Source organism: Staphylococcus sp. HMSC055A09, assembly GCF_001809655.1.
Lineage (GTDB): Bacteria > Bacillota > Bacilli > Staphylococcales > Staphylococcaceae > Staphylococcus > Staphylococcus capitis.
Window position 1 is genome coordinate 230685 of sequence record NZ_KV798364.1, and the last position, 57671, is coordinate 288355.

Consider the following 57671-nt stretch of genomic DNA (forward strand, 5'->3'; position numbering starts at 1 on the left):
TCAAATATCGTGCAGGAACATAGCGAACGTATTTGTTTCTTCGCAACATTACCCTTGCCCTTAGTCAATCAGAGTGTTCAATTTATAGATAAAGCATTAGATGAACAGCATGCGTTAGGGTTCACGTTACCAACGAATGCACGTGGCGTATATTTAGGTGATGAGCGTTTAGCACCGATATTTGAAAGATTAAATGAACGTCAAGCAACTGTAGCCATTCATCCTAATGAACCTAAGCCAGCTATTAAAGCGATGAGCGAAGAAGTACCTCCGCCACTTATGGAATTTATCTTTGATACAACTCGTACAATTATTTATATGAGTCAAAAGAATGTATTTAGTAAGTATCCGAATATTAAGTGGATTGTACCTCATTGTGGTGCTTTACTCCCTATAATCGCACAACGCGTAGCGATGGGCAACAAGATGTTTGGATCAGAGAAGCAACCTGATGATTTAGAACAAGTAATGAAAGAACTTTACTTCGATTTGGCCGGTAAGGTTTTACCATATCAATTACCTACTCTATTAGAAATGGTTGATAAAAATAAAATTGTATATGGTTCTGATGCACCATACACAACGGACCAAGTAGTCTCAATGTTAGCGAATGAATTTGAATCTACAGATTTAATTACAATTGATTCAAAAATTCATATGCTTTATGACAATGGCAAATCATTATTAGATAAAATGGAACTTTAATTTATTAAGATATAAAATCACCCCACACAAGCGCTCATATATATCATCATTAGAGCCTGTGTGGGGAATCTTTTTATTTTAAAATTGTATCCATTGAGCGATTAACACTACCTGCGTACATATTACCGAATTTAACTAAATGAACCATCAATAAGTATAATCGATAAAATTCTAATCTTTTTTGTGCACCTTTGGCTAAAGGAAAATGCTTTTCATATTCCTCATAAAAATCTTGAGTAAATCCACCAAAAACCGTCGTAATACCTAAATCGAATTCTCTGTCACCATATAATGGTGCAGGATCAAATAGTGCAGGGCTACCATCAGTTAAAAACATATAGTTACCGCCCCATAAATCACCATGTAATAAAGATGACTTACTTTCATGACTATCAAGTTCATTTACCATCACAGTTCTTACTTCTTCATAGACTTTATTATCTTCTTCATTCCACAACTCTTTACGCATCAATTCATCTCTTAAATGATCCATTCTTCTTTCTATGAAAAGTTCTTTCCAGCTATTAGTCCATGAATTATCAAATGAAATATCTCCGCCTTCATGTGGTAAACTGAAACCAAATTTACCCTCTTTTTGTTGTTGACTATGCATCTTAGCTACAAGCTGACCGAGCTCTCTTTGACTTCCACTTCCACCTTCTTCTAAATAGCTCAAAATAAGATAAGCATCTCCGTTAATTTCACCACTAGCAATCACACGTGGTGCTGTGATACCTGCATTCTCAAATTCATTTAAGCCAGCTATTTCAGCCGCATAGAATGATTCTGGACGATTACGCTGAACAAGTAAAAAGGAGATATCATCCTCAGTAGTTGTAACTTTGAATGCTTCATTAACATCACCACCACTTACTGGTGAGATATCTTTTACTCCGTCTATGGGGAGTTTCTCTTTCCATTCTGCTTTCATACTTTCACCTTCTTAAGAAGTTTGTCGTTATACCTTATTATATTGCCAACTCTCATTATAATTAATCTTTTAAAAGTAATCGGTATATATGAAATAAAACTGACCTAAGAATTAAGTCAAATTTTCAACTTTCACTAATTTAGCTATGAAAATTTTTATTAAAATGCTAGTCTATTAAAGGAATGTATTTCAAATATATTAAATTGAGGATAGTAAGCCTCAAATATAATGAAATAGGAGCGTTAACATGTATAAATTAGTTAAACCTTTATTATTTAAATTAGATCCTGAAAAAGCACATGGTCTTACCATTGATGCATTGAAAATGGTACAAAGAGTTCCGAAAATTTATCCTATCATGGACAAAATTTTTAATTACAATCACCCATCACTCTCTCAAACCATTCATGGCATCAAATTTAATAATCCCATTGGTCTCGCTGCAGGATTCGATAAATCTTGTGAAGTACCTAAAGCATTAGAGCATGTTGGTTTTGGAGCCATAGAATTAGGTGGTATTACCCCTAAACCGCAACCAGGGAATCCTAAACCACGTATGTATCGCTTAATTGAAGATGACGCGTTAATTAATCGTATGGGCTTCAATAATATAGGGATGAATAAAGCACTTAGTCATTTACGCCGTCATGCCTATACGATCCCAGTAGGTTTAAATGTGGGTGTTAATAAGAAGACGTCTTACGAAGACCGTTATCAAGATTATATAAAAGTTATCGATACATTTAAGAATGACGTGACATTCTTCACAGTTAATATCAGCTCACCTAACACTGAGAATTTACAGAATTTCCATGATAAAGATGAATTCACGATGCTTTGCGAAGCGCTCACTACTTTTAAATCTGAAAATGATATCAACGTACCTATATTCTTGAAATTAACTTCAGATATGGAACTTGAAGGATTCAAAAACATCTTACCTTCCATAACTAAGACTTTTGATGGCGTTATACTAGCTAACACGACTCGTCAACGTGACGGTTTAATTTCTAAGAATAAAACTGAAGAAGGCGGATTAAGTGGTAAACCTTTATTCGAACGTAATTTAAAACTCGTTAAATACGCGTATCAACAAACTAAAGGTAAATTCTTAATTATCGGAACTGGTGGAATCTTTAGCTCTGAAGACGCAATTAAAATGTTAAGAAATGGTGCTTCTTTATTACAAATTTATTCTTCTTTAGTCATTGAAGGTCCAGGTTTAACTAAGTCAATGAATAAAGACATTGCTAAATATTTATCTGAAAATGGATATCAAAACGTAAGCGATATTATTGGTTTAGACGCATAAACTTTAAATGATTATAACGCTTTAAAATATTTCAAAAAAATGAACGTTTAGTTAATACTCCTGAAATTTCTTTACTTATAATATTTACGATTTATACTAAAGAAAGGTATATGTTTCAAGAATTTAGGAGGCAACAATATGAGTGATGAGAAGAAAGAGACAACATCTCAAACTAACCAACAAACGATTTCTGAAAAGCCCAATCATCAATCTAATGATGACAGAATAGGTTTGAATGGTTACCGTAAAACAGACCTCGATTTAGATATTGAACGTGAACTGCGTGAAATGATGGAATCAGGAGAATCAGAAACAAAGACGGAAAGTAGAAAGTTTAAGATATTCTCACTTATCTCGATGATTGCAATAGCAGGCTTAGCGATTTTTAGATTTATACACAGAATGATATAGTTTTAAAAAAATTATCCCAAATGTAATAAGATAGTATTGTCTTAAATATTATCTGTACATTTGGGATTTTATATTAATTAAAATTGTTGTAAAAATGCCTTTGCTTCTTTATTAATTTGTTTAAAATCAATACCCTGTCTCATTGCAGCAAAGACGCAACCACAATAGCATTGCCTAAAAATATGATAGTCTTTGCACATTTCAATTGAACGTTCGTACCCTTTATTCTTTTTAAAATCACTAGGCAAATATTTAACATTATAAATATTTTGAACATCCATTCCTAGTTCATTAATAAGTTGTGCGTTTTTCTTTGGAGAGAGTGTTATGGCACTTCCAAAATAGTCGTAACCATATTCAACAGCTGCTTGAGCTACAATTTCTAATCGCATTTCAAAGCATGCTGAACATCTCAATCCACCCTCTGGCTCATCAGTTAGCCCTTTCTCTTTAGCCATCTTCATAAATTCATGTGGTTTATATTCTGCTTCAATGTATTCGACATTGCTATTTGTTTTACTATTGAAATCTTTAACAAATTGTTCTTGAACTTTAGCACGTCTTAGATATTCATTCTTAGGATGAATATTTGGGTTCGCAAAGTAAATTGCAATATCAGCATATTGAGTTAAAAATTCTAGAGTATATGTGCTACATGGTGCACAACAACTATGTAATAAGATACGTGGGCGTTCCCCATCACGTTGCCACTGAGATATCATTTTTCTTAGTACTCTATCGTAATTAATCTTCTGGTTTTTCATTTTTGCCAAAATTTTATCCGCTTCAATCATAATAAAACCTCCCTTTAACACACATTTTTATTATATATTAACTTTATTATATAATAACATGATGTATAAAGAGAGGTTGTCTATCATCAAAGTAATAATTACTAAAACAATTTACTTTTTTAATCAACTATACTTGTGTTCATGTTTATTTTTTAACAAACTAGTATTCCTTTTTAAGCTTAACTAAATAGACGCAAAACATAAAGCCACCAAATATTACTCCTGAAATAAGTCCATTCAGTAAATGGCCGCTCCAATCAATAGGATCATTCCATAAATAATCTATTATCACACCGATGAGAGTCATGCAAACACCAAAATAAACCATAAATACAACACTCAAGATACCATATCTTCTTATTAATTTCTTATATTCTTTGGGTGAATATGCGACTTCCTCAAAATGTTTATTCTTACCAAAGTTAATGATAAGTATAATATTAAATATAAAGAATACGGCAAATAACACTATCGTATGCATTGTAATTGTATGATGATACATATCAATAATTGTAAAGAATACAATTGTTAGAACTGTAACCAAATAGTTAATAGCAAACATGTTTGCTAGTTTTTGGTTAAGTTCTGACTTTTCTCTTTCATCCTTTTTTGTAGAGGTACTTGTGATCCAATTAAGCATCAAATCATTAAAATTACTCATCTCGTTTCACTCCTCAATATCCTTTGTTAATGTCAAATATATATGACAATATTAGAAATGTCAAATATAGACGACACTTTTATATAATCATAATATTAGAATTATTAAAATTATATAGTAAGATTGCGTTAGAAAGATATTTCATAAAAAGGGGTTAAAATATATGACACAATTACATCCATATTTATCATTTGATAAAGCAAAAGATGCACTTGAATACTATGAAGACGTCTTTGGAGCAACTAATGTAAACAGATTAGCAGTAGGCGAAGAACAAGCTGAAAATTTTGGTTTAACAAAAGAACAAGGTGAAGAAGCAACGATGCATGCAGAATTTGAGATTTTAGGTGTTAAAATCTTATGTTCTGATTCTTTTGGACGTGTAGATAATATAAATAATGGTATTTCTTTATTAATTGATTTTGATACTAATGATAAAACAGATACTGAACGTGTTGAGAATTTCTACAATAAAATTAAAGATCACGAATCTATCAACATTGAAATGCCATTAGAAGAGCAATTCTGGGGCGGTAAAATGGGAACTTTTACCGATAAATATGGTGTGCGTTGGATGCTTAACGGCCAAGATTATTCTCAAATGAATTAATCATATTCATGCAAATTAAAAAAGTGGCACATCTCTTACAAACTTCACAATGTAGAGATGTGTCACTTTTTATCTATATTATATTAAATTCCCTTTTCTCGTCTTATAAGTGTTGCTGGACCATTATTAACGATTTCATAAAAATGTTGAATCAATTCCTCTTTTGAAATTCTATTTTCATCCTCAACCCAATGACGTATTAAAGATAAACCAGCGCCTGAGACATAACTCATAAAATACGGAAATGGAATATCTCCGATTTTATCATTATCGTTAACTACATGATTCAAGTGCCCAGTTAATAGTTCGTATAATTTTTCATGTAAATTGGACTCTTTACCTAAGTTAAACATAAGTTTATAGAAATCTAGATGTTCTCCTATACTATTAATCACAAAATCCATTGTCTCTCTTAACTGGCTTTCTGAAATTTTCAGTTCGTCATCATTCTTACTACTCTCGAGAAAACTTCTAATTTCATCAATTTTCTCATTTTCCATCTTATCTAATAAGTCATATTTATCTATAAAGTGAGTATAAAATGTACTTCTATTTACGTCTGCTAAATCAGATATTTCTTGAATTGTAATTTCTTCAAAACGCTTCTTTTCTAATAATGTAATGAGGGCATCTTTAATTGCAGTTTGTGTTTTTCTTACTCTTCTATCATGAGACATCTTGTCACCTTCTTTTTATCTCTTTCCACAATTATAAGCATTCTGTTGGGTTTTAGACAAACTTAAGAAAATGATTATTGTTAATTATAAACACGCTTAGTAAGATGAAAGTGTATTGAAAACCATTCTCAATAAAAGGAGGTCACATTAATGAATCATTTATTAGGTAATCCAGAATTAAATGTAACTGATGTTAATGATGTTCATAAAGGGCTCAATTATATCGTTGTAGATAGCGTCCAATATGGTAATCAAGAGATGATAATGGAAAAAGATGTAGAAGTTATCATGAAAGACGGTGAAACTCTATATTTAAATATTTTTAGACCTAATAAGGAAGGTCGTTTTCCAGTTGTCATGTCAGCAGACACATATGGTAAAGATAACAAACCTAAAATCACTAACATGGGGGCAAAATGGCCTACCTTAGGTAATATAGCAACATCTAGTTTTACACCTGAGGAATCCCCTGATCCTGGATTTTGGGTACCAAATGAGTATGTAGTAGTCAAAGTAGCACTGAGAGGTAGTTCAGGTTCAAATGGCATTCTATCACCTTGGTCAAAACGTGAAGCTAAAGATTATTATGAAGTCATTGAATGGGCGTCACAACAAGAATGGTCCAACGGTAATGTTGGAACGAATGGAGTCTCTTATTTAGCAGTGACTCAATGGTGGGTAGCCTCCCTCAATCCTCCTCACTTAAAAGCTATGATTCCTTGGGAAGGATTAAATGATATGTATAGAGAGGTCGCTTTTCATGGCGGAATTCCTGATACAGGATTTTTCCGTTTTTGGATTAAAGGCATTTTCGCTAGATGGCCAAATAATCCAAATATTGAAGGTTTAATTCAAGCTCAAAAAGATCACACACTTTTTGATAGCTATTGGAAAGCACATCAAGTACCTCTTCCTCAAATTCGAATTCCGTTATTTACTTGTGCCAGTTGGTCTACACAAGGTTTACACAATCGTGGTACATTTGAAGGCTTTAAACAAGCAAGCTCAGTTAATAAATGGTTATATGTTCATGGTCGAAAAGAGTGGGAAAGCTATTATGCGCGTGAAAATTTAGAGAAGCAAAAGTTATTCTTTGATTATTACCTTAAAAAAGAGGACAACGATTGGAAAGATACCCCAACTGTGACTTATGAAGTCCGTGAGAAGTTCTATCAAGGACATTATCGTGAAGCATCTGATTTCCCTATACCTAATACACAATATACAGCTCTATATCTAGACGGAGAGAATCATTCCCTCAATTTAGATAAACCAAAACAAACTCATGTTTCACACTATCACTCTGAAAAAGATAATGAGTCACTACGTTTCACATATACATTTTCTGAAGATACAGAGTTAACTGGAAATATGAATTTAAAACTATGGGTTTCTTCTAACGAAGCAGATGATATGGAGATATTCGCAGGTATTAAAAAATTAGATAGACAAGGTAATGAAGTTAATTTCCCTGACTTCAACCATATTGAACAAGGACAAGTTGCTACAGGTTGGTTAAGAGTATCTCACCGTAAATTAGATGATGAAAAATCTACTATTATACAACCATGGCATAAACACGAACAAGAATTAAAATTGAAAAAAGGCGAGATTGTACCAATTGAAATAGAAATTTTACCTTCAAGTACTTACTTTAAACAAGGTGAAACGCTCGTTGTAGTTATAAAAGGAAATGAAATTATTAAAGGCACTAGCTCTCCTGGTTTAAGTACACGTTATGAACATCATGAAACAGTTAATAAAGGACATCACTATATTCATACTGGTGCTAACTATGATTCTCAATTAATTATCCCAATTATACCTCAATAAATAAAAAAGCTTTAGGAAGTTAAGACAATTTTATGCCCAAGCTTCCTAAAGCTCATCTTTTAAAAATTATTTTAGTAATTAAATTCCTTCATAGACTCCTGATGAAATGTAGTTGTTGTCAGAGTCTGTTTTATATATAAATTTAATTGGAGTGTTAATACGGTATGTATAAACAAGTTTCCCTTTATTATTCTTTACCTTTACGATATTTTCACCGCTACTTTGGTAGGGTTGCAGCTCAAAAGAATAATCTTTACTTTCAAATTTATCATTTTCATACTTCTTAATGATATTTATCGCTTCTGTTTGCGTTAAGTCAGCCTTCACTCTTTTCTCAGTATTATCTTCTTTATCTTCTTTATCCTCATCTTCTTTACTTTTATGATCTTCAGATGTACCTTTGTCGCCATCGTCCCTATCTTTCTTTTCTTTGTCATCTTTATCAGAGCCACTAGAGTCATCAGACTCATTAGATTCATCTTCGTATTTATTGATTTCTTCACTATTAAAAGATAGTTCGATTGTCTTATACTCTTCAGTTCCTTCCGGCAATCCTACACGTTCACTATTTGTCTTAACTGTATGTTTTCCAATTTTTCCCTCTAAATGAACCATAATATTATCATTTGAATTGTATGGTCCATATACTTTATTTTCATCGAAACGTTCATCAACTTTATTATTAATAAACAACTTAATATCATTTACTTTATAAGTATGATTAGGCTTAATCATAAAGCGTTTTTCTTTAAAATTCTCCTTAACGATAGAACGTGCTGGTGTCATTAAAATAGTTATATTACCCTTGAATGTTTGATTACCAACTTGTTTTTTGGCATCGAGTTGATAATTACCAAGTGGAAATGTGCCTACTTCAACGGATTCATCCTTTTTTAAATTGATAGTATGAGTTTGACCATTGTAATCATAATTAATTTTCCCATCATCATGTGAATACATTGCTATAGAATATTAAACGTGTAATGGTCAAACACTCCAAAACGTTTACCATTTTTCTCTATTTTAATAATTGCTAATTGATTGATACTTATTGTATGCGTCTTAGCTTTAGACGTCTTCAAATTTTTCAGACTATCTTTTAAATCTTGAGAAAGTTCATTTAATTTTCCTTCATTTTTTAAAAATCGAAGATATGCATGTGCTTGATTATCATTAAGCTTCTTTCCATCAGAAGTGAGTAATTTAGAAAGTTGACGATGGTCTTCTTTCTTAAGTGCATCTGAAATTTGATCCACACTTTGTTCTGGAGACAGTTGATGCTTTAAAAATATGAACACACTTATTAAAGTAATGGCGATGACTGCTACTAAAATTGAAATAATAATTAATGGTTTATTCGGTTTCTTAAATTGATAAGCATCACTATAACGCCCTGGGGGATAAGGTAGACGTACATCATTTCTAGACATAGACTGTTCAGAGTATCCTGTAGGTTTACCACAACGTGTACATACTTTATGATTGGGATTTAATGGGTTTCCACAATATTTACAAAATCTCAATTAAATCACTCTTCCGAACAATCTACTTAAGTCTTGCATTACTACACTTTCAATCACGTTTTCCCCAAAGATTAAAGCTATGATGGCTAAAGCAAATATCAAAATAATCACGCCGTAAACACCTGAAATTCTAGTTTCATACAATGAACTATATTTCCCGAGGATATACGCGGGTGATATTGTAAAAAATAGATACATAACAATAAAAATAAGTGCCGCAAATTTATATGAATTTAATGCAAAAATTATTCCTGAGAAAATTAATAAAGCTACTGTAAACGTATTGATGATTACATAATCTGATAATAATTTATTGAACTTGATTTCAGGAATAACTGTTAATCTTACCACCGCATATGTAATTCCAATATGAATTGCTAAGATAATAGCTAAACTTAAAACAAATCTAAGTAAGATATCTTCTTTTTGTATTTCAAATAAACCTACTTGACTCGGAATAAGCATAGTAGTAAATAAACTTATCAACAGTAGTCCTGCAACAATAAGAGTAATCAGTATTCTAAAACTAAATGTTTGATTATCTTTAATAACTTGATCTGGTCGTTTAAAAGCATTAATAAAAAATTCTTTTAATTCATTAAGAAAATCTTTCTCATTTGTACGTGCCTGTTCAAATGTTTGATTAACAGGATGATGTGTATCATTTTGATTGACTACAGATTGATTAATATTTTGATGATGATTAACATCCGTAAGTGTTGATTGTACATGCTCCTTAGTTTCTTTAGTTCGTTTATCTAATGTCTCTTTATTTGTAGTTTCTGATGATGTTATCCCAGTAGTTTCTGTAGTAACAGATTGAAGCTTAGTACCACAGTTACCGCAAAAGACGTCTTCTGGTTGAATATTCTGGCCACATTTAGGACAATTCATAGATGTTTGGACCTCCACTATTAAGATATTTTAGATTATATACCATATTTATATTGTTATCTATATAATTTTATATTTATATAATAATATTAGTGTTATCCTAGTTTTTAATATAAAAATTGCCGAGCTACTCATTAGTAACTCAGCAATAATCTTTCATATATCTTTAAGTTTTAGGTATTGCTTTTTTATGGCACAATCGAGTTCTCTTTCTCATGTATCATTTCTATAATTTCATTGTACTCATTCATAACTGCTACTTTGGGTGAATGATTTTTAACTTCTTTTTCATTTAATTGTGCATAAGTCATTATAATGACGATATCACCCACTTCTACTAAACGAGAAGCTGCACCATTTAGACAAATTTTACCGCTTCCACGTTCTCCAGCAATAACATATGTTTCAAATCTGGCACCATTATTATTATTCACAATAGCGACCTTTTCATTAGGTAAAATATCCACCGCATCTAAGATATTCGAATCTATCGTAATACTACCTACATAATTTAAGTTTGACTCCGTGACCCTCGCTCTATGAATCTTAGAATTCATCATCGTTCTTATCATTATTTGCCCTCTCCAATAATCATATTATCTATCAAACGTGCTTTTGAAAATTTAACTGCTAATGAAATAAAAACTTGTCCGCTCATCCATTTCTGTTCAACTAATTCTGGATAACTGTAGATAGCTACTTCATCAACGTGTCCACTAGTATTGTTGTTTAAATAAGAAGTAATACTTTGAATGATGACACAACTTTGTCTCTCACCTTTTTCATATAAATCACGTGCAATTTGCAAACTTTTATTTAAATGAATAGCTTCTTTTCGTTCTTCTTGAGTTAAGTATACATTTCTAGAACTCTTAGCTAACCCATCATCTTCACGTACAATATCGACACCAACAATTTGAATAGGATGATTAAAATCTTTAACCATTTTTTCAATTATTGCTAACTGTTGCGCATCCTTTTTCCCAAAATAAGCATAATCAGGACTAACGATATTAAATAGTTTATTTACTACTGTGACTACTCCTTCGAAGTGCCCTGGTCGTTGTGCACCTTCAAGCACTTCAGCTAAACGTCCTACCTTAAGCGTAATATCTAACTGATCAGGGTACATTTCCTCCACACTAGGATAAAAGACGTAATCAACATTAATACTTTCTACAGCTTTAACATCCTGGTCAATTTGACGTGGATATGCATCAAAATCTTCGTTCGGTCCAAATTGTAAAGGATTAACAAATATACTAATGACTGTTACATCATTGTTCTCAACTGACATACGCATCATTTTCAAGTGACCATCATGTAATGCTCCCATTGTAGGTATAAAGCCTATTGTCTTCCCTTGAGAACGGTATGACTTCACAATCTCTTGCATATCATTAATAGTTGTAACGATTTTAGTCATTGATGTCGACCTCGCTCATAATCTTTTTCCTATAAGTGTGAGCTTCTGAAGGGAATTCACCTGACTTCACTTCATTATCATATTGTTTTAAACCATCCACACCAACTGAAAAGTCAGCATATTGTTTTACAAATTTGGCCTGTCGATCTATACCATAATTCAACAGATCATGGTAAACCAATACCTGACCGTCAGTCTCTTTCCCAGCGCCAATGCCAATCACTGGTATCGTTAATTGTTGGCTAATGACTTGAGCTAAATCACTTGGAATTGCTTCTAATACTAGAAGCACTGCGCCTGCTTCTTGCATAGCTTTTGCATCTTCAATCAGTTGTACTGCCGCTTCCTTCGTTCCCCCTTGTAATTTATATCCCATCACACCAACACTTTGTGGTGTAAGTCCTAAATGAGAAACAATGGGAATACCCATACGTGTTGCTTTTTGAATAAATGAAACAAGATGTGCACCTTCTACTTTTAAAGCATTCGCCTGTGTTGCTTGATAAAGTTTAAGTGCATATTTCAAATCATCTTCATCACATACACCTACAGTCCCTATAGGCATATCAACAACTACAAATGTGTTAGGTGCGCCCCTTCTCACAGCCTTTCCATGATGAATCATATCTTCAACGGTCACTTGAACTGTACTTTCGTATCCTAATACGGTCATTCCAAGTGAATCTCCAACTAAGATCATGTCAATCCTAGCTTGTTCTGCTTGCTTTGCACTCGGAAAATCATAAGCTGTTACCATAGAAATTTTAGTTTGCTCGTCTTTCATCTTTATCAATTGACTTAATGTTTTCAATTCATTTCAACCTCAATTTCCTTTATTATTAGCAATAGTATAATGAATTGCACCAAGAAAGGAAAGAATTATATTATGACAATTGCCGTTATTGGTCCAGGGGCTGTTGGAACAACGATTGCTGCTGAATTAAAAGCTGTCTTACCTGATACACAACTCATTGGTCGCCATAATAAAACAATGACCTATTTCCCGGAAAATACTTCTCAAGCACAAAACATTGATGTTGTTTCATACGATAACACGCATCATTCATTCGATGTCATAATCATCGCTGTTAAAACACATCAACTTCAAAACGTCATTAAGCAATTACCAACTATAGCCCATAAAGATTCACTTATAATCTTAGCCCAAAATGGTTATGGTCAATCACAACATATTCCTCACCAACATGTTTATCAAGCTGTTGTCTATATTAGTGGTCAAAAAAGAAACGATAAAATCACTCACTTTCGTGATTATCGCTTACATCTACAAGACTCATCAGATACTCGTAAGTTAAAACAGCAGCTTTCTTCTTCTAAGATTGAACTTATTTTAGAAAGTGATATCCAAAACAAAATTTGGTATAAACTTCTTGTTAACTTGGGAATTAATTCAATTACTGCTATAGGGCATCAACCCGCTAAAATATTACAATCAACACACATGAAAGAAATATGTCGTTCTATTCTTAACGATGGGTTACAAGTTGCTCAATCAGAGGGGATTCATTTTCCAGATCAGACAATCGATGACATTATGAAGATTTATCAAGGTTATCCTGATGAAATGGGAACAAGTATGTATTATGATGTTTTAAATCAGCAACCCTTAGAGGTTGAAGCTATTCAGGGGTATATCTATCAAAAGGCTAGATTTCATAAACTTAACACGCCTTATCTAGATACAGTTTATACTTTCTTAAAGGCTTATCATCTTAAATTTATAGAAACCAAAGATTTATAATTGAATATCAATTCATAAAAAAATCCCAAAAGCGACATTATCTATCGCCTTTGGGATTAACTTTTGTTATTCAGCTTCTCTAATTTCATCTTCAATATCTTGATAGTCAATTTCAGCGTCAGTAAATGATTTCGCATCTACTGGGAAGTGTTGTTCAAACGTTTCAAAGTTTTGAATCTCTACATTAACATTATCTACTTCAAAATCTAATATGTGACCACCAAAGTCGCGATCATCATTAGCAAAGTGAATGTGGAATCCTGCTGAACCCACCCCATGGAACAATTCTGGTGTGAAGAATCCAACAATAGAACCTTTGATATTTTCACGTGTTTCTTCAGGTTGTCTACGTGCTGAATCAATAAGACGTGTATAAGGTGGTTCTTGACCAGGCATCATACGTACATGCATTTTTTTAAATGTACCTGAAATTTTCACAGCAGAAAACATATTTTCGCTTGTCATCTCTTTTTTAACTTCATCAAAAACATCGTCTTGATTTTTATCTGAAATACTGAAATTTTTGTCTGCCTTAAACTGAGTGACTGTAGCATATGGTGTCATTTCATCGCCAGTTAATTCAATAAATTCTTTATGTTCATTTGCATGGTAAGCTTTACCATCTATAAAAATGACCTCACCATTTGAACCTGTAAGTGTCCCAATACCTAAATCCCCATGTTCTAGTAACTCATTAACTGAAGCAGTTCCTTCTAATAAACCTGCCATCAAAGTTCCTAGCGTTCCGTGTTGGTACAATACATTAGTCATATTACTTTTCACTCCTATTAATATTCATTTCTTATTACTTTAAGAAACGCAAACTAAAGATGACCTATCTCTCTAGAATGCGTTCTTTTTTATATCCTGGAAAATGATTTAACAAACACATACGCTTTCAAATTAATTTAAAGCATTCGGTAACATGTTTGTAGATAATTTAACATTATCTTCGTAGTTAACTGGGATATCGATTAATACAGGACCATCTGTTTCATAACCTTCTTTTATAGCTGCTTCTAACTCTTCTTGGTTAGATACACGTAAACCTTTTGCTCCAAAAGATTCTGCATATTTAACAAAATCAACGGCACCAAAGTCTACACCTGAAGAACGTTGATATTTCATTTCTTCTTGGAATTCAACCATATTATAGCGCCCATCATTCCAAATCAATTGAATAATGTTTAAGTTTTTACGTACAGCTGTTTCTAAATCTTGAGCTGAGAATAGGAAACCACCATCACCAGCTACAGAGACAACTTGTGTGTTAGGACGGACAAGTGCAGCTGAAATTGCCCAAGGAAGTGCCACTCCAAGTGTTTGCATACCGTTACTAAATAATAAATGTCTTGGATTATAACTTCTAAATTTACGTGCCATCCAAATGTAGTGACTTCCAACATCTACAGTTACTGTAGTATCATCAGTTAAAACTTTTTGCATAGATTCAATGATTTCAACTGGGTGCATCACATCATCTTTATGCGTCGCTTTAATACCAGTAGCCTCAATAATCTCTGCTCTTAATTTTTCAAGTTCATCTAAATGATCTTGATTAATAAATGGTTCATCAACATGTTCTGAAATAAGTTCAATTGTACCAGCGATATTACCAATTAATTCTTTGACTGGTTGCATGTAGTTTGTGATTTCTGCTTGAACTTCATCGATATTAATAATTTTAGTGTCTAATTCTTTATTCCAGTTACTTGCTTCATATTCGATTGGATCATAACCAATTGTGACTACTAAATCACTTTTTCTTAATAATTCATCACCAACTTGGTTTCTAAAGAGACCTACACGACCGAAGAAGTGATTTTCTAATTCACGACTAATCACACCTGCACCTTGGAATGTTTCAACGACAGGGAGACTTGTTTTTTCAACTAACTGACGAATAGCTTCTGTTTCAGCTTGGCTTGAACTTCTCATACCAGCTAATAAAACTGGGAATTTTGCATTTTTGATAGCATCAATGACTGCTTGAACATCTTTTTCAGCTGGTACACCAAGTTGAGGTTGTTGACAAAGTGAAATTGCTTTAGCTTCAACTGGTGAAGAGATAACGTCTTGTGGAATACTAATAAAACTTGCACCATTTTTACCTGACGTTGCTGTACGCATGGCATTAGTCATCACTTCTGATAAAGATTCTGGGTCTTGTACTTCAGCACTATATTTTGTAGATGATTTTAATAGTGCTGCGTTATCAATACTTTGATGTGTTAAACGTAATAAGTCATTGCGTTTAACTTGACCACCGATTGCTAATACTGGATCACCTTCAGATGTAGCAGTAAGTAATCCAGTTGTTAAATTACTAACTCCTGGACCACTCGTTACAAGTGCAACGCCTGGTTTACCAGTTAAGCGTCCGATTCCTTGTGCCATCATTGCAGCATTTTGCTCATGACGTGTAACAATTAATTCTGGACCATCATCTTCTAATGCATTGAATAAGTAGTCAATTTTTGCTCCCGGAATACCAAATACATATTCAATTCCATTATTTTTTAAAGTGTCAATTACCATATCTGCTGCTGAATATTGTTTGTCAGCCATTCATTTCATATCCTTTCAAAAATTTAATTTCTTTATTTCTTTTGAATTTTAAGCATGCGTTATACTAAATGTTTAATTGAGTCGTATGTTTCTTCAAGTGTTTGAACTGATTGCTTAAATAATTGTTTCTCTTTATCGCTTAAAGGTGTTTCATATATTTTAACTGCACCATTTTGGTTAATTAATGTTGGGACACCTAAGTAAACTTCTTTATGTCCATATTCCCCATTAAGTTGACTTGATACAGTTAAAACACTATTTTCGTTATTTAATAATGCTTTAGAAATTCGTAAAAGCGCTAAAGCTATACCATAATAAGTAGAACCTTTAGCTTGGATGATATCGTAAGCAGCATCTCTAGTGTTCACATATATTTCTTCAGCTTTAGCTTCACTGCCTGTTTGTTCTTTTAAAGTATCAAATACTGAGATACCTGCAACATTTGCTTGAGACCAAACTGCAAGTTCAGAGTCACCATGTTCACCGATAATGCTTGCATGTACACTTGATGGCACAACATTTAGCTCTTGGCTAATTAAATATCTAAATCTCGCACTATCAAGAACAGTACCTGAACCAATAACGCGTTCAGCTGGTAAGCCTGTGACTTCTTTAACATAGCGAGTTAAAATATCAACAGGGTTAGCTGCGATTAGGAAGAAACCATCGAAACCACTATCCATTACACTTGATACAATACTTTTCATAATTTTAGTGTTTTTCTCTACAAGTTGTAAGCGTGTTTCTCCTGGTTTTTGTGGTGCACCTGCTGTAATGACAACTAAGTCTGCATCTTTACAATCGCTGTATTCCCCAGCTTTTACTACGACTGGTGATGCACTGTAGAGTGCGCCGTGATTTAAATCTTTCACGTCTGCTTCTACTTTATCTTTCGCAATGTCAATGATGACAAATTCATCTGCAATCCCTTGAGTAACCATAGCAAATGCATAGCTAGAACCTACTGATCCATCACCAATTAATACAACTTTTTTACTAAATTTTTTCATTTTAACGACTCCTTCGCAATAAAGTGACACAATTAATGTGCTTAGTTTTATTTTTATAATATTTTCATTAAAATAACTAGAATTTTAATTGTCCTTAGTTATAAAATCACTATTTCAGTGACGAAATTGTTACAATTTGTTCAAAATGTTTTATTTAGTGACTAACTTTATTACATAATTAATTATAGTACGAAAACATGTATTAATAAAATACATAATAACGATTATAAGTATTCTTAAAAGGAATGGTTTATATATAGAAAAATATAATATATCAATAGCTATGAGATCTTTTAATCGTAAATCGTGGTAAATAATATACGCGTTATGGAAACATTTTTCTTTAATTTTATATTCTCTTATAAACTAAAACGACCTCTAACAAATTAATTAGAAGTCGCGTTTAAAATTTATTTAACTGGTTGGAGTGTTGAAATAAAGTCTATCCACTGGCGTGTTACATAATTTAAATAAGCATCTTTTCTCCATATGGCACCTAAATGCCATGAGAGTTCTACATTTTCTAATTGAATGGACGTTACATTATCTCCCATTAAACGTACTAAACTTTCAGGTACAATACTAATACCTATACCTTGTTGAATCATGTTAGCAATAAAGCTAATTTGTGAGATGTTAGCGACTGTCTTAGGATAGAAACCTATACGTTTACAGTTTTCTATAATTTGATCTTTAAGATAATAATCATCGTGGAACAATACAAATTCTTCATTTTTTAATTCTGCTAGGTCTACCTTTTCCATATCCGAGAGATGATGATCGTTACTGACTACTAGTAATAACTCTTCATTGTATAAGGAAACAGAATGGAATAATGAATGGTCCACAGGCAACGTTGTTATACCTATATCTACATCGTCATTAGCAGTTAAGTTCTCTACTATTTTCCCTCCACCTTCAATGACTTCGTATGTCACATTAGGGTATAACTTGTGAAATTGATTAAGCGCATTTGTAAACATTTGAACATTCATCATGGGTGAAAGTCCTATCTTAATATGGCCCTTTTGAACATTGACTACATCGTTCATTTCTAATGATAGTTTCTCAAATAGAGCCAAAAATTCTAGACTATTGTCATAAAATGTTTGGCCAATATCTGTCAATTTAATTTGTTTCTGAGAACGATCGAATAAAGTAATATCATATTCATTCTCGATATTTTTTATAGCTTTACTAATCGTTGATTGAGCAATATATAAATGTTCTGACGCTTGTGTCATTCCCCCTTGGCGAACGACTTCTACGAAATATTTTATCTGTTTAATTTCCATTTCTTTACTCATCCTTATGCAAATTAATATTACTGAATATTACGTTCTCTGCGATAAATCAGAAAGCTATAAAATATTAAAACGCTAATTAAAATGAATGCAGCTATTAAAATTGTATAGATTCCCATATATTTTTGAAGTAACGCAGATATAATAGCCCCCACAACAAAACTTATTACTATTCTAATGTAAAGCAATGATTTACTCAATTGTACTTTGTCTTTATTTATAATAAATTCACTTAGCGCAATCACAGCTTTTTTTAAATTACCTGTTGAAAATGTGTTAGCATATCCTTCACCTTCTATTTTACCAAACGCAGTAGTAAGCATGGCCATACTAAATGCTAAAGGTGGAATAATATAGATGTTCGGTATTGATGCAGGTATAAAACCCACTGTGATGCTACTCATTGTGATTGGTAGTAAAGCGATAAGACGCCAATATCTTGTAGCTATTTTCGCATGTATTAATGAAACAAACATGACACCTATCATAAATGAGATAACTGAAATAATCTTTAACAATCCACCATCAAGGTTATGATGAGAGACTTCAGAAGCTAGAAAGATGAGGTTACCAGTTTGACCCGCTGCTAAAGTGCCTCCACGTTCTAAAAAGGTATAAGCATCTATATATCCACCAACAAATGTCAATGCAATAGCCATCTCTTTAAATTGATAAATATTTTGTGTGAGATATTTGTCTAATGAAATAGCTACCACCTCTTTTCTATTTTTTCAATCATATTTTACACCTTGCCACTATAGAATGTTAATTTATCCGTTTTATAACCCATAAATGTAAATTGTAAAATATTGGTAAAAATTTCGTTAAAAATTCTATTTTTATTTTTTGTATATCTGATATAATCAAGTTTATCATTTCGTGAAATGCTTACATTTGATTTATTCATCAAAAGAGAGATAGAAAAGCTTTAATTTTTCAGAATTTTTAGACAAAATAAGAAAATTCTATGCTATGATATAAATTATTAGAAATAGCTGGTCACTCGTGATGTTTATATAAGGACTATAACAATCTCTATAAACACCATGACTGCTCGAAATAGATGTCTTATTAGTAAGTGGAGGTTTATTATGTCTAGTTTTTTTAACCGGATTACTCGTAAAGAGAATCCAACAATTTATCAAAATAAAGATGGACACCTTAAACGCACATTACGTGTTCGTGACTTTCTTGCGTTAGGTGTCGGTACAATTGTTTCTACATCCATTTTCACTCTACCAGGAGTTGTTGCTGCAGAGCACGCCGGTCCAGCAGTAGCTTTATCGTTCCTATTAGCAGCTATAGTGGCTGGTCTTGTAGCTTTTACATATGCTGAAATGGCATCGACTATGCCTTTCGCAGGATCAGCATATTCATGGATTAATGTATTATTTGGAGAATTCTTCGGATGGGTTGCTGGATGGGCATTACTTGCTGAGTACTTTATTGCGGTAGCCTTTGTTGCTTCCGGATTTTCAGCTAACTTAAGAGGTCTTATCGCCCCGATTGGTATCACATTACCTAACGCGTTGTCGAATACTTTCGGCAATAAAGGCGGTGTAATAGACATCATCGCTGCTGTCGTAATTATATTAACTGCGTTATTACTTTCTCGTGGTGTGACTGAAGCCGCTCGCATGGAAAATATCCTAGTTATACTTAAAGTTTTGGCAATTATCTTATTTGTCATTGTTGGTTTAACAGCAATCAACTTTAGTAACTTCGTACCATTTGTGCCTGAGCATAAAGTTACAAAATCAGGTGATTTTGGTGGATGGCAAGGTATATATGCTGGTGTATCAATGATTTTCTTAGCATATATTGGATTTGATTCAATTGCTGCAAACTCTGCAGAAGCTATTAACCCTCAAAAAACAATGCCTAGAGGGATTTTAGGTTCTCTTGCAGTAGCCATTGTACTATTTGTAGCCGTGGCATTAGTCTTAGTTGGTATGTTCCATTACTCACAATATGCAGACAATGCTGAACCAGTAGGTTGGGCTCTACGTAAAAGTGGCCATGGAATTATAGCGGCAGTGGTTCAAGCGATTTCAGTTATCGGTATGTTCACTGCTTTAATCGGTATGATGTTAGCCGGATCACGATTATTGTATTCATTTGGTCGCGACGGATTACTACCTTCATGGTTAAGTCAATTAAATCATAAGCACTTACCAAACAGAGCTTTACTTATTTTAACAATTATTGGTGTGGTAATAGGTTCAATGTTCCCATTCAACTTTTTAGCACAATTAATTTCTGCAGGTACACTCGTAGCATTTATGTTTGTATCACTGGCAATGTATCGCTTAAGAAAACGTGAAGGTAAGGATTTACCAAAACCAGATTTCAAATTACCATTATATCCAGTATTACCAGCTATTACATTTGTACTCGTATTACTTGTATTCTGGGGACTAAGCTTTGAAGCTAAATTATATACTTTAATATGGTTCGTTGTAGGTATTGTTATTTACTTACTTTATGGACTGAAACACTCTAAGAAAAATGATGAAGAAGAATATCACGCACCGAAATAATAAATACTAAGTGGCACAAGTGTTGTTTTTACAGCACTTGTGCCTTTTTTTATAAAAAAAAGATCCTCATTTAGTTTTAATAAAATGAGAATCTTTTTGATTCATTACCATCCTTGACCGGTAATTTCATACTGATCTAAGTTACCTTTTTCCAATGCTTTAAGTGCATTCTCAATGGTATCGAGTGCTGTATCAAGTTGTTCATAAGTAATTACTAGTGGTGGTTGAAATCTCAATACATTTCCTGCGACTGCAATGATTACAACTCCATGCTCAAAGCAATAATTACAAATTTTCAATGCTGCTTCTGAATCTCGTGTCTTAATTTCCTTATCAGACACAATATCTATACCTATTGATAATCCAACACCTCGTACATCTCCTACACTCTCAAACTGTGTCATCCATTGATTCATTCGCTGGCGTACGTAGTTCCCCTTTTCAGTGGCAGCGGTTAATAAATCTTCCTCTTCTATCATTTCTAATGTAGCTAATGCCGCTTCACAACTAACAGGGTTGGCACCTGTAGTAAATAAATGCGCTGGCGCTTCAAGGCTTTCCATAATTTCTTTACGACCTACCAAAGCTGACATTGGTAAACCTCCAGCTAGAGACTTTCCAAAAGTAATTAAATCAGGAGTAAAGTTAAAATGATCCACAGAACTCCATCTACCTGTACGTCCTAATCCTTGTTGAATATCGTCAACTGCAATTAAAATACCATGCTGGTGACATAAATCTTGTAGGGCTTCAAAATAACCTGATACAGGTTCAAGTAAGCCTCCATCACCTTGTATTGTCTCTACTACAATGCATGCGACCTCTTCTGCTGGAACGTATTTCGCAAACATTTCTTTGAGAGGCGCAAGATATTCTTCCACTGTATTAGATGTTGATTGTTCAAACATCCCTCTATATTTGTCTGGAAATGGAATATGATAAAAACCATTAAGTAATGGTCCATAGTGTTTTCGCATATTTAAGCTAATAGCTGACATCGATAAAGCGCCAAACGTTGAACCGTGGTATGCGTTTGTGAAACTAATCATATAGGGACGTCCGGTATAGGCACGAGCAAACTTAATAATACCGTCATTAGCATCAGATCCAGTTAAACCAAACGTTACTCTTTTTTCAAAATCTCCAGGAGCTATTTCACAAATCTTCTTTGATAAACGTACAAGTGGTTCATGATACATATATGCTGGCGTATAATGAACAAATTTTTCTGCTTGTTTTTTAATAGCATCTGTGACTTTCTTAGGTGCATGCCCCACATTTTGCGAACTTGCACTTGATAATAAATCTATATATTCCTTTCCATCTACATCTACTAGCGTCGCACCATAGCCATAATCAATAGCTAAAGGATAATATTTAATACGTCCTGACTTAGCGAAATACTTTTCATCTTCATTAATTAAATTTTTTGCTTTACTCATGATAAATTCACCTTCCCTAGGCTTTATCATCCATTTCTTATACTGTATTATTCCTTCTCATAACGCTTTTGAGTCACTTTTTATCAGTCTTAAAATGAATTCCCAGTAATATGATAGTACTCAATATACTAATAATTTTCTGATTTGTAAATATTTTCTGAATTATTAAAATATTGTTTGGGTTTATTAATTTAAAAATGAATTCAACCACTCAAATAGAAATGTCTAAATTGTTTAATTATGGGAATAATAAAAAGTAAAATTATTATGGAGGATAAATTTATGTGGCTTAGATATGGTTATCATTTATTAAGTGCAATTGTCATCAGCGCTATATTATTAATCACTACTATTGTGATGGACGTTCTATTTCAAAAGACGCATTTAACCCAGCTATTACTTAATATTGATTTCTTAATTGACCCGAAGAAAGTGCCTACAATTGTTGAAGGGTTGATTCATTTAAGTATAGATATCGTAATCTATATCGTTTTTTTAATTATTTATCATTACTCCAAGCCCCTATATTACTTAGCATTTGTTCCTTTAACGATTATTTTTATAGTCATGTACCCATTTTTAATTGCGATTGCCCAACGTTCATTGTTTAAATTCAGTTGGAATGCATATGCATTGTGGATGGAAGCTCATATCTTATTCATGATTCTCATGGCTATCAGTATACCTACGATTGCTAAGAAACACTTATAATTAAAAGGCCCAGAAGCTATTTGTTCTGGACCTTTCTTACTATTTATTATTCCTCATCACCATGTTTATCATACTTAGTAACAATGCCATCTTGATCTATAATGTAAGAGCCTGCGAGTTCCCCATCTTTATCTGTAAATGAGAATCCCCAATTGCCATCACTGTCTTCTTCAGGCTCTTTGTAAGTATATGTGTCAGTATCTAATTTGTGTCCTTCATAATCTTCCACCAAATCGATTACATTACTTCGTGTCACTGTAGTACTATCTGAACTATTATCATCATCTGAATCTGAACTTGATTGAGTATCGATTGGATCTCCATAACTTGCAGGTTCTGATGACATTAATGCACTTATTTTATTAATTTCACTATCACTTGCGTCATATAATTTTACAGTTGAAGCTTTGTCTAGTACACGTTGTGATTCTTTCTTGCCATATTCATCACCGTAAATCGGACCGTTAAATTGTGATGGCACGGGATAAATCGTTATCGTACCGTCTCCATTATTTTTATAATAGACTGACCCAGCAGCATGAACGCTTGCAGTCAAAATTTCAGTTCCTTCTGGAAATTTTACAGAAACATCAGGTAAATAAGGATCAATTAATTTACCTGAAACATCCCCATGTTTAATATCTAAATCGTCAAATTTTATATCACTGTTTCCCCTATAGCTTTCTAATGCCGTTAACCATACTTTCGCATAATAAGTATTTGAATGCGTATTCTCCTGATTAGCGTCCTCTTGACTCTTGTCATTAGAACTTTGACTTGATGCATGATTTGAATTATTATTTTTAGAATTTTTATTACTTTTAGATGACTGAGATTTATCGTCTGAAAGATTTGAACTTCCTTTATTGTCATTACTTTGCCCCGTACTACAACTTGCTAATAATAAAGATGTCACTAGACATGCACTCACCATTTTTTTCATACCTATTAATCCCCTTTTTTCTGAAAATGAATAGCTTGATGCTTAATACATATAAACTACTATATAAATTAATTATATAGTGTATGTAAACTAAAGTGTATAGTTATTTTAAAATTACATATCACATGTTGATTGCACTCTATCGAAGACATTTTATGAATAAATTGATAAGTAAATATGAACAAATCGTGAGGATATATTAACTTCTTTAACTTATCTTAAAGTTTCAATAATGTTTCTTTTAAACCGGTATGATTATTTTATTCAGGTGGTACACTAAAAGCGTAGAAAACATTATTTCAAATTCTAAATTCTCAAATTCGAAATGGGGTTATCATTGTGAACAAGGTTTCTCTTATTGCAACAACTGTAATAACTGGGGCAGTATTATTTACGACTGCAAATGTTTCTGAAGCAAAAGCGGATGAAGTAACTGCAAATAATGCAAAAGACGTAGCACAACAAGCTATGAAAAACAGCGGTGGCAATCCCAACTTACAGAATTTCAATGCCGTAAAAGATAAAGGGGACTACTACGAAATCGGTATTAATAATAAATCTGGTGCAGGTGTGGGTACTTATAAAGTTTATAAAGATGGTGAGGTTCAATATAAAAGTGGAAACTTTGGTAATTATAGCACTTTGAATAGCGAAGATTGTTATACTGGCCAAGATATCACAACAAAACCTTATAAAGAACCTAAACACGTGGCCAAAAAAGAAGTAGCCGTTGATTCTACTAGAGAACTTAATTCATTCTATGTAGGAGACGTAAAATCTTCTGATTTACCAAAGCATTCTAAATCTTCACTTCCTGAAACAGGTCATAATGACACACATGTAGGGATGGATTTAATCGCTGGTACGTCACTTCTAGCAGGCGGATTATTAATTGGCGGACGCAAACGTAGAGAAAAAACTTCATAATCTAATAAATTTAAATTTTATTGATAGAGGGTCATATGATAGTGTTTCATCACTATGGTATGGCCCTTTTTTGACGATTTTTTGAAATCCAACATTATAGCAATGATAAATTGAATAATCGATAATTAAAACGGAAATAATAATAATGTAAACATTAATTCTAATAATGCTTACGCATTTTACTATAGATTAACAAAGTCTTAAGGAGGAATTTAATCATGAAATATGTAGTCGTTGGTACATCACATGCTGGTTATGAAGTGATTGAAACACTTTTAAAAGAAGATTCAAATGCTGAAATTCATGTATTTGAAAGTGGAGATAAACCTTCATTCTTATCTTGTGGTATTCAAAGCTATTTAGAAGATGTTTCACCGTCATTAGATTCATTACACTATGCTTCTAAAGCTTCTTATAAAGAACAAGGAGTTAACATCCATGTAAACAGTACTGTTACTGACTTAAATACAGATAAAAAAATGATAACTGTAGAACAAAATGGACAATCTAATGAAGTAACGTATGACAAATTGTTCTTAAGTCCTGGCGGTAAACCAGTTACTCCTCCAATTGACGGCATTGATCAGTATAATAACGTACTATTTATGCGTGGTCGTGAATGGGCAGATCAAATTAAGCAACGCATGCCTCAAGCTAAAAAAGCGGTTGTCGTAGGTGGTGGCTATATTGGTATCGAAGCTGCCGAAGCCTTCGCTAAAGCAGGTATTGAAACAACGATAGTTGACATTGCAGATAGAATTTTAAATACGTATTTAGATCAAGAATTCACTGACATTTTACAACAAAATTCAGAAAAACATGGTCTTTACTTCAAAGGCGGTGAAACCGTTCAATCATTAACTGGTGATGACAATGGAAACGTAACAAAAGTTGTAACCGATAAAAATGAATATGAAGCAGATACTGTTTTATTCGCAGTCGGTGTTACACCTGCAACTGAATGGTTAGATGGCAAAATTGAATTAGGCGAAAAAGGTATTATCAATATTGACCATCAACAACAAACTTCTGCTAAAGATGTATATGCCGGTGGCGACGCAACACTTGTACCATTCGCTCCAGTTGAAGAAGATCGTTACATTGCTTTAGCGACAAACTCTCGTCGTCAAGGTGTCGTAGCAGCAAAAAATATGACTGGTAAAAATATGACTATGCCAAGAGTATCCGGAACATCTGGATTGCAATTATTTGATTATAAATTTGGACAAACTGGTGTACACGGTACAGAAGCTGATAGTTATGATGGCAATTTAGGTCAAAAATATGTTGAAGAACTGATCCATCCAAAATTCATGCAAGACGAAACTACAATTCACATGAAAATCATTTACGATGAAGATAGTCATCAAATTTTAGGTGGACAAGTCATGTCTACAGAAGATGTTACAGCTTCTATCAATACAATTTCTATGGCGATATCAGCAGGATATACACTAGAACAATTAGCCGTACAAGATTTCTTCTTCCAACCTGACTACGATCGTCCATGGAATTACCTCAACGTGCTTGCTCAACAAGCGCTTGGTGATACGTTCGGTAGTGACAAAATGCTATTCTAAACTGATTTAGGTTGCATATATCAATACTCAGTGTGAAAAGTACACAAAACTTTTGCACTGAGTTTTTTATATTCATGGTATAGGTTTCTTAAAGTTTCAGAGCGATGTAAGGAATATTCTTAAAAACATTTGAGCTATATGAAGACCTTATGTACCCTATGAAATTTTCACTTCAACTTGATAAGAAATAAGCCTTATACTTTTACATTGTCAGCAATATAATTCTAATTTACGTCAAATTTATGACTTAATACAATATTCAGAATACTTTTACACATTTTTCGAGTTGAAAAGCTTGAGATAAAAAATATTTTTTATCATACTATAAATGAAAGTTAAGTTAAGGAGTGGAAAGTATGAATAAAGAACAATTAGAAAAAATGACTAATGGCAAAGGATTTATCGCAGCATTAGACCAAAGTGGCGGTAGTACTCCTAAAGCGCTTAAAGAATATGGCATTAATGAAGACCAATATAGCAATGAAGATGAGATGTTCCAACTTGTACATGATATGCGTACTCGCGTAGTAACTTCACCATCATTTTCACCTGATAAAATCTTAGGTGCAATTCTATTCGAACAAACAATGGATCGTGAAGTAGAAGGTAAATATACTGGTGATTACTTAGCTGACAAAGGTATTGTACCTTTCTTAAAAGTCGATAAAGGTTTAGCTGAACAACAAAATGGTGTTCAATTAATGAAACCTATCAATGACTTAGACGAAACATTAGACCGTGCAAATGAACGTCATATCTTTGGTACTAAAATGCGTTCTAATATCTTAGAATTAAATGAACAAGGTATCAAAGACGTTGTTGAACAACAATTCGAATTTGCTAAAAAAATCATTGCTAAAGGGTTAGTACCAATCATCGAACCAGAAGTAAACATTAATGCAAAAGACAAAGCTGAAATTGAAAAAGTATTAAAAGCTGAAATCAAAAAAGGCTTAGACGCATTAAATGATGATCAATTAGTAATGTTAAAATTAACTATTCCTACTGAAGCTAACTTATACAAAGAATTAGCTGACCATCCTAACGTTGTACGTGTCGTTGTATTATCTGGCGGTTATAGCAGAGACGAAGCTAACAAATTATTAAAAGACAACGATGAATTAATCGCAAGCTTCTCACGTGCATTAGCAAGCGACTTACGCGCTAGCCAATCTCAAGAAGAATTCGATAAAGCGTTAGGCGACGCAGTAGATTCAATCTATGACGCATCAGTAAATAAAAATTAAGGTGCGGAAGTGAGCGCTTAGGTTTTGAGCAGAACCGAAAAGCGAGCAAAACTGTTTTGTAGTTTTGACGAGACTTTGAGAGTTTCTGCCGAAAAACCTGCTCACTGAAGCCCGTCTATCATTCCGGTTATGCAACATTATCTTGCTTAACCTAATATAAAATGCCGTGTGGTAATCTATTTGACCACACGGCATTTCTTTATACTTTTTATTATTTATTATCTAATTTTTGTGCTTGATGCTCTTCAAACAATTCACCAATGTGATTAAAGAAATCGCCAAATTTTTGAGCAGCGTCATCACCAAACATTTCTTCTAAATTAGCTTGAGACTCACTTGCACTCTGTTCTGAAGCTTCATACATAGATGCTTCATATTCTTTCAACGCATCTTGTAAATTATTATTCTCTTTAAGTGCTTTCGCTAATAAATATGCATCGTAGAATGCCATATTAACACCCTCGCCTGCAAATGGACTCATTAAATGCGCTGCATCTCCGATTAAAGTGAGATTAGATTGATTCTCCCACTTAAACCCTATAGGCAATTTGTAAATTCGACGTAAGAGTACATCATCACCAGCATATTCAATATATTTTTTTAAATCTTCGTCCCAGTCCGAGAAATCTTGTAACAACTGTTCTTTAATTTCTGACTTACTCATTCCTTTAAATTTTTCAAATTCCTCATAATCCATTTGATAAGACATATATACTTTAATTCTTCCATTGCCATTCACTTGACCAAGAATTGCTTTATGGTCACCAAATGCCATCATTTTCCCATTTTTATTAAACGCTGCTAAATCAGGATATTGATTGTATGCATCTTCTACATTTAGTTCAACCATTGAAATACCATTATATTCTACGTCCACATTTGCTAAATAAGGTCTCACTTTTGAAAATGCTCCATCAGCCCCAACTACAAAGTCAAACTCAGCTGTATCTCCCTCAACAAATGAGACTTCAACTTGTCCATTGTCTAAGCGACGAAGTGATTCGAACGCTTTACCATATATTACTGTGCCTTCACTTAATTGTTCACTGATGATATCACATAGTTCACCACGATCAATTTCTGGACGTCCTCCCTCAACTTCAGGATCGGCTGTTTCTTCATAATAAACCTTACCATTTTTATCTAAAACGCGAGTATCTTCACCCTCAAAACGAGCAAGCTCTCTAAATCGATCAATAATACCTGTTTCTTTTAATGGTAACTGGCCACTCTCCTCATGAATATCTAAGGAACCTCCACGGTCTCGATTTACATCTAACCCAGCTTTCTCAAAAATTGACACTTCAAATCCTTGTTGTTGCAAAAGAAGTCCTAGCATTAATCCACCAGGTCCTCCTCCAATAATACCTACGCTTTTAACATCTTTTATATTCATTTGAACTCCCCCACTATCTATTTTTATTTAGAAAATTGTTCCAAACGTGCTTTTGTTTCTTCTACAAATTGGTCAAACTCTTTTTTCAATTCTTCATCTTGTAGTGCTTGCTGACTCGCTTTCATAAATCCTTGGAACACCTCATGTAATTGTTCTCTTGATGCTTTTAATTGCTCAAAGTCTATATTTTGAAACTGTTCCATTCGTTGTGTAAATTCATCATTATTAATATTCTCCTCTAAGAACTTCTCACCTTCTTCAGTGATTGAGTACACTTTCTTTTTACCATCTTTAGAGATTGATACAAATTCTCTATCTTCTAACATTTGTAAGATAGGATAAACAGATCCAGGACTAGGTGAATAGAAGCCTTTAAAACGTTCTTCTAAATCTTTAATAATTTGATATCCATGACGTGATTCTTCCTTCAACATTTTAAGAATGACAAATTGTAAATTGCCTTTCTTGAAAAAGCGGTCACGACCGCCGCCTCTCGGACCACCAAATCCTCTGCCAAAATCAAATCCTTCAAATCGCTCCATTCTTTGTCTTATCATTTCAGGTCTTCTTCTGAACATTTAAATCACCTTTCTTTATTTGTTATTTCGATATATCAATATCCTAAGCGATATATCGAAATATGTCAACGATATATCGTAATAATTTTTCGAAAAATAAATACCATTTTAACAAATACTGTTAAAACGGCATTTAGAAGTCGTACCTTCAATACATTTAGTCTTGTAATGTGATAAGTACTTTCCCAAACTTACCACCTGTAACTACGGGTACATGATCGCCATATTTATCTCGTAAATATTGTTCAATACTCTCTTTTTGTTGCGCATTCATTTCAATTTCCACTTCTTTTAACCAAGAACGTAATTGACGCATGACTTCATCTACACTTTTTTCAGCATGTTGTGTATGACGCTCAATTAAGGTTTCATACGTATAGTTATTGCAATAAAGTAGCTGCAATAAATAATATAAATCAGCAGTCATCGGCGAAGGTTCTAATTCAAGAAAAGCAACGACCTCATCCACGATTGAGTTTTCTTTAGGTCCTGCTATTAAGCTGACATAAACATATTGATGAGCTATATCTATAGCTTTTTCCACGGCTTCCCATGTTGTTACTGCAGGACACATTGATGCAAAGACTAAATCGAATTTTTTAATCTCTGTCGTTTCAATATTTTCAAATGATTCATTAATTGTTTCAATCTCTACACCATAATGTTGCGCATTATCTTTTAACATACCGTGCAATATGGATGAGGGTTCAAGACTAGTAACTTTAGCGCTTTCTTTTGAGAACGGTATACTAAACACTCCTGAAGCAGCACCAACATCCAGTATACTTAGGTTTTCAAATCCTCCTGTTTGATTCTGAATCCATGACATAATTCGTTTTACTCTTTTTTGACTCTCTTCAGTAAAAGAATTTTTATTAAAATTTTCAGCCCATTTTTCAAAGCCTGGAGCATCAGGTTGACCTAAACCTGCACGTTTCATTCTTTTATCTTGTGTATTAGGATCATTGTCCCAAGCCTCTTTCCAAAACTGTTGATCAAAGATATTTTCATTTGTCATATCATCAAACTCCTTCGACTCTAACTTTGACTCCATTGTATCTCTTACCTTTATTTATTAAAATTAATTAATATTCTAGGCATGAGGTGAAATATTTGTATATAAAAAAGACGTGTGAGACATCTTTACATCTCACACGTTAAAAATATCTATTCTATTTTTTAGCTTTATCATAATAACCTAGTTCTAGGTCTTTTGAAGTTTGTTTACGGATTTTTCTCATTAATTGTTCATCATTAATTAATGATTCTCCATAAGAAGGAATCATTTCTTTAATTTTCGGTTTCCAATCAGAAGTATATTCAGGGAAATTACGTTCTAATACTTCTAATGCAACTGAAACTGAAGTAGAAGCTCCTGGTGATTCACCTAATAAAGCGATAACTGAATGATCTTCAGAGTTCACAACTTCAGTACCGAATTGAATGAAGCCTTTACCATTCTCTTCAGTATCTTTAATAACTTGTACACGCTTACCTGCTGTGTATAATTGCCAATCTTCATCACGTGCTTCAGGATAGAATGTACGTAAGTGATTCATGCAACCTTCTTTAGTCATAATCACTTGATCAATTGAATATTTAATTAATGGCACATTCTTAATTGCTGCAGCTAATAATGTTGAGATGTTATATGGCTTAACAGATCTGAATAAATCAAGGTTAGAACCAAATTTAAGGAATTTTGGTCCAATATTCGCGAATGGTCCAAATAATAATGTTCTTTCACCATCGATATAACGCGTATCTAAGTGAGGAACTGTCATAGGTGGTGTGCCAGGTGGTTCTTTACCGTATACTTTGGCATCGTGTTGTTCAATAACTTGAGGGTTAGTACAAGCAATAAACTGACCACTAATTGGGAATCCACCTAAGTGTTTACTTTCTGGAATGCCAGTTTTTTGTAGAAGTGGAATCGCTCCACCGCCGGCACCAATAAATACATAATCTGTTTGATGTTCAAATACATCACCAGTATTACGGTTTTTAATTTTAACTAACCATTTACCATTAGATAAACGTTCAAAGTCTACAACTTCATGATTGTATTGTACTTCAACGTTTGAAGAGTCATGAAGGTTTTTAGCCATTTTACGAGTAAGAGCACCGTAGTTAACGTCTGTACCTTCATCAATTTTACTAGCCGCCATAACGCCACCGTTATTTTCACGACCTTCCATCATTAACGGAATCCATTTTTTCATTTCTTCAAAGTCTTCTGTATATTCGATATTATCGAACATTGGGAAGTTTTTCATTGCTTCATAACGATCTTTTAAGAATTTCACGTTATTTTTACCACGTACGAAACTAATGTGTGGTAATGGATGAATAAACTCTCTAGGATTTTCAATTTGTCCACTTTTTACTAAGTGACCCCAGAATTGTTTAGAAATCTCAAATTGTTCGTTGATTTCTTTTGCTTTTTCGATATCAATTGAACCATCTGGTTGTTGAACTGTATAGTTCAATTCACATAACGCAGCGTGTCCTGTACCCGCATTGTTTCGTTCATTTGAACTTTCAATACCGGGACGATCTAGACGTTCATATAAATGGATATCCCATTCAGGTTCGATGCTTTTTAACATTGAACCGAATGTTGTACTAAGTACACCGGCACCAATTAATACAACGTCTTTTTTCTCAGACTTTGCCATGTTGTTCACCTCTCAAATAATTTAAAATATATTACACCAGTACATTAGAGTTGTTCTTTTATTAAATCCCAATTCACAACTCCAAAAATTAAAGAGCATCTTAAACTCTTTACTAGTTACTACACTTCTATGTTAAAGCAACAATAAGGAAATGTAAATTATTCTAACTAAGATTATTCAATTGTTTAATAATAATTTTTTTATACTAAAATATATTAATTACAAAATATTTTTTCTCTTTTAATCCGACTACAATATTGCTCTTAATGCACACCCACATCAACATGAAATAACAGCACAAAGTTAAAGTTTTCTACTTCAACCTCGTACTGTTAAAATAAGCAATTTAACGTTGCATTAAAAACTTTTCTATATAAAATGCAGATTCTTCAATAGATTTATACTCAGTATTGATGACTGTAGCATTCAATTTTTTGAAAACTTCTTCTGCATAAGAGAGTTCTTTCTTAATTCGTTCCAAACTATTATATGTAGACTCAGCAGATAACCCTAACGTTTCAGCACGATTGCGACGAATGTTTGCAATATAGTTCGGACTTGCAGTTAAGCCAAACACTTTTAGTCCCTTTTGTTGAAATACATTGTCTGGAATGGCAACTTCCGGTACTAAAGGGATGTTTGCTATTTTATAACCTTTGTTGGCTAAATACATGCTTAATGGTGTTTTAGACGTACGTGAAACTCCTACAATTAACGCATCCGCTTCACCAATATCTGTAAAATGTTTACCATCATCATATTTGACTGAGTATTCAATAGCTTCAATACGTTTGAAATATTCATCATTAAGTTTACGTAATGCGCCACTTTCCATTAAAGGTTTAGCATCTGTATGCGTTTCAATTATTCGAATTAACTCTGACATATAATCGACGTATGGAATATCATGTTCTTTCGCAAACTGATGACCTAAAGCATTAAATGATTCGCTCACTAATGTTGTCGCTACAATTGCATTTTGTTCTCGAGCAAGTTGAAGCACATTAAGAAATTCTTGTTCATCTTTAATGTACGGAAATTTCTTAATCTCAACTTGGGTCAAATCTGGGAATTGGGTTAATGTAGCATGAATCATACGTTGTGCCGTTTCCCCAATTGAATCCGAAACAATAAATAACTTTAAAACTTGATCGTTCTTCTCTTCCACCTTATCGCTCGCTTTCCTCCGCCTGACTTTGAGCAGTAGCTAATATCGCACCAGGTACTCTGAATGGCGAACATGATACATAGTCAATAGACCATTGATTAAATTGATGAATTGATTTAGCATCACCACCAAGTTCACCACATACGCCTATCTTGATCTCTGGTTTTATTTGCTTAGCTTGTTCAACCGCGTATTGAATCAATTGTCCCACACCATCTTTATCTAATGTTTGGAATGGATCAATCTGTAAAATGTTACTTTCAGTATACACGTTTATAAATTTCCCTGCATCATCTCTTGAAAAACCATAAGTTAATTGTGTTAAATCATTTGTACCGAAACTAAAGAAATCACAATGTTGTGCGAGTTGTTGCGCAATTAAACATGCTCTCGGTGTTTCGATCATTGTACCAATAAGATAATTCACATTTGTTTTTGCGTCATTTTCCAATTGAGTAATTGTTTCTGCTAAACGGCCTTTTAGAGTAATAAACTCTTCAACAGTTGAAACAAGTGGAATCATAATTTCAGGATGACACTCTATGCCCTCTTTCTTAAGTTTCAATACACTTTCAATAATCGCCTCTACTTGCATTTCGTATAACTCAGGATAAGTTATAGCTAAGCGACAACCACGGTGACCTAACATAGGATTAACTTCGTTGAGTTCAGCGATACGCTTACGTAATACATCTTTAGGAATATCAAGTTGTTCGGCAACGCTTGCGATGTCTTCATCTGAGCTTGGCAAAAATTCATGTAATGGTGGATCTAATAAGCGCACAATTGTAGGTCGGTCTTGAGAAAGTCTAAATATAGCTTCAAAATCCTCTACTTGATACGTTCTAATCTTCTCTAATGCACCAATACGTGCTTCATGGTCTGAAGCTAAAATAAATCGGCGCATCTCTATTAAACGCTCAGCTCCAAAGAACATATGCTCTGTTCTTACAAGTCCAATCCCTTTAGCACCAAAATTATATCCTGCTTTAATATCTTGAGGTGTTTCGGCATTCATTCTGACTTGTAAGCGCGCAGTTTCTTCAGACCATTCCATAAATTGTTCAAATGCTTCACTGTGTTCTGCATTGACCGTTTCAATCTCACCTACATATAAATCTCCTGTGGAACCATCTACCGAAACCACATCACCTTCATTCAATTCGCCATCTGAATAATAAACCGTTTTATTTAGAGTATCGATTTCAACATCTGAACAACCTGTAACACAACATTTACCCATCCCTCTTGCCACAACTGCTGCATGAGATGTCATACCTCCATGAGTTGTAACGATAGCTTCACTAGCAATCATACCTTCAATATCTTCTGGGGACGTTTCCGGACGCATCAGAACTACACGATGACCTTTTTCAGCTTGTTCTTTCGCATCTTCAGCTGAGAAGACGACTTGGCCTGTTGCTGCACCTGGACTTGCAGGTAACCCTAATTTCGAAATAACAGTTGCTTGCTCTAAGGCTTCTTCCTTAAAATTAGGATGCAATAATTGATCGATTGATTTTACATCCACATTCGCTACTGCCTCTTTGCGAGTGATTAAACCTTCATTAACCATATCCACAGCAATTTCAATGGCAGCTCTTGCCGTACGTTTCCCATTACGTGTTTGAAGTAAATAAAGCTTGCCGTTTTCAATCGTAAATTCGATATCTTGCATGTCTTTATAGTGTGTTTCAAGTTGCTTTGTCACTTCAACAAATTCTTGATGAACCTCTGGCATTTGCGCCTTTAATGTATCAATATCTTGTGGTGTTCTAATTCCTGCTACAACGTCTTCACCTTGCGCATTAAGTAAGTACTCTCCAAATAATTGGTTATCACCAGTAACTGGGTTTCTGGTAAACGCAACACCTGTACCACTCTGTTCTCCACTATTACCAAATACCATTTCTTGCACATTGACTGCAGTTCCAATATCATGCGGAATATCATTTAATTCTCTATATACACGCGCTCGATCGTTATCCCAAGATTTGAATACCGCTTCAATCGCTTCCTCTAATTGCTTTAATGGTTCTTGAGGAAATGGCTTATATACCTCTTCTCGGTAAATCTCTTTAAACCTTTCACATATCGTTTGCAAGCCGTCAGCAGGTATATCCGCATCGTTCTTGTAATTATGTTTATTTTTGAAATCATCAAAATATGTATCAAATGCCATCATAGGGATACCATAAACGACTTCACCAAACATTTGTAATAAACGTCGATAACAGTCATAGGCGAAGCGTGCATCATTTGTTTTATCAGCAAGTTTCTTCACGTTGTCATCGTTCAAACCTAAATTAAGGATAGTATCCATCATTCCAGGCATAGAAATTTTTGCGCCACTACGCACTGAAACTAATAATAAATCTTCGTCAGAGGAGAATGATTTTCCTGTTCTTTCTGAAAAGGACGTTAAGTGATGTATCAATTGTGTTTTAACTTCTGTTGGCAATTGTTCATTTTGTTTTAAGTAATCAATACATGCCTCGGTTGTAATTGTAAATCCATCAGGTACCGGTAAACCTAAACGTTTCATCTCAGACAGGTTAGCACCTTTCCCACCTAATAAATCTTTCATTGAAATGCGTCCTTCGTCAAATGCATAAATATATTGTGTCATCATAGACCACCTCTTCTTTTAATATGTCATACTAATCATTTTTTAGTATGTCATATTAAAAGAATAATTACAACTATTTTTATGAAAAGGATTTCATAAATATTACGATTACGTGAATAAAAGCCTTTAAAACAACATTAGTGAAAATATAAATATGTTATACACAAAAAACTGTCGACTCAGTTTAATACTGAATCGACAGTTTAATACATAATTATAACTTTATAGTACGAATTAAATTAATCTTGGTTATTGTATTTTGCAATTTCCGCATCACGCAGTTCGACACGGCGAATTTTACCAGAATTTGTTTTTGGTAAATCATCGACAAATTCTATTGCTCTAGGATATTTGTAAGGGGCCACTTCATTTTTACAGAATGTCTGAAGTTCTTTAACTAGTTCATCATTGCCTTCATAGTTATTTTGTAAAATGATAAAGGCTTTAACAATATTACCACGAATCTCGTGAGGACTAGCAACCACTGCACATTCCTTAACAGCAGGATGATTCGTCAATGCGTCCTCTACTTCAAATGGACCGATTGTATAGCCAGAGCTGATAATAATATCATCACGACGTCCTTCAAACCAGAAATAGCCATCTTCATCTTTATGCGCTAAATCTCCTGTGACATAATAATCACCTGCTGAAGCCGCTTTCGTACGTTCCTCATCTTTATAATATCCTTTAAATAATGCAGGCAAATCTAATGGCACAGCGATATTACCTTTAGTTTGAGGTGGAACTTCATTACCATCATCATCAATAATTGTGACAAAACTACCTGGAATGCCTTTACCCATAGACCCCGTACGTGGTTCTGTATCTTTAAGAAAACCGATAAGCAATGTACTTTCAGTCTGACCATAACCATCTCTTACTGTAAGATTAAAGTTGTTCTTAAATTGCTCTACAACTTCACGATTAAGTGGCTCGCCTGCTGAAACCGCACTGTGTAGATGTTCTAAATGATAGTCATTTAGATTACTTAATTTTGCCATCATACGATATTCAGTCGGCGTACAACATAATACATTAATTTGATAATCTTGTAATAATTCAAGATACGTTTCTGGTTGGAAACGTCCATTATATACAAAGGCTGTTGCGCCAGTTCCTAGTATTGATAAGAACGGACTCCATACCCACTTTTGCCAACCTGGAGCAGCCGTTGCCCACACAAGATCATCTTCTTTGATACATAGCCAATGTTTCGGTGCCATTTGTAAGTGCGCATATCCCCAGCCGTGAGAATGTGTAACAGCTTTAGGATTACCAGTAGTTCCCGAAGTATATGAAAGAATTGCTAAATCATCACGTGTCGTTTCAGCACTTTCAAGTTCATTACTTTCGTTAGCTTTTTCATCTTCAATAGAAATCCAACCATCTTGATGACCAGCAATAATGAATTTAGTAAGTTCCTCGTATTCTTTAACGCCTTCAAATTCTTTAGTTAATGTGTGAAATGCAATCACTGCATCAATTTCACCATGTGTAATTCGATATTGTAAATCTTTTGTACGTAACATTTCTGAGCTTGGTATAATTGCGATACCCAATTTTAACGCAGCGATGTATAATTCGTATGTGGCGATAGCGCGTGGCATCATGATTAATACTTTGTCACCTTTTTTAAGACCATGTTTTAAAAAGACATTCCCTACTTTATTTGCATTTTGCAATAGCTCTTCATAACTTACTGAAATATTATCATGTTCGTTATCTTTATAAATAATCGCTTTTTTAGATGAATCTGAAGCGTATTTTTCAATTTCAGAAATAATATTATATTTCTCTGGAGCAAGTAAATCTGATTTGTTCATAACTGTACTTCCTTTCAATTCACATTCATACTCATACTATCAGAACTTAAAGTCCATTCAAATGGATTAAACTTATATTATAGTAATTTTCTGTATTTTTAGTATTATTGGGGTTATATTGATAATTGTTCTTGTATTACTTATTAGAGCACTGTATATGCGTAAGGAATATGATGAACAGAATCAGAAACAGTTACTTATAAGTCACTTTTAAAAATAATCCTTACGCGGTTAGGCATTAAACTAGCCTTTTGTGTCTATATTGATACAATCACTTATTTAGAGAAGAGAAACTATAGATAACTAAATAGATAATTATAATGACTATGACATGAATGGCTCCTAGAAATATTGCAAAACCATCTGTCGAAAATGGGGTGAAATAACCTGATGAATTATAAACATTCATAAATAAATGAACACATATCCAAGAGAGAAATATCCCAATGACCCTACATATTACAATGCCTATGTTATTTTTTATACCAGTTTTAAAAATAGATAAACTCACTAAGAGCGCGACAATCACAAATGGAATATAACCTATTAGTGACCCCGTATGATAATCAATATTTAGGCCGATAAACTCTATTGGAATTAAGGAACAAATTATCGTAATGAGTTTGAAAAAATTCATTTTAGATTCGTGCTCTCCTAACTATTTAAATTTGTCTATTTTTCAATATTTAATCGTATTTGGAAATCGTTAATCGACTTTATAACTATTAAAGTTGAGAAATGTCATATTGTCAAAATGATACAGTGACCTCAAAACCTTCTATTCTAATTATGAGTGAGGGGCACGTTTACCAATTTAAACTTGTAAAAGCAGTTTAGAATTAAATGCCTATAAATAAGAAGGCTAAGACACAAATGATTGTCTTAGCCTTAATTAACATATTAGCAATGGATGACTATTTTAAAACTGCGCTTACATCAATTTTCTACAATTCTAAACATTTTTATTGGTGGACTCCCAAATCAAAAATTATTTTAAAGATTTCAACAAGCTATGTAAGTTGGATGCGGGACAATAGAATTATATTTCTGCCCTTCTCTCCACCTATTTACCTATATGACGCTTTCAAAATCTATATGATGATGAAGTTTTTCAAGTTCAATTCTAACATTATATGATAAATCGCGATTAACAATGCGATGATCCACACCTTTTGATGTTCCACGTTTCTTATGTGTTTCTGCGTACTCAGCAGAATTCTGCCAATCATAAAATGCTTGTCGATCTTCCCATAAAGTTACGATTATATAATGTCGACCTACAGTTTTAGGTCTTAAAAATCTCAACGCTCTAAATCCTGGTACATTTTCTAAGTGTTTGTTTCTTTGTAAAAACTTTTGTTCAAAAGCTTCTTCGTTTCCTTCATTAACAAAAAGATGATTTAACACGCAAAATGCGTCGTTCGATAGTGTATTTATAGATTCTAGCACTTCGTAATATTGTTTATCATTATTTTTCTCTATCATAAAAGAATGATCAGTTTCTTCTATAATATATGCCTTGTATGCATCATTGATTAACATATATAATTCCTTCATTTCACTTCAATTTATAAGTATTACATCCTACTTTGTTCATAAAGGGATAATGAGCGTTTAACAATTTCTATGAGTTCATGATCGAAATCTTTAAGTTCATTGAAATAATTGAGTATATTATCAGCTACAGTCTCTTCAATTGGAAAATGAGCATCTTGGTTAATCCACGCCGCTAACTCTCCCAATGGCGTTTGATCTCCCACAAAGTTCTGAATAAATTCATAGAAACTCACGCTAACACCCCTTTTTTCGTAATATAAATTTATACTATCACGAAATGACTCATAAAACATCATATCAAAGAATATTCAGTGAAATTTATTTGCATTTTCAAAAAGAAAACTCTTTAAAACGTTTGTTTAATTTAAAGAAAATAGACGATTCTTATGAGGTCTTTTTAGTATTAGGAAGTGTGAGCCATACAATAAAGTATGCAGTGAAAGCAATCATTGTATTAAACCATAGCCCCATCATTGCTCCTAATTTTGGATCAAATAATGTTGAAAATATGCTATAAATTGAACCTGAAATGGCCACACCAAAAGCGCCACCTATTGAAGAAGCCATTTTATAAATACCTGAGGCGACGCCTACCTTTTCCTCTGGAGAATGAGAAATGGCTGTATCAGTCGAAGGCGTTGCAAATAAACCTAAACCTAATCCAAATAATAAAAATCCTATCACGCATAAAGTGATATACACTGGAATAGGTAAAAACGTAATCGACATTAAGAATATTCCCACTGTTGTCGACATCGTACCAATTAGCATAGGTTTTCTAGGACCAAACTCTTGTAAGATTTTCTCTCCTACTCGAATCATTGTTAATACTGCAATCAAATACGTGAGTGACAACAAACCTGTTTCAAATGAACTTAAACCTATACCTTGTTGGACAAACGTATTCGTTATGAGAAGCGTACCAGCAACTGTATTAATTAAAAAATTAGCAAATGTCGCACTCGTATAGAATCGATTACGAAATAAAGCAAAATCGATGAGTGGATAGCGTTTTCTATTTTCAAGGATGATAAATAATATTGTAGATAACACAAATGCAACAAATAATGACACAATCGCTACGGAAAATAAACCTAAATGTGCAGCTTGTGTAATCATAATATTTAGACTGAGCATCATTACAACTAGTAAAATAAGACCCACAATATCAAACTGTCTTGATGATGCATGTTGATTCTTAGATTCTGGCGTACCTTTAATTAAAAGTACTGCAATGAGGGAGACGATAATTGAAAAGACAAATATCCATCTCCAACTTAAGAATGTAGCTATCATCCCTCCAAATAAAGATGCGAAACCAGAACCTCCCCAGGAGCCTATAGACCAGAAGCTGAGCGCACGCTGACGTTTGTCACCATGATAGTATGCTTTAATTAATGATAGTGTCGCAGGCATAATCAATGCAGCAGAAAGACCTTGAATTGCACGTCCCATCAATAATAACGGAATGTAGTCAGAAACGATAATAAGTAATGAGCCAAAAATATTTAACCATAGTCCAATTATCGTTAAACGTACACGTCCAAAATAATCTGCCAAACTGCCCGCTCCAACTACAAACATGCCACAAAATAGAGCTGTTAGACTTACCGCAATGCTTATTGTACTTAAATAACTGCCAAATGACGTTTGTAAATTAGGAATTACATTGATTAAAGAATTAGCAAATAACCAAAATGTGATGACTGCTAATACGATTCCTATTAAAAGTTTACGAGTCCCTATGTATTCATGTTGCTGATTCATTGATGATTAAATCTCCTTTTAAGTTAAATAATCTAAAACAACAGTGCCCACTGCTTCAGCAGCAACAAGCATTGATGATTCATTAATATTAAATTTAGGATGGTGGTGAGGGTAAATATCACCATCTTCAGGTGCAGCACCTGAATAAATAAATGTACTTGGTAATTCAGTAGCATAAAATGCAAAATCTTCTGATGGTGGCTGAGGTTCACATATCTCAACACCTTTAATATCATCAATTTGTGCATTTTTGATTGTTTCTGCGACATATGAAGTGAATTCTGGATCATTATATAACGCAGGATAATCCTTTTTGAACTCGAATTCACATGTTACTCCAAATGTTTCCTCTATACCTTTAACAATTCTAGTTAATTCTTGTTGAATTGTATCTCTAGTCTGGTCAGTTAGAGCACGAACGTCTCCTTCTATTTCAATTTGATCTTTAATCACATTGAATTGACCTTTACCATCAAACGAACCTATAGTGACTACACCCGTTTCAAATGGGTTCAGACGTCTTGATACTACTGTTTGAGCAGTAGTGACAAAGTTGGAACCAGCCACAATTGCATCATTAGCCATGTGAGGTGATGAACCATGACCACCTTTACCTTGTACAACTAGTTTAAAATAAGCACGACCTGTTTGAACATAGCCTTCTTTGTAAAAGACTTTACCTGCTTCCATCGTACTCATAACATGCGCACCTAATACATGATCCACACCATCAAGCACACCATCTTTAATCATACCTTGGGCCCCACCTGGCGGCATTTCTTCTGCAGGTTGATGAATGATAACGACTTTACCTTTGAATTGTTCTTTCATTTCTATCAATGTTTCTCCGAGAATAAGCATATATGCTGTATGCGCATCATGGCCACACGCATGCATAACGCCTTTATTTTTTGAAGCAAATGACAGTCCAGTTTGTTCTTCAATAGGTAATGCGTCAAAATCTGCACGAATCGCAATCGTCTTACCTGATTTCCCACTATCAATTGTTACTTTAACACCATTGGGTCCTACATTCGTTTCAACGTCACAATCTTTCTCTTTATAAAAATCGGCAATGTATTGAGGCGTTTCAGTTTCATGAAAAGAAAGTTCAGGATGTTCGTGAAGATATCGTCTGATTTCAATCATTTTACTTTCTTTCTCACGTAAACGTTTAATTAATTCTTGATTCATTTATATCCTCTCCTCAATTCAATTATAGAACTTAATCGTCAAGGAATGTTGCACAGTGTCTTTTTACTATATTTTTTATTTATGATATTAACAACTACAATATTATACTTTTTGAAAATTAATAGAAAATGAATTACCAAAACATAAATAAAAAGCCTTTAAATGAATTTGAATTCAATTCACTTAAAGGCTTCGCTAATTATAGAATAGCTTTTGTTCATTTAATTGACGAACTTAGTTCGATTAATATTGATAAAATGGATCGTCTTCCATTGCGCCAGCTTTCTCATCATGAACACCATGTTTATAGTAATCTACATATTGAGGTTCTAATGGTTGTCTACCACGAATAATGTCTGCTGCTTTTTCAGCTAACATTAAAACTGGAGCATGAATATTACCATTTGTTGTACGTGGCATTGCTGATGCATCTACGACACGTAAGTTTTCCATGCCATGAACTTTCATAGTTAATGGATCTACAACAGCCATAGGGTCTGAAGAAGGGCCCATTTTAGCACTACAAGATGGGTGTAATGCTGTTTCGCCATCCTTACGTACCCAATCTAGAATTTCTTCATCAGTTTGTACTTCTGGTCCTGGTGATATTTCTCCACCATTAAATGGATCCATAGCTTTTTGTTTAAGAATATTACGTGCAACACGAATTGCTTCTACCCACTCGCGTTCATCTTCTTTAGTTGATAAGTAGTTAAACACGATACTTGGTTTTTCAAATGGATCTTTAGATTTAATTTTCAAGCTACCTCTTGAATTTGAATACATTGGACCTACGTGAACTTGATAACCATGCGCAACAGGTGCTTTTTGGCCATCATAACGTACAGCTATAGGTAAGAAGTGGAACATTAAGTTAGGATAATCCACTTCATCATTTGATCTTACAAATGCGCCACCTTCGAAGTGGTTAGATGCTGCGGCACCTTTACGCGCAAAGATCCATTGTAAACCGATAAACGGCATACGTTTTACATCAAGACTTGGTTGTAATGATACAGGTTGTTTACATTTATGTTGAATGTATACTTCTAAGTGATCCTCAAAGTTTTCACCCACACCTGGTAAGTGCATACGTGGCTCTATGCCTTTAGATTTTAAGAACTCTGAATCACCTATACCAGATAATTGTAATAATTGAGGTGTGTTGAACGCACCGCCTGATAAGGTGACTTCGTTAGCTTTAACCGTTTGTTCTTTACCATTTTTCTTATAAGTGACGCCTGTTACCTTTTTACTATTGTTATCATCGAAATTAAGTTTCGTAACGAATGCACGTGTCTCTACGTCTAGATTTCTACGTCTCATTGCTGGGCGTAAATACGCTCTAGATGCTGACATACGGCGACCATGATGAACTTGACTATCGAATGGACCAAATCCTTCTTGTCTAAAGCCATTTACATCTGGTGTTTTATGATATCCCGCTTCAACACCTGCATTAAAGAATGATTTAAATAATGGATTTGTAGCAGGTCCACGTTTTAATTTAACCGGTCCGTTATGTCCACGTACTTTATCATAAGGTGACGCACCATAAGTTGTTTCTAACTTTTTAAAATATGGTAAGCAGTGAGCGAAGTCCCATGTATCCATACCTTCTGGCTCTGCCCAGCCTTCATAGTCCATTGGGTTACCTCTTTGATAAATCATACCGTTAATTGAGCTTGATCCACCAAGCACTTTACCTCTAGCATGGTCAACTTTACGTCCCATATGAGGTTCTTCTTCAGTTTGATATCTCCAGTCATAGAATGGGTTACCAGATGGGAACATTAATGCTGCGGGCATTTGAATAAATAAATCCCAGAAATAGTCACTACGTCCAGCTTCCAATACTAATACATTTTTATCTTTATCTTCAGATAGACGGGCACCTAGTACTGAACCTGCGCTTCCGCCACCAATAATGATGTAATCATATGAATCATGTTTTCTACTCATCAAATTCGACCTCCAAAATTGATAGTTTTCTTTGTTTTTCAACATCTCTTTCTTAAAAGGTTTTACATATTGAAGTGAGCGCCATTATGTTTTTCTAAGCGCTCACTCGCAATGAATATTTTTTAATTTCGAAAATTAAATCAGCATACTTTTTCAAATGGAAGAATTATTTACTAAACCAATTCACTGGTTCTGGATTCGTGTTTGTTAAGATGTGTTTAGTAATCAAGTATTCTTCAAGTCCTTCTTTACCAAGTTCTCTACCGATACCTGATTGTTTATAACCTCCCCATGGCGCTTGAGCGAAATAAGGATGGAAATCATTAATCCAAACGGTACCTAATTTTAATTTGTTAGCTACACGTTGTGCTTTACCAATATCTTTAGTGAATACCGCACCAGCTAATCCATAGATTGAATCGTTAGCTAAACGAATTGCTTCTTCTTCATCTGAGAAACCTTCAACAGTTACGACTGGTCCAAAGACCTCTTCCTGAACAATACGCATTGATGTATCACAATCTGTGATAACAGTAGGTTCAAAGAATAAACCTGCTTGTAAATCTTCACGTTCAGGACGTTTACCACCGATAGCAATTGTAGCGCCATCTTGTTTAGCAACTTCCATGTAATTTTCAATTTTCTCACGATGTGCAGTTGAAATAACTGGTCCCATTTCAGTGTCTTGATCGAAACCATTACCAATTTTAATTTTACTTACACGGTCGATCAGTGCCTTTTCAAACTTATCTTTAATATCGTTATGAACTAAAATTCTAGAACCTGCAGAGCAAACTTGACCTGCGTGGAAATAACCACCATTTAGCGCTTGATCCACTGCTAATTCAAAGTCTGCATCGTCAAAAATGATGTTTGGATTCTTACCACCAAGTTCTAAAGCAACTTCAGTTACATTGTCAGCAGCTTGTTTCATGATGTGTTTACCTGTTTCAATACCGCCTGTGAATGATACTAAGTCAACTTCTTCATGGCCAGACATAACGTCGCCAACTTCTGAACCTGCACCTAGAATTAAGTTGATTGTACCTTTAGGGAAACCAACCTCTTCCATTAATTCAAATACACGAATTGTTGTTAATGGTGTAATTTCACTAGGTTTCATAACTAAAGAACAACCTGTAGCTAATGCAGGTGCAATCTTCCATGATGCTTGAAGTAAAGGATAATTCCAAGGTGTGATTTGTGTAACTACACCGATAGGTTCTTTGATAACTTTACTTTCAGAATTTGGGATTGGCGTATTAATGATTTCGCCACCATCTTTATCAGCTAATCCTGCGAAATACATGAATACATTATGAATATCATCCATATCTGCATAAGATTCTTCTAATGTCTTACCAGTATCTAATGTTTCAAGTTTAGCTAATTCTTCTCTATTTTCTTTAATTTTATCTGCGATGGCTCTTACTTTTTTACCTCTAACTTCACTTGTTTCAAGTGACCATTCGCCCTCTTCAAATGATCTTCTTGCAGCTAAAATTGCTCTTTCCGTATCTTCTTTAGTCCCCTCAGCTACTGTAAAGATAACTTCTTGATTATAAGGATTTATAATATCTCTTGTATTTTTATTTGAACTTTCAACCCATTCACCATCGATATACTGACGGTTTGATAATTTATCTACAAGTTCCATCAAAACAACCTCCGTTAAGTTTGTTAAATTTTTATTTAACGAATTTTACAAATTTATGTTAGCATAGGTATTGAAAACGTGTCAATTTCTTAAAATACATTTGTAATACACAAGTAAATATCCAAACTTAACATTATTCTCCTTACTTACAACTTTAATTTGATAAATTAATTTTAATTTTTGTAAAAAGGTTTTATAATAGTTTGGCATGTAAAATTTTCAATTTTAAGTTATTTAACTTAATTGACGTGGTAAAAAAATTGAATATTAGAATTGGAGGTGCAGTGATGACACGTACGAATAATGACGCGCACCAAGTCGAACAAGCGAAAGATTTAGTGATAAACTCTATTGGAGAAACGATGGATTTGTATGGTATTAATCGTAGCGTCGGCAATTTATATGGCATCATGGTTTTTGAAGGCAGCATGACACTAGATGAGATGCGTCAACAACTACAAATGAGTAAACCAAGTATGAGTTCAGGTGTAAAGAAACTTCAAGAATACGACATTGTTAAACAACAATTTACACGCGGAAGTCGTAAGCAACATTTTATCGCAGAGAAAGACTTCTTTAATTTCTTTAGAAACTTCTTTACAAGAAAATGGGAACGAGAAATCGATACTAACATGGAAGCAATTAAAGATGCCGAAAAGATCATCAACCCACTATTAAACAAAGAAAATTTAGATGAAGAAGCAAAAGAAAATGCGTTAAATGTTAAAGCTCAATTAGATCATTCAAAAATATATTATGAATGGTTAGAACAATTAAGCGAGTCATTGGAATCTGGAGAAATATTCAAATACTTCCCTATTCCTGAACATGAAAATGAATAAAATTAAATTTAAATTATAACGTAAAAAAGCCAAGGGATATTCAAACGTATTTAAACGTGAATATCCCTTGGCTTTTTTGAATTAGTATTTATAAATTATCGTCTTCTGGTTCTTCTTTGACTTGAACGATTCGAAGTGATCGTCGTTCAACTTCTTTCAATTTATCTGCACGTGTTTCAAGTTTTATTCGATCTCGACCCAGTATGATGAGGAAGGAAATCATCATAAAGGTGAAAATGACGAGTAAAGGTACACTGGCCAATATTGATGCTGTTTTCAATACTTGAAGTGCTCTCTCGCCACCCACTAACATGAGTGAGAATGGAAGTAAACATAATGCGAATGCCCAGAATAAACGATTGGCTCTTAAAGGTTCCCCGATAACTTTTTTCTGTGATGCAGCTGCTAGGATATAAGAACCAGAGTCAAATGTTGTTGCTAAGAATAAGAATGCTGAGATTAAGAATAAAATAATTGTAATTGTTGGGAATGGTAACTGATGCATTACTTCAATAATTGTTGCTTCAGTACCATGACTATTTAAATAATTAATAACATTAAATTGTCCAGTAATTTGTAGGTAAACTGCATAGTTACCAAAAATACCGAAGAATAATACACATCCTAATGTACCGTAACACATTGTACCTAATACTACTTCTTTAAGTGTACGACCTTTAGAAATGCGGGCGATAAATAAACCGATGAACGGTGCATATACTAACCACCAAGACCAATAGAAAATTGTCCAATCTTGAGGGAAATGAGTTTCCTTACGACCATGAATACCGCCAAATGGTTCCATCCAAGTCGCCATGTGGAAGAAATCTCTTAACATGTTACCGAACCCAGTTACCGTTGTTTCCATAATAAACACTGTTGGACCAACGATAAACACGAACGCTAGTAATATGAATGATAACCACACGTTGACGTCACTTAATTTTTGGATACCTTTTTTCAATCCAGTATAAGAACTAATTGCGAATATAACTGTAATGGTTAATAAGATGATTGAACGTAACACCATATTAGTTCCATCTAAACCAGTTAACTTCTCAACACCAGCTGAAATCATTGGCACACCAAGTGCTAATGACGTAGCGGCACCTCCAAGTAAACCAAATATAAATAATATATCTACAACTTTACCGATAAATTTATCAGTTTGACCTTTTAAAATAGGTCGACAAGCTTGACTAATTTTATAAATCGGTTGTTTCTTAACGAACACAAGATAACCGATTGGTAGTGCTGGTAATACATAGATAGCCCATGCAATAGGGCCCCAGTGGAACATACCATACTGTGTCGCATATTGAAGTGCTTCATCTGACATTGGTTTTGCGCCATTAGGTGGGACTTGGTAGTAAAACGCCCACTCAATCACACCCCAATACAAGATATCTGAGCCGATACCCGCACAAAATAGCATCGCAGCCCATGTGAAATTATTAAATTCTGGCTTGTCACTTGCTTTCCCTAATGTGACATTGCCGTATTTACCAAACGCTATGTAAAGAACGAAACAAAAGATTGCCAGTCCCATAAATAAATACACAGAACCAATTGAATTAGAAATGGCACTATTGATGTCTGTGATGATTGTTTCACTTGCTTTCGGAAAAACCATCATAGGTATAACGGCAAAAAGTAATACTATGACTACGCCTATGAAGGTCGTCCAGTCCATAACTTTTTCCTTTTTCAATTGTGATCCCCCTAATATTATTTTTATGAATCGTGTGTTCAATTACGCTCAATATTTATTGATTCACAAAAAAGACAATAACGAAGTTTTAATAATAATGCAAATTACATACAAAGATTTTTAACCGTTATAGTGAATATTTATATAGTTTGAGGCATTTTAATGCTCATTTAAAATGACTATGACAACAGTGTTAAATTAAAATTTAACAAAATAAACGAATTTTACAGAATGTTGATTATGCATAAAAATACGCATTCAAAGAATATTTATTTATTTTCAAAACTTCGACTCTTAAAGAAATAATTCCTTATACAAAAGAAAAACTACTTTCCAATTTCATTGAAAAGTAGTTTATGTAAACCGTAGAGAATGATTTAATTTTTAATAACCTAATAGTGCTTTAATAGTGAACCCAATGATGATAGATACAGTAATCACAAAGAATCCTGGGACGGCGAAGCTGGTTGGTCTCGTTCTGCCTGTTTCATCTAACTCCACAGCAAATAGTAATGTAGGTTGAGCTGGTATCACGAAGTTAACGTTCAATGTTTGTACCATGGCTACGAAATAAATAGGTGGAATGCCTAAACTCATAACGATCGGCACCATAATCGATGCAGTGGCAGTTTGAGATATTACAATCATCGCTACAATGGAAACCAATATAATGACTAACCATGGAACTTGGCTAATCGTTTGTCCGATATCATTTTTTAATATTTTTAAATTTTGTGGCGCATTAAAGATTGTTGCACCTAACCAACCCGGTCCAAGCACAGCAAATAAAGCTCCCGTTGCTGATTGCGTAATATGAGAAGTTAAAATATCTGATGTGTTAATTTTGACTAATAGTAAATTAATTGCTGAACTTAAATACATAAAGAATTGTACTATCTCAGTCATTTCTACTTTGACTGTCTTTCCATTAACATCGAATGTAGGCATAAGATGTGGGAATATACCAAATGTTAAGATGCCTAACACACATAATAGAAAGCTTAGCACGCCTATTTTTACTTTTCCTGAAAATTGATTTTCAAGCTCGTCCTCCGGCATTTGAACTAAACGCTCAGATGAATCATGTACTTTCTCTTTACGCCCTACAAAAGTACAAAAAATACTAAGTAGCAACATACTAATAAGAGCAGTTGGTAAAACGATACTTAAATACTTACCCATCGATATATGATATCCTGCTAAAACTGAAATGATATATGCGGTAGCTGAAGCTGCAGGGCTACAAAGCAGTGCTAAATTTGCAGTTAAAACTGATGCAGTTAAGGCTCTCTTAGGTTGTATATGTGCCTTCTGCGCCGTTTTTGCAATAATAGGTTCTAAGGATAAAGCTATATTAGCCGTACCTATACCAAAGACGAAAAGGAAAACAATCATCGGAGCAATAAATATAATCGATTTTGGAAAGCGTTCAATCACACGCGAAGCAATATAAACGAGATAATCAATACCACCTGTTGCTTGAAGAGTTCCGCCTGCGATACCAATAGATAAGATAATTAAAACTGCTGTAACAGGAGCTGAACCTGGAGGTAATCGAAAGATAAATATCATTATTAACTGAGCCACAATCGCAAAGATACCACATCCAAGTGCGCCAGCTGTTCTAAGACCTAATAATATCGCAAGAATCATTATTATGATTTCTATGATAAATAAAACCATGAGAAGATCTCCTTAAACTTGGTGAACAAATTTTGTATACATTAATATTTTATCACTTAAAGATGTAAATAGTATATATATAGGTAGAATATTATTTATTATCACTTTAAATTTGATTAGGTATTATCATTTTTCCTACTTTAGTGATTAATATCTCTTTTAACGTTTTAGATTATGAAATAAACTGAAGCGAGTGTTATCACCCGCTTCATTATTACACATATTCAATAATCCCATGGCTACGCAAAGAATCTTGAACGTCTATCACGCGTTGGTTAAGAGAGCCTTTATAAGGTAAATTGGGTTTATATAGCTGATACATAAATAGTCCATCAACCAAAATATCAGTAAGTTCAAGTAATTCTCGTCGTTCATCCGTTTGATGTTTCAAATATTCAAATAGAAAGCCAGTCCATATCCAAATCGTTTTACTGTAACCAAATCTCTCTCTAAACGCTCGTGCAATCTTTAAAGATATATTCAAATTGCAAAAAGGCTCTCCACCCAAAATACTGATTCCAGAAATATATGAGGGGGCACAATTTTCAAGTATTTCTTGCAAGATATCTTCAGAAAATGTTTCACCATATTTAAAAATCTGTGCTTTTTCGTTATAGCACTTTTTACATTGAAAAGGACATCCTGATACATATACACTACAACGTACACCCTCGCCATCCACAAAGCTATGACTTTCAATTTTAGCAATGTGATTTTGTCCTGTTTTAATGTCTAACATGCTCATGAACGTGGTTCCTTCATATGTTTAACTCTTGCACAAATTTCTTTTTGACGTCCTTCTATTACTGGTCGTTGTACTGGATTTCCTAAATAACCACATGTTCTTTTCACGACATCGACGGTCTTAGGATCGCTATTTCCACAGTTCGGACATTTATAACCATTTTCAGTAGTTTCAAAATCACCATCATAATCACACTTGTAACAATGATCAATAGGAATATTCGTTCCTAAATAGCCAACTTTATCATAAGAATAATCCCACACTGCCTCTAACGCTTTAATGTTGTGATTAAGTTTAGGATATTCACAATAATGAATGAAACCACCACTTGCATAGTAAGGGTAATCCTTTTCAAAATCTAACTTCTCGAAAGGTGTTACATCTTTACGCACATCATAATGGAAGGAATTCTGGTAGTATCCTTTATCGGTAATATCAGGTATTTCACCAAAGCGCTCTTTATCTAAGCGACAAAATCGGTCGGTCAAAGATTCGCTTGGCGTACTATAAATACTAAACCAAATATCATATTGGTTAGTCCATGCATTCTGATAATATTTCATTTCTCTTAGAATATCTAATGTAAATGTTTTAGCTTCAATATTATCCTCCCAATCAGGACCGTAAAACATTGTTGCGGCTTCATATAAGCCAATGTAACCCATTGAAATCGTCGCACGTTGGTGTTTAAACAGTTCTTCTACATTTTCAGAAGCGTTTAATTTGTATTTAAAAGCACCACTTTTATAAAGAATTGGCGCGTTATTAGGTATTGCATCTTTTAAGCGTTTAATTCTATAAACTAATGCATCATGCATCAATTGCATTTTTTGATCAAATAACTCCCAAAACTTGGCCATATCACCATTAGATTCTATTGCAATTCTTGGGATATTCAATGTGACAACGCCTAAGTTACAGCGGCCATTATTTTCAAAGTTTCCTGTTGCATCTTTCCAACTAGGTAAGAATGAACGGCAACCCATTGGCGCTTTAAAATCACCCAAAAGCTCAACGATTTTGTCATAATTTAAGATGTCAGGATACATACGTTTCGTTGAACACTCAAGCGCGAGTTGTTTAATATCGTAATTGGGATCATCTGGGCTAAAGTTAGTACCCTTTTTAATTGAGAAGACAAGTTTCGGGAAAATAGCTGTCATACGGTCTTTACCCAGTCCTTTAATACGCGTACGTAAAATAGCTTGTTGTATTTTGCGACTAAGTTCATCTGTACCTAAACCAAATCCTAATGTTACAAATGGCGTTTGACCGTTGGAGGTATAAAGTGTATTAATTTCGTATTCCAAACTTTCGATGGCATCGCCGATATCTTTAGTCACTTGTTGCTCTACGTAAGATTCTATTTTATCCGGTTGGACATATTGTTGTGCCATTTCACGATGATGTTCTGCATTTAATTTAGCATATGTACTTAATAATTCATCTACGCGGTCAACTGTACAACCACCATATTGGCTGCTTGATACGTTTGCGATAATTTGAACAAGTTGTGCAGATGCGGTTTGTATTGATTTAGGGGAGGTCACATGTGCATTACCTATTTCAAAGCCATTTTCTAACATATCTTTAGCATCAATTAGACAACAATTCGTTAATGGTTGAAAAGGATGGTAGTCTAAATCATGGAAATGTATATCTCCAGATAAATGTGCTTTAGCTACGTGTTTTGGAAGTAGATTTTCTAGTGCATATGATTTAGATACAGTTCCAGCTGTTAAATCTCTCATTGTAGAGAAAGTATTACTATCTTTATTTGCATTTTCATTTAATATTGTCGGGTCTTTTGTTATCAATCGTGTTAATGATTGTTCTAAAGCAGTCATATTATCACCTTTTTCTATATATGGTATCTATTTACAAAATATAACACTATATATAGTATTACAATCGATAACTTAGACGTTAACGAAAGTGTCAAAAAGATTTTAACGTTTCATGAACTATATGTAGAAAGGGCACTTTATTGCGAACAATTAGAAAACTCTAACATGTGTGATTATCATCTACATGTCAGAGCCTTATGAATAAAAAATATTCTACTTATCTATCTTTGTCTTTAAACCGTTCTTCAACTTTTTCATTATCTACTGAATGATGTGCTTTATCTTCAGTTTGATGGTGTGGTGCTTCACTCTTTTCACTTTCTTCATCTGTGTGACCTTTTGCCATTTGAAGGTTCTTTTCTGTGTTTTTACGTTTTTCTTCTTTTGAACGTTTATCGTAAGCACGTTCTTCATAAACTGAACCAACTGTTAATATAAGAATAACAGCTATAGTGACAATGATAATAACTGCTAAAATAATCCACATCCAAATGTTAAATTCCATGTTACTTCACCTTCCTTAAAGCTAAAAATAGCTCAACTCTAATCTCTTTATTTTTAAATTTCCCTTTTAAAATAACTTCAATCACATAATCATTGACTTAACTCTTTATATGTATAAAGTTTCTTATCTATATAAAAAAGCCATGAACCGTTTAAGTTCATGGCTTCAGTACTAAAAATATTTCTAGTCACTCGATTATGAAATGTAGTTATAAGCGCCAGCTTGGCTTGCTGAGATTGTACGAGTAGATACAACTCCAGGTCCACCGTTATAGTTCATTTCAGATACTTTTACTGAACCGTCATTATTTACGTTCTCAACGTATGCAACGTGACCGAATGCACCTTGTGAAGTTTGCATGATTGCACCTTGTTTAGGTGTATTGTTTACAGTGTAACCTGATGATGCTGCTGCGTTAGCCCAGTTGTTAGCGTTGCCCCAAGTTGAGCTGATTTTGCCGCCAACTTTGTCATAAACATAGTAAGTACATTGACCTGAAGTGTATAGGTTTGAACCTGAAGATGTTTGACCTGCGAATGCAGCTGATGCATTGCTTGAAGATTTTTGAGTTGGTGCTGATTGAGTTGTTACTTTAACGTTTCTATCAGAAGTTGAATAATTTGCACCTAAACCTCCACCATTATTTGAGTTGTAGCTTTGAGTTTGGTTATTTGTTCTATAATTATTGTAGTTATTGTATGAATTGTAGCTTTGTGTACTTTGGTTAGCATTTGAGTAGTTAGAGTTGTTTCCTTGTTGAGCTTGTTGTGGACTCCAGTTACCTTTCCAATCGTAATGATAGTTACCTTGTTGATCGATTGTATAAGTGTAGCTGTAAGAATAAGGATCGTTAGGGTTATATCCATTATTGTTATTTTCCGCTGCATCTGCATCGTGTTGCATGATTCCAAATGTTGCAATACCTGCTGTAGCGATTGTAGCTGTAGCGATTTTTTTCATTTTAATATCCTCCTATAATTTGGGTAAATCTTTTAACTATCTCGTGGCTACCTTCAATTATCTTTAACATTTAAGTTTAATTTTTTCTTCGTTAATTAACGACAAGAGACACTGTAACAGACACACAACCGTTTGTGTACAATGTTAATACTTTGTAAATGAATCATAATAATGTAACGCCCTCTTGTAAAAAACGTGTGTCAATTTTACACAATTTAAACCACTTTCATGACAGTAGTTATAGCGATTTAATCAACATCGTTGTTACAGTTGTTGTAATTTATCTGATAATTTTTAGAGTAAATTATTTCATTGAAAAAGGGATGAAAACTTCGTTTCATCCCTTCTGTGATAGCGCCTTCACACTAAGTATATGATTTAATTAAAATCTAAACAGTAACGACGCCCATAAGTACTGCGAGGAGTAGTAGCACAATAGCAAATCCCCAAATCCAAAAGAATGCATACTTAATGTAAGTACCCATATTCGCTTCAGCAAGTCCAATGGCTAACCATAATGCTGGTGAAAACGGACTTACGAATGTACCAATAATATTACCTATCACCATTGCATATGCTGTAGAAACAGCTGAAACATGAAATTGACTAGCAGTTTGTTCAACAATAGGTAAAACAGCAAAGTAATATGCATCCGTACTTGTTAATAAATCTAACGGCACACCGAATATTCCAACAATGATATGCAAATATGGACCTACTGCATCTGGAATAATCTTAATAAAATCAGTAGCAATCGCTTTAAGCATACCCGTTTCATTAAGAACACCTAAGAACATTCCAGCTGCAATAATGACTGCCGCCATCATTAAGGCATTAGGAGCATGAGCCTTTAATCGATCCATTTGTTCATCAACACTTTTATAGTTGATAATTAGTGCGAGTGAAGTGCCTATCATGAAAGCAAACTCTGGTGGCGCTAGATTTGCTAACATGATGACGATAACTAAAATCGTTAATACTACATTTATCCATATAATATAAGGATTATTCCTAGCACGGCCTTTAACTGGAAACTTAATATCTTGTTCACGTTCATAAATATTAACTAATCTATGTATATCTACATCTTGCGTTTCTTCTACTTCGCCTTTTTCTATCGCCTTCTTAATAAGTTTCTTTTCACGAAATCCTAAGTATACTGCGAAGATGATTACGAGGACGAATCCAATAATTTGAATTGGAATCAGACCATACCATAATTCATTCACACTTTTCACTTTCAATACTGTTGCCACACGTGCCATAGGTCCACCCCACGGAACCATGTTCATAATTGCTGCACTTAATGCAAGTAATAATATTAGTAGGTATTTATTCATATTTAGCGCTTTATATAATGGAAGCAATGCTGGTATTGAAAGTAGGAAAGTCACTGCCCCAGCGCCATCTAATTGTGCAAATGAACCAATTAACGCAGTCATAACACAAACAATAATCACATTACCTCTCGTCATTAATATCAATCGCTTCACTAAAGGCTTAAATAATCCACTATCAGTCATAATGCCAAAAAAGATGATGGCAAATATAAACATTATGACAACGTTCATAACTTGTGATAAGCCCTTATCAAAGAATTTTACTAAATCTCCCACACTGTACCCCAATATCATTGCACCGATACATGGTATCAATGTCATGCCAACAACCGGGCTAATTTTCTTCGCTATGAGTAAACCTACAATTGAAACAATGATCGCTAACCCAATCATCGTTAACCATATATTATCTCCATGCATATTTAACATCCCCTTTTATTAACTCCGCTATGTCATACGTAGGTTTAATAAGTATTACTATACACAGATGTATAAAATTTTAATCATCCCCCAATAAATCATTCCTCATCATACTCGTTAAATCCCCTTGTATTTTGTAAGCGCTTTCTATAATTGTAACAAAGATTTTCAAAATAAAAAATATGTATAGACATATAACAATTCAAACATAAAGCATGTATGTTCATTGACATACATGCTTGTGAGTTAAATATATTGATGTTGCTTAAGGTATTGAATCACACGATCAACTGATTGATCAATTGATTCATGTTCAGTATCTAAAATGATTTCTGGATGATCTGGAGCTTCATAAGGGGCGCTAATACCTGTAAACTCAGGAATTTCTCCAGAGCGTGCTTTCTTATACAATCCTTTAGGATCGCGGTTCTCACATTCTTCAACACTACATTTCGTATATACTTCTATAAATTCATCATCTTTGAGAATCGCGCGTACATTATCGCGATCTTGTTTATACGGCGAAATGAAAGCTGTCACAGTGATTGAACCTGCATCAACCATGAGTTTGGCAACTTCACCTATACGGCGTATGTTTTCAGTACGATCTTCAGGACTAAATCCTAAATTTTTATTAAGACCATGACGCACATTATCCCCATCTAAACGATATGTTTGCTTTCCTTCATTGAATAGCGCTTTTTCTAAAGCGACAGAAACGGTCGATTTACCTGAACCAGATAACCCCGTAAACCAAATAACTGCACTTTTATGACCATTACGATTTTGTCTTTCTTCTTTCGTCACTTCTGAATCATGCCAAGTAATATTGTTAGATTCACTCATGCTATCTCTCCTTTTACTTTATTATTTTTCTCGTAAACCTCTAATTAGTACTTCAGCGACTTCTGGTCTTGAAAATTGAGTCGGCAAGGATTCTCCGTTACGTAATTTTTCTCTAACTTTTGTACCACTTAAATGTAAATGTTGAGAGGCATCATGAGGGCATGTCTTAGCCGTCGCCATATTACCGCATGCTTCACAATAAAAAGCATGTTCAAATTTTAAGATTTGAATATCTAGTTCATCTTCAAATTGAGTGATAAGCTCTTGCGCTTCATATGTGCCATAGTAATCACCCACACCCGCATGATCACGTCCCACTATAAAGTGTGTACAACCATAATTCTTACGCACTGTTGCGTGCAATATTGCTTCACGAGGGCCGGCATAGCGCATTGCTGCAGGATAAATCACTAGTCGTGCTCTATTTTCAGGGAAATAATTCTTGAGGATAGCTTGATAACTTTCCATACGAACATCAGCAGGTATATCATCTGATTTAGTTTCTCCAACTAAAGGATTGAGAAGTAATCCATCTACAATTTCTAAAGC

The 57671-nt window shown here is 33.9% G+C and carries 51 protein-coding genes and 1 pseudogene (2 of these 52 cut by a window edge); 12 read left to right on the forward strand and 40 right to left on the reverse strand.

The annotated features are described in order from the left end of the window. Positions 1–705, forward strand: the 3' portion of a protein-coding gene (locus HMPREF2642_RS04335; protein WP_070597694.1) for an amidohydrolase family protein. It extends 240 nt beyond the left edge of the window; only the last 705 of its 945 coding nucleotides appear in the window; the start codon falls outside the window, past its left edge; it ends in the stop codon at positions 703–705. Positions 706–778: 73 nt separating this feature from the next. Here the strand turns inward: HMPREF2642_RS04335 and HMPREF2642_RS04340 are convergent, their stop codons facing one another. Next, entirely contained in the window at positions 779–1636 is an 858-nt protein-coding gene (locus HMPREF2642_RS04340; RefSeq protein WP_023351084.1) for a fructosamine kinase family protein, read from the reverse strand. Positions 1637–1883: 247 nt separating this feature from the next. Between HMPREF2642_RS04340 and HMPREF2642_RS04345 the strand changes: the two genes are divergently transcribed. Further along, the gene (locus HMPREF2642_RS04345) at positions 1884–2948 is read left to right on the forward strand and encodes a quinone-dependent dihydroorotate dehydrogenase (protein ID WP_023351083.1); all 1065 of its coding nucleotides are present in this window, start codon (positions 1884–1886) and stop codon (positions 2946–2948) included. 138 nt (positions 2949–3086) lie between these two features. After that, complete coding sequence (locus tag HMPREF2642_RS04350) at positions 3087–3359, forward strand: hypothetical protein (RefSeq protein WP_002432954.1); 273 nt, start codon at positions 3087–3089, stop codon at positions 3357–3359. Positions 3360–3436: 77 nt separating this feature from the next. Here the strand turns inward: HMPREF2642_RS04350 and HMPREF2642_RS04355 are convergent, their stop codons facing one another. Then, entirely contained in the window at positions 3437–4153 is a 717-nt protein-coding gene (locus tag HMPREF2642_RS04355) for an epoxyqueuosine reductase QueH (RefSeq protein WP_002432766.1), read from the reverse strand. A 160-nt stretch (positions 4154–4313) separates the two neighbouring features. Beyond that, positions 4314–4814 (reverse strand): hypothetical protein, encoded by a 501-nt coding sequence (locus tag HMPREF2642_RS04360; protein WP_049427824.1) that lies wholly within the window; start codon positions 4812–4814, stop codon positions 4314–4316. Between the two features lie 163 nt (positions 4815–4977). On the opposite strand from HMPREF2642_RS04360, the gene HMPREF2642_RS04365 reads away from it, so the two are divergent. Further along, complete coding sequence (locus HMPREF2642_RS04365; RefSeq protein WP_002432211.1) at positions 4978–5424, forward strand: VOC family protein; 447 nt, start codon at positions 4978–4980, stop codon at positions 5422–5424. An 83-nt stretch (positions 5425–5507) separates the two neighbouring features. On the opposite strand, the gene HMPREF2642_RS04370 is transcribed toward HMPREF2642_RS04365, so the two are convergent. Further along, complete coding sequence (locus HMPREF2642_RS04370) at positions 5508–6101, reverse strand: TetR/AcrR family transcriptional regulator (protein WP_030059095.1); 594 nt, start codon at positions 6099–6101, stop codon at positions 5508–5510. Positions 6102–6251: 150 nt separating this feature from the next. On the opposite strand from HMPREF2642_RS04370, the gene HMPREF2642_RS04375 reads away from it, so the two are divergent. Beyond that, on the forward strand, positions 6252–7934 hold the full coding sequence (locus HMPREF2642_RS04375; protein WP_064212216.1) for a CocE/NonD family hydrolase: 1683 nt from the start codon (positions 6252–6254) through the stop codon (positions 7932–7934). A gap of 78 nt (positions 7935–8012) precedes the next feature. Here HMPREF2642_RS04375 and HMPREF2642_RS11810 read toward each other — a convergent pair whose 3' ends face one another. From HMPREF2642_RS11810 to panB, 6 genes are all read right to left on the reverse strand, one after another. Continuing rightward, the gene (locus tag HMPREF2642_RS11810) at positions 8013–8894 is read right to left on the reverse strand and encodes a hypothetical protein (protein ID WP_256276633.1); all 882 of its coding nucleotides are present in this window, start codon (positions 8892–8894) and stop codon (positions 8013–8015) included. Between the two features lie 2 nt (positions 8895–8896). Further along, positions 8897–9457, reverse strand: a complete 561-nt coding sequence (locus HMPREF2642_RS11815) for a TcaA second domain-containing protein (RefSeq protein ID WP_256276634.1) — start codon at positions 9455–9457, stop codon at positions 8897–8899. Next, positions 9458–10351, reverse strand: coding sequence for a zinc ribbon domain-containing protein (locus tag HMPREF2642_RS04385; protein ID WP_002432610.1), 894 nt, complete (start codon positions 10349–10351; stop codon positions 9458–9460). A gap of 188 nt (positions 10352–10539) precedes the next feature. Next, positions 10540–10923: an aspartate 1-decarboxylase gene (gene panD, locus HMPREF2642_RS04390; RefSeq protein ID WP_030059091.1), complete on the reverse strand. Its 384-nt coding sequence runs from the start codon at positions 10921–10923 to the stop codon at positions 10540–10542. Further along, on the reverse strand, positions 10923–11777 hold the full coding sequence (gene panC, locus HMPREF2642_RS04395) for a pantoate--beta-alanine ligase (protein ID WP_070597695.1): 855 nt from the start codon (positions 11775–11777) through the stop codon (positions 10923–10925). The genes panD and panC overlap by 1 nt, the downstream gene beginning before the upstream one ends. Then, on the reverse strand, positions 11770–12588 hold the full coding sequence (gene panB, locus HMPREF2642_RS04400) for a 3-methyl-2-oxobutanoate hydroxymethyltransferase (protein WP_030059089.1): 819 nt from the start codon (positions 12586–12588) through the stop codon (positions 11770–11772). The genes panC and panB overlap by 8 nt, the downstream gene beginning before the upstream one ends. A gap of 75 nt (positions 12589–12663) precedes the next feature. Between panB and HMPREF2642_RS04405 the strand changes: the two genes are divergently transcribed. Further along, the gene (locus HMPREF2642_RS04405) at positions 12664–13539 is read left to right on the forward strand and encodes an oxidoreductase (RefSeq protein ID WP_070474504.1); all 876 of its coding nucleotides are present in this window, start codon (positions 12664–12666) and stop codon (positions 13537–13539) included. 66 nt (positions 13540–13605) lie between these two features. Here HMPREF2642_RS04405 and budA read toward each other — a convergent pair whose 3' ends face one another. The 5 genes from budA to HMPREF2642_RS04430 form a co-directional block, all read right to left on the reverse strand. Further along, on the reverse strand, positions 13606–14310 hold the full coding sequence (budA, locus tag HMPREF2642_RS04410) for an acetolactate decarboxylase (protein ID WP_002432571.1): 705 nt from the start codon (positions 14308–14310) through the stop codon (positions 13606–13608). A 132-nt stretch (positions 14311–14442) separates the two neighbouring features. After that, positions 14443–16107 carry an acetolactate synthase AlsS gene (gene alsS / locus HMPREF2642_RS04415; RefSeq protein ID WP_030059078.1) on the reverse strand — a complete coding sequence of 555 codons (1665 nt, stop codon included), beginning with the start codon at positions 16105–16107 and terminating at the stop codon, positions 14443–14445. Between the two features lie 59 nt (positions 16108–16166). Beyond that, positions 16167–17117 carry an L-lactate dehydrogenase gene (locus tag HMPREF2642_RS04420; RefSeq protein WP_002454082.1) on the reverse strand — a complete coding sequence of 317 codons (951 nt, stop codon included), beginning with the start codon at positions 17115–17117 and terminating at the stop codon, positions 16167–16169. 410 nt (positions 17118–17527) lie between these two features. Beyond that, positions 17528–18412 carry a cidABC operon transcriptional activator CidR gene (locus HMPREF2642_RS04425; RefSeq protein WP_002432944.1) on the reverse strand — a complete coding sequence of 295 codons (885 nt, stop codon included), beginning with the start codon at positions 18410–18412 and terminating at the stop codon, positions 17528–17530. A 29-nt stretch (positions 18413–18441) separates the two neighbouring features. Then, entirely contained in the window at positions 18442–19137 is a 696-nt protein-coding gene (locus HMPREF2642_RS04430; protein WP_002432493.1) for a YoaK family protein, read from the reverse strand. A 375-nt stretch (positions 19138–19512) separates the two neighbouring features. Here HMPREF2642_RS04430 and HMPREF2642_RS04435 point away from each other — a divergent pair, with 375 nt between their 5' ends. Next, positions 19513–20961: an APC family permease gene (locus HMPREF2642_RS04435; protein ID WP_030059074.1), complete on the forward strand. Its 1449-nt coding sequence runs from the start codon at positions 19513–19515 to the stop codon at positions 20959–20961. A 104-nt stretch (positions 20962–21065) separates the two neighbouring features. Here HMPREF2642_RS04435 and HMPREF2642_RS04440 read toward each other — a convergent pair whose 3' ends face one another. Further along, on the reverse strand, positions 21066–22403 hold the full coding sequence (locus tag HMPREF2642_RS04440) for an aspartate aminotransferase family protein (protein ID WP_030059072.1): 1338 nt from the start codon (positions 22401–22403) through the stop codon (positions 21066–21068). A gap of 282 nt (positions 22404–22685) precedes the next feature. On the opposite strand from HMPREF2642_RS04440, the gene HMPREF2642_RS04445 reads away from it, so the two are divergent. Next, positions 22686–23114 (forward strand): hypothetical protein, encoded by a 429-nt coding sequence (locus HMPREF2642_RS04445; protein ID WP_070597696.1) that lies wholly within the window; start codon positions 22686–22688, stop codon positions 23112–23114. Positions 23115–23160: 46 nt separating this feature from the next. Here HMPREF2642_RS04445 and HMPREF2642_RS04450 read toward each other — a convergent pair whose 3' ends face one another. After that, positions 23161–24057 (reverse strand): hypothetical protein, encoded by an 897-nt coding sequence (locus tag HMPREF2642_RS04450; protein WP_070474513.1) that lies wholly within the window; start codon positions 24055–24057, stop codon positions 23161–23163. Positions 24058–24396: 339 nt separating this feature from the next. Between HMPREF2642_RS04450 and HMPREF2642_RS04455 the strand changes: the two genes are divergently transcribed. The 3 genes from HMPREF2642_RS04455 (at position 24397) to HMPREF2642_RS04465 (ending at position 27811) form a co-directional block, all read left to right on the forward strand. Then, on the forward strand, positions 24397–24984 hold the full coding sequence (locus tag HMPREF2642_RS04455; RefSeq protein WP_023351068.1) for a hypothetical protein: 588 nt from the start codon (positions 24397–24399) through the stop codon (positions 24982–24984). Positions 24985–25202: 218 nt separating this feature from the next. Continuing rightward, complete coding sequence (locus HMPREF2642_RS04460; protein ID WP_030059068.1) at positions 25203–26564, forward strand: FAD-dependent oxidoreductase; 1362 nt, start codon at positions 25203–25205, stop codon at positions 26562–26564. A gap of 356 nt (positions 26565–26920) precedes the next feature. Further along, a complete protein-coding gene (locus tag HMPREF2642_RS04465) occupies positions 26921–27811 on the forward strand; it encodes a fructose bisphosphate aldolase (protein ID WP_002432552.1) in 891 nt (296 codons plus the stop codon). Positions 27812–28022: 211 nt separating this feature from the next. Here HMPREF2642_RS04465 and HMPREF2642_RS04470 read toward each other — a convergent pair whose 3' ends face one another. From HMPREF2642_RS04470 to betB, 14 genes are all read right to left on the reverse strand, one after another. Continuing rightward, entirely contained in the window at positions 28023–29207 is a 1185-nt protein-coding gene (locus HMPREF2642_RS04470) for an FAD-dependent oxidoreductase (protein ID WP_030059066.1), read from the reverse strand. A 23-nt stretch (positions 29208–29230) separates the two neighbouring features. Beyond that, positions 29231–29785, reverse strand: coding sequence for a PadR family transcriptional regulator (locus HMPREF2642_RS04475; protein ID WP_002432898.1), 555 nt, complete (start codon positions 29783–29785; stop codon positions 29231–29233). Between the two features lie 157 nt (positions 29786–29942). After that, positions 29943–30803, reverse strand: a complete 861-nt coding sequence (locus HMPREF2642_RS04480; RefSeq protein WP_030059064.1) for a class I SAM-dependent methyltransferase — start codon at positions 30801–30803, stop codon at positions 29943–29945. 154 nt (positions 30804–30957) lie between these two features. Next, the gene (gene lqo / locus HMPREF2642_RS04485; RefSeq protein WP_002432748.1) at positions 30958–32463 is read right to left on the reverse strand and encodes an L-lactate dehydrogenase (quinone); all 1506 of its coding nucleotides are present in this window, start codon (positions 32461–32463) and stop codon (positions 30958–30960) included. 346 nt (positions 32464–32809) lie between these two features. Next, a complete protein-coding gene (locus HMPREF2642_RS04490) occupies positions 32810–33631 on the reverse strand; it encodes a pyruvate, water dikinase regulatory protein (protein WP_002432738.1) in 822 nt (273 codons plus the stop codon). A 1-nt stretch (position 33632) separates the two neighbouring features. Further along, a complete protein-coding gene (gene ppdK, locus HMPREF2642_RS04495; RefSeq protein ID WP_037550613.1) occupies positions 33633–36260 on the reverse strand; it encodes a pyruvate, phosphate dikinase in 2628 nt (875 codons plus the stop codon). A 239-nt stretch (positions 36261–36499) separates the two neighbouring features. Beyond that, positions 36500–38086 carry an acyl-CoA synthetase MbcS gene (gene mbcS / locus HMPREF2642_RS04500; protein WP_030059171.1) on the reverse strand — a complete coding sequence of 529 codons (1587 nt, stop codon included), beginning with the start codon at positions 38084–38086 and terminating at the stop codon, positions 36500–36502. A 271-nt stretch (positions 38087–38357) separates the two neighbouring features. Then, a complete protein-coding gene (locus tag HMPREF2642_RS11820) occupies positions 38358–38723 on the reverse strand; it encodes a hypothetical protein (RefSeq protein ID WP_030059172.1) in 366 nt (121 codons plus the stop codon). A 434-nt stretch (positions 38724–39157) separates the two neighbouring features. Next, on the reverse strand, positions 39158–39628 hold the full coding sequence (locus tag HMPREF2642_RS04510) for an antibiotic biosynthesis monooxygenase family protein (protein ID WP_030059173.1): 471 nt from the start codon (positions 39626–39628) through the stop codon (positions 39158–39160). A gap of 35 nt (positions 39629–39663) precedes the next feature. Then, positions 39664–39876, reverse strand: coding sequence for a sterile alpha motif-like domain-containing protein (locus HMPREF2642_RS04515; RefSeq protein WP_023351057.1), 213 nt, complete (start codon positions 39874–39876; stop codon positions 39664–39666). A 151-nt stretch (positions 39877–40027) separates the two neighbouring features. After that, positions 40028–41410: an MFS transporter gene (locus HMPREF2642_RS04520; RefSeq protein ID WP_030059174.1), complete on the reverse strand. Its 1383-nt coding sequence runs from the start codon at positions 41408–41410 to the stop codon at positions 40028–40030. A gap of 18 nt (positions 41411–41428) precedes the next feature. After that, positions 41429–42604, reverse strand: coding sequence for a M20 family metallopeptidase (locus HMPREF2642_RS04525; protein WP_030059176.1), 1176 nt, complete (start codon positions 42602–42604; stop codon positions 41429–41431). Positions 42605–42847: 243 nt separating this feature from the next. Next, on the reverse strand, positions 42848–44566 hold the full coding sequence (gene betA, locus HMPREF2642_RS04530; RefSeq protein WP_070597697.1) for a choline dehydrogenase: 1719 nt from the start codon (positions 44564–44566) through the stop codon (positions 42848–42850). A 166-nt stretch (positions 44567–44732) separates the two neighbouring features. Further along, positions 44733–46223: a betaine-aldehyde dehydrogenase gene (gene betB, locus HMPREF2642_RS04535; RefSeq protein WP_023351054.1), complete on the reverse strand. Its 1491-nt coding sequence runs from the start codon at positions 46221–46223 to the stop codon at positions 44733–44735. Between the two features lie 287 nt (positions 46224–46510). Between betB and HMPREF2642_RS04540 the strand changes: the two genes are divergently transcribed. Continuing rightward, complete coding sequence (locus HMPREF2642_RS04540; RefSeq protein ID WP_030059178.1) at positions 46511–47065, forward strand: choline uptake/conversion transcriptional regulator CudC; 555 nt, start codon at positions 46511–46513, stop codon at positions 47063–47065. Between the two features lie 88 nt (positions 47066–47153). On the opposite strand, the gene HMPREF2642_RS04545 is transcribed toward HMPREF2642_RS04540, so the two are convergent. From HMPREF2642_RS04545 to sat, 9 genes and pseudogenes are all read right to left on the reverse strand, one after another. Continuing rightward, on the reverse strand, positions 47154–48776 hold the full coding sequence (locus HMPREF2642_RS04545; RefSeq protein WP_002469734.1) for a BCCT family transporter: 1623 nt from the start codon (positions 48774–48776) through the stop codon (positions 47154–47156). Between the two features lie 384 nt (positions 48777–49160). Further along, a complete protein-coding gene (locus HMPREF2642_RS04550) occupies positions 49161–50459 on the reverse strand; it encodes an anaerobic C4-dicarboxylate transporter family protein (RefSeq protein ID WP_002436174.1) in 1299 nt (432 codons plus the stop codon). Between the two features lie 214 nt (positions 50460–50673). Beyond that, complete coding sequence (gene nrdG, locus HMPREF2642_RS04555) at positions 50674–51204, reverse strand: anaerobic ribonucleoside-triphosphate reductase activating protein (RefSeq protein ID WP_030059181.1); 531 nt, start codon at positions 51202–51204, stop codon at positions 50674–50676. Beyond that, positions 51201–53051, reverse strand: coding sequence for an anaerobic ribonucleoside-triphosphate reductase (gene nrdD, locus HMPREF2642_RS04560; RefSeq protein ID WP_023351049.1), 1851 nt, complete (start codon positions 53049–53051; stop codon positions 51201–51203). The genes nrdG and nrdD overlap by 4 nt, the downstream gene beginning before the upstream one ends. 217 nt (positions 53052–53268) lie before the next feature. After that, positions 53269–53556, reverse strand: coding sequence for a hypothetical protein (locus HMPREF2642_RS04565; protein ID WP_030059182.1), 288 nt, complete (start codon positions 53554–53556; stop codon positions 53269–53271). A 195-nt stretch (positions 53557–53751) separates the two neighbouring features. Then, complete coding sequence (locus tag HMPREF2642_RS04570; RefSeq protein WP_002436224.1) at positions 53752–54516, reverse strand: CHAP domain-containing protein; 765 nt, start codon at positions 54514–54516, stop codon at positions 53752–53754. Between the two features lie 389 nt (positions 54517–54905). Next, positions 54906–56276, reverse strand: coding sequence for a CitMHS family transporter (locus HMPREF2642_RS04575; protein ID WP_070597698.1), 1371 nt, complete (start codon positions 56274–56276; stop codon positions 54906–54908). A 246-nt stretch (positions 56277–56522) separates the two neighbouring features. Further along, positions 56523–57122, reverse strand: a complete 600-nt coding sequence (cysC, locus tag HMPREF2642_RS04580; RefSeq protein ID WP_030059184.1) for an adenylyl-sulfate kinase — start codon at positions 57120–57122, stop codon at positions 56523–56525. 21 nt (positions 57123–57143) lie between these two features. Next, a pseudogene (gene sat, locus HMPREF2642_RS04585) lies at positions 57144–57671 on the reverse strand (sulfate adenylyltransferase) (it continues 651 nt past the right edge of the window).

What these genes read in the sequence shown, in the direction of transcription:
- HMPREF2642_RS04340 (WP_023351084.1), bottom strand. Translation starts at nt 1,636, where the DNA reads ATGAAAGCAGAATGGAAAGAGAAACTCCCCATAGACGGAGTAAAAGAT.
- HMPREF2642_RS04345 (WP_023351083.1), top strand. Translation starts at nt 1,884, where the DNA reads ATGTATAAATTAGTTAAACCTTTATTATTTAAATTAGATCCTGAAAAA.
- HMPREF2642_RS04350 (WP_002432954.1), top strand. Translation starts at nt 3,087, where the DNA reads ATGAGTGATGAGAAGAAAGAGACAACATCTCAAACTAACCAACAAACG.
- HMPREF2642_RS04355 (WP_002432766.1), bottom strand. Translation starts at nt 4,153, where the DNA reads ATGATTGAAGCGGATAAAATTTTGGCAAAAATGAAAAACCAGAAGATT.
- HMPREF2642_RS04360 (WP_049427824.1), bottom strand. Translation starts at nt 4,814, where the DNA reads ATGAGTAATTTTAATGATTTGATGCTTAATTGGATCACAAGTACCTCT.
- HMPREF2642_RS04365 (WP_002432211.1), top strand. Translation starts at nt 4,978, where the DNA reads ATGACACAATTACATCCATATTTATCATTTGATAAAGCAAAAGATGCA.
- HMPREF2642_RS04370 (WP_030059095.1), bottom strand. Translation starts at nt 6,101, where the DNA reads ATGTCTCATGATAGAAGAGTAAGAAAAACACAAACTGCAATTAAAGAT.
- HMPREF2642_RS04375 (WP_064212216.1), top strand. Translation starts at nt 6,252, where the DNA reads ATGAATCATTTATTAGGTAATCCAGAATTAAATGTAACTGATGTTAAT.
- HMPREF2642_RS11810 (WP_256276633.1), bottom strand. Translation starts at nt 8,894, where the DNA reads ATGTATTCACATGATGATGGGAAAATTAATTATGATTACAATGGTCAA.
- HMPREF2642_RS04385 (WP_002432610.1), bottom strand. Translation starts at nt 10,351, where the DNA reads ATGAATTGTCCTAAATGTGGCCAGAATATTCAACCAGAAGACGTCTTT.
- panD (WP_030059091.1), bottom strand. Translation starts at nt 10,923, where the DNA reads ATGATAAGAACGATGATGAATTCTAAGATTCATAGAGCGAGGGTCACG.
- panC (WP_070597695.1), bottom strand. Translation starts at nt 11,777, where the DNA reads ATGACTAAAATCGTTACAACTATTAATGATATGCAAGAGATTGTGAAG.
- HMPREF2642_RS04405 (WP_070474504.1), top strand. Translation starts at nt 12,664, where the DNA reads ATGACAATTGCCGTTATTGGTCCAGGGGCTGTTGGAACAACGATTGCT.
- budA (WP_002432571.1), bottom strand. Translation starts at nt 14,310, where the DNA reads ATGACTAATGTATTGTACCAACACGGAACGCTAGGAACTTTGATGGCA.
- alsS (WP_030059078.1), bottom strand. Translation starts at nt 16,107, where the DNA reads ATGGCTGACAAACAATATTCAGCAGCAGATATGGTAATTGACACTTTA.
- HMPREF2642_RS04420 (WP_002454082.1), bottom strand. Translation starts at nt 17,117, where the DNA reads ATGAAAAAATTTAGTAAAAAAGTTGTATTAATTGGTGATGGATCAGTA.
- HMPREF2642_RS04425 (WP_002432944.1), bottom strand. Translation starts at nt 18,412, where the DNA reads ATGGAAATTAAACAGATAAAATATTTCGTAGAAGTCGTTCGCCAAGGG.
- HMPREF2642_RS04435 (WP_030059074.1), top strand. Translation starts at nt 19,513, where the DNA reads ATGTCTAGTTTTTTTAACCGGATTACTCGTAAAGAGAATCCAACAATT.
- HMPREF2642_RS04440 (WP_030059072.1), bottom strand. Translation starts at nt 22,403, where the DNA reads ATGAGTAAAGCAAAAAATTTAATTAATGAAGATGAAAAGTATTTCGCT.
- HMPREF2642_RS04445 (WP_070597696.1), top strand. Translation starts at nt 22,686, where the DNA reads ATGTGGCTTAGATATGGTTATCATTTATTAAGTGCAATTGTCATCAGC.
- HMPREF2642_RS04450 (WP_070474513.1), bottom strand. Translation starts at nt 24,057, where the DNA reads ATGAAAAAAATGGTGAGTGCATGTCTAGTGACATCTTTATTATTAGCA.
- HMPREF2642_RS04460 (WP_030059068.1), top strand. Translation starts at nt 25,203, where the DNA reads ATGAAATATGTAGTCGTTGGTACATCACATGCTGGTTATGAAGTGATT.
- HMPREF2642_RS04465 (WP_002432552.1), top strand. Translation starts at nt 26,921, where the DNA reads ATGAATAAAGAACAATTAGAAAAAATGACTAATGGCAAAGGATTTATC.
- HMPREF2642_RS04470 (WP_030059066.1), bottom strand. Translation starts at nt 29,207, where the DNA reads ATGAATATAAAAGATGTTAAAAGCGTAGGTATTATTGGAGGAGGACCT.
- HMPREF2642_RS04475 (WP_002432898.1), bottom strand. Translation starts at nt 29,785, where the DNA reads ATGTTCAGAAGAAGACCTGAAATGATAAGACAAAGAATGGAGCGATTT.
- HMPREF2642_RS04480 (WP_030059064.1), bottom strand. Translation starts at nt 30,803, where the DNA reads ATGACAAATGAAAATATCTTTGATCAACAGTTTTGGAAAGAGGCTTGG.
- lqo (WP_002432748.1), bottom strand. Translation starts at nt 32,463, where the DNA reads ATGGCAAAGTCTGAGAAAAAAGACGTTGTATTAATTGGTGCCGGTGTA.
- ppdK (WP_037550613.1), bottom strand. Translation starts at nt 36,260, where the DNA reads ATGACACAATATATTTATGCATTTGACGAAGGACGCATTTCAATGAAA.
- mbcS (WP_030059171.1), bottom strand. Translation starts at nt 38,086, where the DNA reads ATGAACAAATCAGATTTACTTGCTCCAGAGAAATATAATATTATTTCT.
- HMPREF2642_RS11820 (WP_030059172.1), bottom strand. Translation starts at nt 38,723, where the DNA reads ATGAATTTTTTCAAACTCATTACGATAATTTGTTCCTTAATTCCAATA.
- HMPREF2642_RS04510 (WP_030059173.1), bottom strand. Translation starts at nt 39,628, where the DNA reads ATGTTAATCAATGATGCATACAAGGCATATATTATAGAAGAAACTGAT.
- HMPREF2642_RS04520 (WP_030059174.1), bottom strand. Translation starts at nt 41,410, where the DNA reads ATGAATCAGCAACATGAATACATAGGGACTCGTAAACTTTTAATAGGA.
- HMPREF2642_RS04525 (WP_030059176.1), bottom strand. Translation starts at nt 42,604, where the DNA reads ATGAATCAAGAATTAATTAAACGTTTACGTGAGAAAGAAAGTAAAATG.
- betA (WP_070597697.1), bottom strand. Translation starts at nt 44,566, where the DNA reads ATGAGTAGAAAACATGATTCATATGATTACATCATTATTGGTGGCGGA.
- betB (WP_023351054.1), bottom strand. Translation starts at nt 46,223, where the DNA reads ATGGAACTTGTAGATAAATTATCAAACCGTCAGTATATCGATGGTGAA.
- HMPREF2642_RS04540 (WP_030059178.1), top strand. Translation starts at nt 46,511, where the DNA reads ATGACACGTACGAATAATGACGCGCACCAAGTCGAACAAGCGAAAGAT.
- HMPREF2642_RS04550 (WP_002436174.1), bottom strand. Translation starts at nt 50,459, where the DNA reads ATGGTTTTATTTATCATAGAAATCATAATAATGATTCTTGCGATATTA.
- nrdG (WP_030059181.1), bottom strand. Translation starts at nt 51,204, where the DNA reads ATGAGCATGTTAGACATTAAAACAGGACAAAATCACATTGCTAAAATT.
- nrdD (WP_023351049.1), bottom strand. Translation starts at nt 53,051, where the DNA reads ATGACTGCTTTAGAACAATCATTAACACGATTGATAACAAAAGACCCG.
- HMPREF2642_RS04565 (WP_030059182.1), bottom strand. Translation starts at nt 53,556, where the DNA reads ATGGAATTTAACATTTGGATGTGGATTATTTTAGCAGTTATTATCATT.
- HMPREF2642_RS04570 (WP_002436224.1), bottom strand. Translation starts at nt 54,516, where the DNA reads ATGAAAAAAATCGCTACAGCTACAATCGCTACAGCAGGTATTGCAACA.
- HMPREF2642_RS04575 (WP_070597698.1), bottom strand. Translation starts at nt 56,276, where the DNA reads ATGCATGGAGATAATATATGGTTAACGATGATTGGGTTAGCGATCATT.
- cysC (WP_030059184.1), bottom strand. Translation starts at nt 57,122, where the DNA reads ATGAGTGAATCTAACAATATTACTTGGCATGATTCAGAAGTGACGAAA.